Raw genomic sequence first — 54,411 nt, forward strand, 5'->3', positions numbered from 1 at the left:
GATTCCCCACTCGACCAGCGCCTGCTCGGCCGTCTCGCGCGCCATCCGCACGGCGGACGGTTCGGTGGGCAGCGTCAGTACGTGGCGGTAGGGCAGGGCTTCGAGCCGCGTGGACATCGCTCACGCCTCCGGGCGGTCGAGGCGGAAACCGGTGACGGTCTTGGGGTGCAGGCGCAGCAGGGTGTCGTGCGGACCGTGGGTCCAGCCGCGCAGGGTGCGCCGGTAGTGGGCGGCCTCGTCACGGTCGAGGATCACCTCGGCGGGGCCGGCGACGGTGACCGTCCAGCCGGTGCCGTGCACGGCACGGATCTCGTCCACGTGGTACGTCGCCGCCGCGGCGGGGGCAGGCGTACGGACGACGAGGCGGCCGTGCTCCCACACGTGCCGGGCGGGCCGGATCACGGTCAGGTCCCGCTGCACGTACACCAGCCGGCCGGTGCTGCTGCCCTCGATCAGCCAGAGGGCCTCCGCGCCGGAGACCTCGACCATCCGGAGGAGGGCGGGGGAAGTGCTCATCGCGGGGTTTCCTCGCTGGAGGTGCTGGTGGTGTCGGGCTTCTGGGCGGGAAGGGCGGGCAGGACCCCGGCCGTCTCCAGGTGGTCGCGGGCCGCGCAGATGGCCTCGGGGGTGGTGGCGTACTCCCGGCCCTTGTGGCGCAGCAGGTCCAGCGCGCCGACGGAGTCCAGGACCTGGCGCTGACCGGGGCGTATCCCGGAGGCGAGGACGGCGATGCCGCGGCGCTCGAGCTTCTCCACCGCGTCCTTGAGAACGAGGGCGCCGGTGGCGTCCATGGTCGACACCCGGGACATGCGCAGGATGACGACACGGACGTCGGCCACTTCGGTCAGTTCCAGCAGGAAGCGGTGGGCGGCGGCGAAGAACAGCGGGCCGTCGATGCGGTAGGCGACGATGTGCTCGGCGAGCAGGGCGTGTTCCTCGACGCTGTGGTCGCCCTGGTCGAGCGGCACCTGGTCGAAGCGGGCGTGCTTGGCTACGGCGCGCAGCGCGAGGGCGCCCGCGACGGCGAGGCCGATGATGACGGCGTAGACGAGGTCGAGGGCCAGGGTCGCGGCGGCGGTGAGGACGAGGATCAGCGCGTCGGAGCGGGTGGCCTTCGCTATCGCCTTCAGCGAGCCGACCTCGACCATGCGGATCGCGGTGGCCAGCAGCACACCGGCCAGGGCCGCAAGCGGGATCTTCGAGACCAGGGGTGCCGCCGCGAAGACGATCACGGCGAGGATCGCGGCGTGGGTCAGGGCGGCGAGGCGGGAGCTCGCGCCGGTGCGGACGTTGACGGCGGTGCGGGCGATCGCGCCGGTCGCGGGGACGCCGCCGAAGAGCGGGGCGGCGATGTTCGCCAGGCCCTGCCCGAACAGCTCACGGTCGGGGTCGTGCTGCTGCCCGACCGTCATGCCGTCGGCGACCGACGCGGACAGCAGGGACTCCAGGGCCGCCAGAGCGGCGACCGCCACGGCCGGGGTGAGCAGGGTGCCCAGCGAACCGAGGTCCAGGAAGGACAGCGAGGGCGCGGGCAGGCCAGAGGGCAGGTCACCGATCGGCTTCGCCGCGTCCAGCCCTGCGGCCTGCGCGGCTGCCGTCGCGGCGATCACGGCCAGAATGGAGAACGGAACGGTCGGCCGCCAGCGCGCCCCGACGAGCATGACCGCCGCGACGGCGACGGCGAATCCGAGAGCGGTCCAGTTCGGGGACGTGGCGAACTCCTCGACCGCCCGCCAGGTCACCACCAGCACCCGGTCGCCCTCCGGCTTGGGCACGCCGAGCGCGTTCGGGATCTGCTGCAGGCCGATCACGCAGGCGATGCCGAGGGTGAAGCCCTCGACCACAGGGGCGGGTATGTACCGCATGTAGCGGCCGGCCTTCAGTGCGGCCAGCGCCACCAGCAGCACACCGGCCATCAGACCCACCGTGAGGACGCCGGCCGGCCCGTACTCGCCCACGATGGGCACCAGGACCACCGTCATGGCGCCGGTCGGCCCCGACACCTGCAGGTTCGAGCCGCCGAAGAGCGCGGCCAGCGCGCCCGCGACCACCGCGGTCGCCAGGCCCGCCTCCGCACCGAGGCCGGAGGAGACGCCGAAGCCGAGCGCGAGAGGCAACGCCACGATGGCCACGGTCAGCCCGGCCAGCAGGTCCCTGCGGGGGTCGCGCCGCATCTCCACCAGATCGGCGTGGCCGGGCAGCAGCGAGGCGATCCGGGCCCAGACCCGGCTGATCCGCGTGGTCATCGCGCGACGACCTCGGCTTCCCGCAGCTCGGCGAGCAGCTCGTTCCGCCCGGCCAGCATCTCGGTCAGGATCCGCCGCGCGGCCGTCATCAGGTCGGCCACGTCCCCGCCCGCCAGCTCGTAGACGACGGTCGAGCCCTCCCGGGTCGCGGTGACGATCCCGGAACGGCGCAGCACCGCCAACTGCTGGGACAGGCTCGACGGCTCCACCTCGATGGCGGCCAGCAGGTCCCGCACGGGCATCGGTCCGTCCTGCAGCAGCTCCAGCACCCGTATCCGTACGGGATGCCCCAGCATCCGGAAGAACTCGGCCTTGGCCTGGTACAGCGGAACGGACACAACCCCTCGGCTTCCCTACGAGCCCCGCCCCGGGGCGGACGCGAAAGACTGTGCCCGCCGCCACCTGCGAACACAGCCAACACAGCATCTAAGCAATTGCGAAATTTTGCAATTCAGCATCAGGCTGCTGCCCCGGCATCCCGGCCATGGACGGGTTCGGCGGGAGGATCAGGCCTTCTTGACCACGCTGGACGGCACTCCTCGCCCACTTGATCACGTCCCGGACAGGCCACCGCGTGACAGCGCCAGGCCGGCGGCGATTCGACGTGGACCTTTCAATCCGTGGGTATCGCCCTCCCAAGGAGGGCCCGCTCCTTCTCCGTGAAGCGCGGGCCCTCCAACGGCGGCCGTAGTGGGCCGCGCAGCGCTGCCCACAGGGTGCGGGTACGGAACAGGCTTGAGGGCAGGGCGTTGAGGGTGGTGACCTCGGTCAGGGCGACGGCTGCGTCTTCACGGCCGGTGGCGACGTAGGACAGGCGGCCGGCGTAGAGCTGGGCTACGCGGTCGACGAGGGTGGGAGAGCGTCCTGTGGTGTGCCGGTATTGGACGTCCTGACCGGTGGCGAGCATCCAGGCGACGTCGACCGGGCGGGCGATGGCGATCTGGGCGCGACGGGCGAGGCCTGGCGCGCGGAGTCCGCCGCGTGCGATCTCCTCGCGGAGGGCCACGGCTGCTTGGGCTGCCACCGACATGCCGTGTCCGTACACGGGGTTGTAGGCGGCCACCGCGTCGCCGAGGACGACCAGGCCCTCCAGCCTGGTCCTGAGTTTTTCGTAGCGGCGGCGTTCATTGGCAGTGCTGCGGTTGAGGGTGACGCCGGTGAGGGGGTCGGCCTTTGCGATCAGGTCGGCCACCAGGGGGTGGCGGAGCCGGCGGGCGAAGGGAAGGAAGTCGTCCGGATCGTTGGTGGGCTGTCCGTCTCGGGTGCCGGACAGGCTCACCAGCCATCGGCCGTCCTCGATCGGCACGATCGTTCCGGCCCGGCCGGGCTGCGGCTGTCGTGAATCGGCCTGGACGCTGACGATGGGCCAGTCGGCGTCGCCGACCGGCGAGCGGTAGGTGCGGCTGGCGTAGGCGAGGCCGGAGTCGACACGGTCCTCCGGCGGGCCGGTCATGCCGAGTTGGACCAGCCAGTGAGGTGTGCGAGTGCCACGCCCGGAAGCGTCGACGACGAGGTCGGCGTGGACCGGCTTCTCAGCGCCGTCGGCAGAGGCGTGCACGGCGCCGGTCACCCGCGTCCCGGTGCCCAGGAGCGCGGTGACTCGCGCGCCGGTGTGCACGGTGACGCGGGAATCGGCGCGGACCGCTGCGCGCACGACGTGATCCAGAAGATCACGGCTGACTGTGATCACGTACTGCGATTCATGCGTCCAACGCCGGTACCAACCCTCAGGCGAGTAGCCCACCATGCCGGTGGGCAGCGGTATGCGCCGGGCCCCGGCGTCCACCAGACGCTGGATGGTGCCGGGCAGAAGGACGTCGATCGCCCGGGCGCCGCCTGACATGAGTACATGGACGTGGCGGCCTTGCGGGAGCCCTTTCCGCGGTGCCGGGACGGTGGGCAGGTCGTGGGCCTCGAACACGTCCACCGTCACACCGTGGTGGCTGAGAGCCGCGGCGGCGAGCATGCCGGCGAGGCCGCCTCCTACGACGAGTGCATGGCCGTGCGAGGGGCCCTGGGGAGCATGCACATACCGACGAGATGCCATTACCTGGCGTCGCCCACCGCGTACTGCAGGAACTCGGTCCACTGCGCGGCGGGGAAGGCGAGGTGGGAGCGGGCGGGGTCCTTGGAGTCGCGGACATGGATGATGCCGGGTGCCGCGGCGGCTTCCAGGCACTCCCCGCCCTCATTGCCGCTGTAGCTGCTCTTGAGCCAGGTGAGGTGCCCAGGTTCCGCAGTGCTCATAGTTCCCCCAGCATGCTCTTGATCAAGGCGAGGGACTCTCGCATGGTGAGCGCCTGCGCCCTGATACTGCCGAATCGTGCGGCCAGGATACGTACTTCCTCAGGGTCCGTTGAGAGGCGGGCAGAGTCCTGCACCTCTGTATGTCCCACCTGCCGTTCCCCCTTGGGCGTCAGCAGGATGCGGGCTCCGCCCATACCGGCGTGCTCAGTTCGGTCCGTCGGCATCACTTGAGTTCCTGGATTCCGACTCGACTCGGCCGCCGGCCGCAGTCCGCGTGTCCTACTCCGAGCGTATGAGCTGCACGAGAACCTCTGCCTCGCTGTGCTCGAGGTCCTTCGTCGCGGTCAGCAGCGTCACGGGCTCGGTCCGGGCCTCATCACACAGGTGACGCAACGCCTCGGCTCGGTCCGGTTCTGTCAGTTCGGCCTCGTAGCGGCGCTTGAATTCGGCGAACTTGGAGGGTTGATGACCATACCAACGGCGCAACTCATTGGATGGCGCCACCGTCTTGAGCCACTCGTCCAGGTGAGCCTTTTCTTTCGACAGCCCGCGAGGCCACAGCCGGTCCACCAGCACCCGTCTGCCGTCAGACGGCCCGGCCTGCTCATAAACGCGGCGTGCGCGCACCTCCCGCATGGCACGGTCACCCCTTCTCAAGTCCCCGACAACCGCACCGCCCGCGACGTGCTCCGCCAGGTGACGCGGCCCCATATGTGCCATTACATCCAGTATCACCTCCAGTCGATCGCATTGCTCGTCCGGTCTCCACGCCTGGCCGCCACTACCGACCAGCAGCCGCTTCGATCGACCGGGTTGCCGGTCAGCCCATGGGAGGGGGCGCGCCTTGGGGGCGGGACGCCACCCGCTTGCCACTGTGCGCCGACCGTGTGCTGGTCATGAAGCTCTGAGCCGAACACAGCTCGTCCCCTCTCGCCGTCTGCCCCGGTAGCCCGCTCCCGGACGGCGAAGACCGCGGGCAGCAAGGCCAGCCAGCGGTCAGGAAGCCGACGCCGCAGACACCCCACTCCACCAGTCGTACCGAAAATAGGTACCAGTCCGGTACCATTTCCCGGTACTACCAGGAATGAGGTGTCGCAGATGACCATAAGCGCCAGTGAGGCCCGCAAGGACCTCTTCCCCCTCATCAAGCGCGTCAACGACGACCACACCCCCGTACGCATCAGTTCCAAGAGCGGTGACGCCGTGCTGATGTCCGCCGAGGACTATGACTCCTGGCAGGAGACCGTCTACCTGCTGCGCTCTCCCGCCAACGCGCGCAGCCTCATGGAAGCCGTCGCACGGGACCGGGCCGGCGAGGCCGTGGTCACCAGGACCATGGCAGAGCTGGAAGAGCTGGCGGGTGACGTGTGAGGAGCGTCCACTTCGACCCGGCCGGATGGGAGGACTTCCTGTTCTGGCTCGGCTCGGACCGTGCCATGGCCCGCAGGATCACACGCCTGATCGCCGAGATCCAGCGCACGCCCTTCACCGGCATCGGCAAGCCGGAGCCGCTGAAGGGCGACCTGTCCGGCTACTGGTCACGCCGGATCGACGATGAGCACAGGCTCGTCTACCGGGTGGACGAGAAGGAAGTCAAGATCCTCAAGGCCCGCTACCACTACTGATTCCATTCTGGGACAAGGCTGGCGCAAGGTCCGTTCGGCTGATTGTGTGACAGCTTCAGTTGGCACGAGGCGACCTGGGGGGCCACGGCATGGCAACAGATACCCACGACGGATCGGGTCCGCAAACAGCTGTACGTGGACAGCGAGTCCTCGACTTCTTCGACCGGTCCGGCCGGACGTACGGGTCGCCGAGGATCACGCTGGATTTGTGGGAGGAGGGCTGGCAGGTGTCGCAGAGCACCGTCGCCGCTCGCTGACCCGCCCCGGCAAGCGGAAGACCGCTCCTGACTTGGTGCGACGCAAGTTCGATGCGATGGACGCACGACACGACGCCGCGCTGGTCAGCGCCGCCCTGCAGATGGCGATCGCGACCCGATGCGGCCAGGTCGACGGCGTCCCGCGGCAGTGCATACACGTCCGAGGCGTTCCAGCAGCTGTGCGGCCGATGGGGCGTGGCGCAGTCGATGGGACGCGTCGGCTCGGCGCTGGACAACGCCGCCGCGGAATCGTTCCACTCGGTCCTAGCGAGACTGAAGACCGCCACGTGGATCGCGGACTTCCACAACACGCGGCGGCGCCACAGCGCGGCCGGCGGGAAGCCGCCCGTCGAGTTCGAACGGATCATCCAGGAAGCGCGGGCACGGACCGGTCAGAAAGGCCGGGCCGCATAACCAACGTCTCTACGAAACCAGGGGATTGGCAGTTCTCGGGTCACCGGGCGACGTCGACATGCGCGCGATGACGCTGTGCAAGATCTTCTGAGCGTGACCGCGCGTGCCGCCTCGCTCAGACCTCCGACACGAACCCCACGAACCGCGACCACTCCTGACGCCCGACGGCGAAGTGAGGACGCGTCACGTCCTTGGAGTCACGTACGTATATAGCCTGTTCGGTGACGGCGATCTCGATGCAGCTGTCACCTTGTGCACTGCTGTAGCTGGACTTGAACCAGTCGAGTTCGGACGTGCTCATAGCGCTCCTCGCATCCGCTCCAGGAGGCCCAAGGAGTCCTTCGGAGAGAGGGCCTGCGAGCGCAGTCTCGCATAGCGCATGTGCAGTCGGCTGACCTGTTTTGGGTCAGCGATCAAGCGGCCGTTCTCTTGTCCTTCGGAGTACCCACGCCAACTGCCATCAGCGGTCTCCAGCAGTTGGATCGGCCCAGCCATGCATGCGTGGTACTCGGCGTTCGCAGGCATGATCTGAAGCGTGATGTTCCTCGGCGCAACGACTCCCAGGACATGGTCGACAAGGTCCCGGGTCACGTCCAGGCCACCGAGGCGACGAATGAACACTGCCTCTTCAACGATGAAGTCGAAGGCCGTGTTCGGGCGCTCTGCAAGCAAACGTTGCCGCTCCAAACGCGCCTGAACCGTGGCCTCCAACGCGTCATCCGACAGAGGTGGGATGTCGTTCTCGCAGAGAGCACGCATGTACCCCTCCGACTGCAAAAGCCCTGGCACCAACCGACACTCATACGTACACAGACTCACCGCGACCTTCTCCAGCCGTGCCCACCGCCGAAACCAGGCCGCCAGCCCCGCCTCCCCCCGCGTCAGATACCGCGCCGCCTTCCGTAACGCCCCCGTGTTTCCCGTAGCCACCTCGGCCTGTTCCACGAACGACTCGTCGGGCATCCGGCGACCCAACTCCACAGATTCCACTGTGTGCTTGGAGAACCGCACCAGTTCTCCGAACTCCGCCCTGCTCAACCCCGCATGCTCCCGCAGAGCCTGGACGACGGCCCCGAACGTCCGCAGACTGTCGGATGGATCGGGCTCCCGCTCCACCTCACAGCCCGTCAGGTAGTCGTCGCCGTCACTCTCACCGACACCGTTCGTCATACGCGGCCACCTCCAGGTACGTACGCGCGCCGTTCCCCGCGATCGACTCACCCAGCGTGACGGCAAGATCCCCGTACTGTCCACCTGCTGTGCTCGTACGGTGACGCACCGTACGAGCCGCCTTGTTCGCAGTTTCACACGACGCCTGAGCCGCTGTGGCCCCCGAGCCGGACGCCGACCGCCAAGCCCCCGTCAGCCCCCACCACCTCGTGGGGCACGACCGTGGAGCGAGCACGGCCGCAGCCCGTACGAGAGCAGGTTCGAGGAGAGCCCACCGCAACGGATCAAGAATCCTCCGCGGGTATCAGGCCGCCCTCCGACTCGATCAGGTCCCCGGCGGCGGTCAACGCGTCGATGTCGGCGGTCAGCGCGTCCCGGATGTCGGCTCCGAGCCGCGCCCACCCGAAGAAGCGAGCGGTTTCCCGCAGCAGGTCCTCACGGTGCACGCCGGGTCCTTCGTCGACCACGTTCCGGAGCACGAACTGCCGTTCCGCCACGGGAACCTCCGCCACTCGTCGGGCGCACCGCTCCGTCGGCGTGCGGGCGAACTCCGTCTCGTGGCCGGGCATGTCGTAGGCCGTACCGACGTGGACGATCTTGCCCTGCTTGAGCAGCCGGCGGAGAGCTCGGTCGATGCGGTCGCGAACCACCTGGCCGGCCCGTCCGATGCCCCACGCGAGACGGACCCGGGTGTAGATCACCTCCTTCTCGACGGGTCCTTCCACCTCGACCACGCACAGCGCCACGTCCGCCACCACGTCGAGGGCATCCGGGTCCTGCAACTCCACGCCCCACAGGCCCAGCCGGCCGCTGGACCTGTCACGTACCTCTGCCAACAGGTCGGGGTCGACATCCTGGTAGGGACGGCTCCAGGGCGCGGGGCCGGCGTCGACCGTCACGAACTCCACTCGCGGGACCACCGGACCGCCTGCCGCTTCTGCCGGTTCTCCGCCCCACGCGCTCATGGAGCCTTCCACGACCTCCGCAGTACGGCCACGGTCGCCGCCGCTGTCGTCCTGCCCCACAGGTGGCGTCACTCGCACCGCGTGCGGATCCTCCGCACACGCCGCCTCCACCGCGGCCCGCAGCCGCGCCATCGCGTCCCGGCGGTTCCGATACCAGTCCGTACCCCAGATTCGGTGCAGCCGCCACCCCAGGTCGCGCAGGACCGCTTCCCTGAGCCGGTCGCGGTCGCGAGCCGCCCGCGAGGAGTGGTACATGGCGCCGTCGCACTCGATGCCCAGCGCGTACGTGCCGGGCGCGCCCGGGTGCCGTACCGCCATGTCGATGCGGAAACCGGCGACGCCCACCTGCGGCTGGACGTCATACCCCCAGCCGCGCAGGACGTCGATGACCTCCTCTTCGAAGGGGCTCTCCGGAGCCGCGTCCGGATCGGCGGCCTGTGTCTGGAGGATCGCGGGACCGTGCTGGGCGTACTGCAGGTACCGCTTGAGGTGCTGCACGCTCTTGTTGGCGCTGTCCGGCAGGTCGCCTCCGTAGAAGGAGGCGACGACCTCCATGCGGCGCCGGGCGCGGGTCACGGCCACGTTGAGGCGTCGCCAGCCGCCCTCCCTGTTGATGGGGCCGAACGTCGACAGCAGCTTGCCCCGGTGGTCGGGACCGTAGCCGATGGAGAGGATGATGACGTCGCGCTCGTCGCCCTGGACGGTTTCGAGGTTCTTGACGAAGAAGCCGTCGAGCCGGCTCTCCGTGAAGTGGTGGTCGAGGTCCGGGCGGGCCGCCCTCGCCTTCTGCACCGCCTCCTCGATCGTCTCCGCCTGCGCCTTCGACAGCGCGACCACGCCGAGGGTGTGCTCGGGGCGGGTGTCGAAGTGGTGGATGACGCGCTGGGCCACCTTGGCGGCCTCAAGGGGGTTGTCGCTGCTCCCGCCGCGGTCGTAGACGCCGTCCGCCTTGATGAACTCCACGCCGATGTCCGGCCCCTGTTCCAGCGCGCCCGGGAACGTGATCATGGAGTTGTCGTAGAAGTCGTGGTTGCTGAAGGCGATCAGGTTCTCGTGCCGACTGCGGTAGTGCCAACGCAGGGGCAGCCCGCGCAGGACTCCGCTGGCCTTGCACATGTCGAGGATGGACTCGAAGCCGTCGGTGGCGTCCTCGTCCCACTCGTCGCCGTCGTCGCCGTCGCCGGCCGCGGCGAAGAACGAGGTCGGCGGCAGCTGCTTCTGGTCGCCCGCCACGATGAGGGCCTTGCCCCGGTAGACGGAGTTCACCGCGTCCTGGGGCAGCACCTGGGACGCCTCGTCGAAGACGACGACATCGAACTCGAAGTCCGGCGGCAGGAACTGACTGACCGTCAACGGGCTCATCATGAAGCAGGGCTTGACCAGCCGTACGACGTCGCGTGTCTGCGTCAGCAGATGCCGTACGGGCATGTGGCGGCGTTGTTTCTCCGCCTCGCGGCGGATCACCGCGGCCTGACCCACCGACGTCCGGCGAGGACGGCGGGCGTTGCAGGCGGCGATGACCTCGGCGTGCGCCGCTGCCACCAGGTCCTGGTCCGCCCTCTGGAACCGCTCCACCAGCTGGTCCCGTTCCACCGCTCGCATCGGCTTCAGCCTCTGGTCTGTGCCCAACTGGTGCTCGACCCACGCGGTGAGCACCGCACGCTCCATCGCGGCGGGGAAGTCCTCGGCGGAGACCTCGCGGCGTGCGAGCTGGTCGGGCAGTCCGTCGAGGTGGTAGCGGCGCAGCAAGGTCAGTGCGTCGGCGCAGCTGGTCCACGCCTCTGGGCCGAAGGGGTCGCGGTCGAGGAGGGACAGGACGGACTCGGCCGTGGAGAGCGATTCGGCGAGTTCGCGTCGCAGCTCCTCCGCGCGCTCGGGCTCGAAGTACCCGGCGAGTGCCTCGCGCTGGCGACTCCAGTCGTTGGCGCGAGCCGCGATGGAGGGGTCGGCGGGCGCGGTCAGCATCAGCCGGGCCGCTGCTTGTGGCAGGGACGCCGAGTGACCGCCGTGTGCGGCACGGCGGACCTTCTGGGACCAGTCCAGAGCGTCCAGGACCGCGTCACGGTCTGTCTCGGTCCCCCGGTAGAGGGTGCCGAGAAGGCTCCGGTTCGCGGCGTCGTTCTCCGCGAAACCGGACTCGGCGGCACGGGCGGAGACGACGGCGGCCACCGCTTCCCTGGCCCGGGACAGGGTCAGACCCTTGTCCCCCTCCATGACGCGGGCGGTGGAGCGGATGAGGTCGGCCGCGTCCTCGAAGGGCTCCACGTGTGCCCGGAGCCAGCTCGCCGCCCGGTCGAGCGGGCGAACGGCGAGTACCGTGCCGACTGCGGCGACCTGCGGCTGCTGGGTGTACTCGTGCCAGAGGTCCAGGTCACGGCGGATCTGTTCGGTCTGCTCGAGGAGTTCGCGCGGTTCGGGCCTGCCGTCGGCCAGTACGTCGACGAGGCTGCTTCGGTGCGCGGGGTCGGTGAGCGTGTCGGGCGCGAGGCGGGCGATCAGCCGGGCGGAGTCCAAGGCGGCCCGCAGGGCCTCGGTGGCGGGGCGCCCCTTCGGGACGTAGCGGCCCAGCAGCTCGCGTTGCTGCTCCGTCGCGTACGGTCCCGGTTGCTGTCGCGTCAGGTCCAGACCGCGTCGCAGGAGTTCTCCCACAGGTTCGTATCCCGTCACGCCGTTGGGCGCCTCGTGGTGCAGGTCGTCCGCCTGCGTGTCGAGTCCCCGGTACCACGGGCCGAGGAGGCCGCGGTCGGTCACGGCCTGAGCGTCGAACGCGGCTGTCTCCTTCTGGGCCGCGTGCGCGGCCCTGACCGCCGTGCGCGCGGCGGCGAGCGTGTGCTCGAAACCGGGGCCACTGTCGCGGCGACCGGCCGAGGCCACGGTGTCCAGCAGCGCGACGGCCTGTCGCAACGGGGCGAGGTGGGCGCGCAGCCAGCGGGCGGCGTCGTCGAGTGGCAGCTTGGTGAGGTCGGCCGCATGCGGTGCCAGCGACGGGCTGTTCAAGTACCGGCGCCACGTGGCGAGTTCACCGCGCAGCGCCGTGCCCTGCTCGACGAGTGCGGGTTGCGGCTCTCGGCCGTCGGCCAGGTGAGCGGCCAGCAGGCTCCGGCGGTGGGGATCGGCGACGGTTTCCGGCGCGAGTGCGTGGACCGCTTCGGCGTGCACGAGTGCCTTGCGCAGTGCCGGGACGTCAGGCAGAGCCGTGCCCCGATAGCGTCCGATCAGCTCGGCGTGGGTCGAGGTCAGCGACCGTAGCTTCCGGTGCGCGGTGCACCAGGCGTCGGCCAGTGGCAGCTTGGCGTACAGCTCGCCACGCCATGAGCCGCCGTGTGTCAGCCGGGCCACGAGCTTCCGGTCGGCCCGGACGCCGCTGGACAGCGTGCCGGCGAATCCCTGGCGGCCCTCCATGAGCCGGTGGACGGCTTCGGGCAGTTCGGGCGTGGAGACGACTTCGGGCAGGAAGGTGCCGCGCGCCGCCTCCGCCGCGGCAGCCAGTTCTTCGGCGGCCGAGGAGATCTCCGCGACGGCTGCCTGGACACCGGGAAGTACCCGGGGATCGAGCCATGCGTCGAGCGTGCGGTCCAAGGCGGTGCCCAGCTCCACGAGCGTGGCCAGGTCCTCGGCCTCGGACATCGCCTTCGGCCGACCGCACCCGAGGCGGTCGGCCACCGAGTCGGCGTGCTCGGCGGCCGTCTCAAGGGTGTCGGCAAGCGTGTCGAACCGCTCGGCCAGCTCCGCGGCCTCCCGGCCGGTCAACGGCGCGATGTCGACGCCTGGCGGTTCCAGTGCGGCGAGGGCCTGCTCGTTGGCCGGTCGCTCCGCGCTCACTTCCGGAAGCAGTTCGGCCCATCCCGGGCCCGCGTGGTCCGTCGCGAGGGCCTGGGCGGAAAGTACTTGGTCCCGTCGGGTGAAGAAGTCACTCAGTGCGTCGGCGGTGGCCCTGACCGCCGCCTCCTCCGCCCGCCCGGGGCCTTCAGGGACCAGCCACCGCTCAAGAGGGCGATGTTCGGTGCCGGCCACAGCGATCACGTCACACAGATGACGCGCTTCCCCGGGGCTGCCGGGATTCGTGAGCCCGGTGAGGTGGCTGACGCGGGTGAGGCTCTGCAGAGTCCGCTCCAGCACACCAGCGGTCTCGTCGAACCCCATGGCGAGCTGTCGCGCTCGCTCTTCCGTGAGTCCGGCGAGGTCGAGGCCGCGCGGTGTCATCGCCGAGAGTGCCTTCTCGGCCTCTCCCGGCTCAGCCGTCAGCCTGGTGGACAGTTCCTGCCAGCGCTCGCCCACCGTCGCTCGGACGGCGGTGCGCGTGCGCTGCGCCTTGCGCAGTTCCGCCAGGAAAGCGTCGACCCGGTCGTCCACCTCGTCGGCGAAGGCATCCGTGGTCAGCCATGCTTCCGGCACGGGACTCCGCACGTCGAGCAGCCGTAGAAGCCCGATCAGACGGTCGATTCCGCTCTGATCTGTGACGGGCACTCCTTCGGGTGCGAGATCCCGGTACCGGTCGACCGCCGTCGCGAGCGCGTCCCGTGCCGCCTGGGCCTGCTCCAGCACAGGGCGGGGATGCGGCAGGCCGGCCCGCAGGCCACGCCAGGGGAACGTCGGATCGGCGACCGCCTCCCAAGCGTCGGAGATGGTTTTCGTCGCCTCGACGATCAGGCGCAGGTCTTCGGCACTGAGCGTCTCGGCGCGGAACGTCGCCTCCGCCCCCGTGGGGGTGTCGTCACCATGGCTCAGGTAGGCCACCGGCGCCTCGGACAGCCGGCCGACCTGACCGAGCACGTCGTGCAGGGTCCGTCCCAGCGGGTCGCGGACCTCGTTCATCGCTTCGGCGTAGGAGCTGAGCGCCAGGCGCAGTTCTCTGGCCTGCGCCAGGGTCTGCTGTGACAGTTGCGGTGCGCGCGGCTCCTCCCCGAGCGCCTGGCCCAGTTCCTGGGCCACCGCTTTGCGGCTGGTGTTGTGACTGTGGAGGGCCAGAGCGTACGAGTCGAGTCCGACCGACTTCAGCCGGTCGAGGACGACGTCGAGGGCCGCCGCCTTCTCACTGACGAACAGCACGCTGCGGCCCGCGTGCATCAGACCGGCGATCATGTTCGTGATCGTCTGGCTCTTCCCGGTGCCGGGCGGGCCGTCGAGGACGAACGACCGTCCGGCCACGGCCGCGGCGACGGCTTGACGCTGCGAGGCGTCGGCGTCGAGCACCAGCGGGCTGTCCTCGGGCGGGCTCAGTTCGTCGATCTGGTCGAGCTCGATCTCCTCGAAGTCGAAACGGTCGGAGGCGAGTCCGGAATGCGGGCCGAGCGCCATCGCCCGTACGAGGTCGCTGCCGAGGACCCGGCCCTCGTTGTCGAGCAGGTCCTGGTACATCGACTCCTTGTGGGAGGAGAAGAGCGCGAGTACGACGCGGTCGGAGATCTGCCATCCGGGCTTGCCCGCGACCGCGTGAGCCGCGGCGGAGAGCACCGCCTGCAGGTCCGACGGGTCCTGTTCGGCGACCGGCGTCCAGTCGATGTGGAACTGCTGCAGCTTCACTCTCAGGGCCGGGTTGAGGCGTGGTTCCTCGTCGTCGCTCGCCCTGAGGCGAATCCGGCCGTTGCGCGTGCGCTCGATGACCGCCGGCATCAGGACCAGGGGGGCGTCACTGCCTGTCTCAGCTCCGTCCTCACACCAGCGGAGCATGCCGACGCCGAGGTTGAGGGTCCAGAGGCCGAAGTCGTTGAAGACCTGCGTCGCTTTGGCGCGCAAGCTGTTCAACGCGCGCAGGAGAGAAGGCGCGGTGGTCTTCTGGGTGACGATTCCGTCGGCGCGGTCGCCCTTCTTCGCCAGGACCATATCGCCGGGTCGCACACCCTCGCCGGCTGCCGGCTCCTCGTCCGGGAGCGGCGCGAAGTCCCAGCCTCGAGCCAGGCCTTCGACGAGCTCCCGCGCGGACGGGGTCCGGATCTCCAGTGTCGCCGACTTGGTGTGGCGGAAATTGAGCAGCCGGTTGCGGCCGCTCAGGTCCACCAGAGAGGTGCGCCAGTTCTCAAGCATCGCCTTGAGGCGGTCGAGCTCCTGGCTGCCCCCGAAGTCACCCGAGTTCGTCACGCTGGTCCCTGATGTCGTCGCCTCTGGGACAACGGAGCACAGGCCTCGACGGCTGTGCCCCCTGCCGCCAACGCAAAGCGCGGCCACAGACGTCCGTACTGTCCTGGTGGCCGCACAAGTCCCGCTGATCCCCCCTGAATGCGGAATTCTACGGTCAGCTCACCAATGCGTGAAGCGTTAACTACGAACGGTTTTCCCGCCTCCCCGCCACCACGCAGCTCCGCACCTGGGACCTGTCACCCGATGTGACAGAGCGAGCCGAGCAGATCGTCGCCGAACTGGCAGCCAACGCGGCCCTGCACGGCCGCGTCCAGGGCCGCGACTTCCGGCTCACCGACGCCAAGGGTGGGCAACTCCCCGTCGTACCAACCGGCTCGGCGACAGACGTCGAGACGGGCCGCGGTCTGCTCATGGTCGGCGCCCCGGCCGACCGCTGGGGCACCGAACCGCATCCGCCGGGCGGCAAGACCGTATGGGCGGAGGTGAGCCACCGGTCCGGCTGACACGCGAGGTCCGCGCTAACAGATCGGCGAGAGTTGCCCGTTCACTCCCGATGGCCCTCTTCGACACGCTACGGTCCCGGCGGGCGAACGCGAGGGGACGGGACGGTACGCCGCCCCTCGGACGCGGCATACGGCGATGACGGGAGCGCAGTGGCAGAGGACACGACGGCCGGGTCGGACAGCCGAGGTCTCTTCGACGACTTCGGCGCTTTCCGGACCCCGACCACCGACGACTTCACCTCCGTACTGACCCACGGTCTGGTCGCCCCCGACGCCAACGTCGGCCGGCCGCCGCCAGTGCGACGTACTGTTCGTCACGGCGGACGTCAAGGAGGACTGGTGGCGCAAGGAGCAGGGCTTCAACCGCGGCCCCCGGCCTGAACTGACCAAGGAGCTGAGGAGCCGCGGCGGCGGGCGGCTTTTCATGCTCACACCCAAGCGGTTCCTGGAGGTCGCCGCGCCGATCCTGGAGTTCGGTCTCCGGGAGGGATCCGTCGAGGACATCGAACGCGTCGAGCGGATCGGGACCGATGACGGAACCTACGGGGGCTGGACGACCGACGCACTCCAGGAACTCTTCGACCGGTTGACCTACGAGAACTACGAGGACAGGGTCGCCGTCATCAAGTACGCCGCCGAGATGGACGGTGTCGCGGACGCCAAGAGCGTCTACGACATCTGCCACTACCCCGAGGGCCGCTCCCTCAGAGGCTTCACCAAACCGGTCCGCATCAGCGGGCTGCTGCGCAACCTGGGGAAGATCCCGGAGTCGGCCGTCCAAGTCCTGAAGGCCGAATACGACGCGGGTCCCGGCCCCGCGTCCGGCTTCTCCGTCCACCCCCTCCTCGTACCGCTCGTCAACGAGCTGGGAGACGACGACAAATCGTGACCGCCGACCGGGTATCTCACGGCACGTAAGAAGTCGGGGAAGCCGCGTTGTTGCCCTCGGCGCCATGCCGCATTCAGCAGCGCGGGAGATGCGCTCTGCGATCCTGTCGATCCACCCGTACGTGCCGGCCATCGAGCAACAAGGCGACGTGATCTGCTCCATGGCCTCGCGCGGCGACTGCGACCACAAGCTCGTCGCGGAAGTGCGACCCGAGTTCAGCGACGGCACCTCTCCCCGCTGGCAGATGTGCGGCGAGTGGCTGACCAGCCATCCGTCAGCCATCGCCCACATCACCACGAACGGCTTCCAGGAGCCCGCCGTCCCTTGACGGGTCAGCGCCGGAGTCCTGCGGTGACGACTATGCCGGCCGATACACGGCCTGGTCCGGGTCCGGTCTCACGATCAGACCGTCCTCGGCGAGTGCGCGCAGGTTGTGGCGGGCCTCCTTGCCCGCGGCTTCGTCGTTCGCCGGCCGGTACCCGCCGACGCGCAGAGCCAGTACGGCACGTTCGGTGTCCCAGGTGCCTCCCAGCGCCTGGATCACCGCGGCGAGCGCCTGCTTGTGCGTCAGCGGCTTCTCGGTCATCTCACCCTCCCCTTCCGGAAACCGCCACAGCATGGCACCCGGCGGCAGGGCTCCTCCTGGCCGGACCAGCTCAGACCTCGACCTCTGGTAGGCCGCGCGTCCTCCTGACGCGTTCTGTCCTCGTCAGCGCAACAAGTCCTCTGCCCTTTGCGGAATGCCGCGCAGGTGGCGTCCGGCCTGTTCCATCGCCAGGAGGAGCGAACGCCCGTCGCCGGCCGTGACCAGGCCGCCGACGGCGGCCTCGCACATCATGCCGACCGTGTCCTTCACGCAGATGCCCCGGCGGTGTGCGTAGCGGCCCGCTTCGCCGTCGTCCGTGATCCACACCGAGCCGGCGAAGCCGCTGCGGTGCTCGATGACGACCAGCGTCTCCGCCTCGCCAAGGTGTTGCAGCGGCCGCGACGGGGAGCCCGCGAAGACGACGCGGCGGACACGGTCCACCAGGGCGGTTTCGGCAGGGTCGTCGATCTCGATGGGCTCGCCGAGCCATCCGTCAGCCGGCACTTGGCTCAGCGTCGGCCAGTACCGCGCAGACTGCTCGGCTTCGGCGGCCACGGCCTGTGTCCAACGGCCACGGCCGTCAAGCACCTTCTCCAGGAGGCCCAGCCGGTCGACCGAGGCGAAGTTGCACAGAACGGTGTTGTCGGGAAACCAGCAGTGGCGCGTCATGGCTGGAAGACCAGGTCCCCTTCGTCCACGTCACTGCCGGACGACGCGTCCTCCAGCGAAGTGGGTTCGGGTTCCAGCAACTCCCGCATCCTGTCCACGTCCTGACCCGTGTAGGCGGCCAGCGGGCGTAGCGTCGTGTCTCCCGCGAGGTAGGCGTCGTAAAGCAACTGGGCCGGGCGGAAAGGCAGTCGCCTGGCCAGTGACCACGTCTTGCGGGCCTCGAAGAGGTCTGCTTGTCCCGTCAGCCAGTGGCAGTCCTGCGTCGTGAGACCTCGCAGCCTGCTCGCCGTCTGCGAGGTGATCAAGTCCAACTGCGCAAGCCGTGCCGCGAGAGCGCTGGGAGACACCTGGAAGCGCACGACCAGGGAGGTGAGCTGCTCGTCCGTGAGGCCGTTCTCCCCGGCCTGCGAGCTGATCTCGCTCCGGGGCATCAAGAAGCGGGCGGCGAAGACGTTGGCCCGCACCTCGGTCAGGTCCTTCTGGCGTCCGGGCGACAGATGTGTCTCGGTCAACAGGTCCTGGGCGTCCCTGGCCAGGATGTGGCCGAGCTCGTGGGCGAGGGTGAAGCGCTGGCGGGTCGGCACCTTCGTCCGGGCGATCATGATGAGGCGGAATCCGTCCGCCTGCCACGCGGCACCGTCGATTCCGTCCGGCAGATCGATCTTCGCCACGTCGACGCCGAAGACGCGTTCCAGCGCCTGGACCAGATCGGCCGTGTCCATGTCGCCGACGATCGGTGAGCCCGCGGAGGCGAGCGCGGCAAGGGCGTCCTCCGCGAGAGCCATGCCCTGATCGACGTAGCGCCTCAGGTCCGAGCGGACGGCGGGCAGCTCGGGAAGCCGCGGGGAAAGGCCCAGCAGATGGATCACCTCGTGTGCCGTGGTGAACCTTTCGACGAGGTCCTTGAGCTGGCCGCGACCCCGCTCGTCCACCGCCGGGGTGCTGGTGCGGGCGGCGAAGGCGGGACGGAGTGGTTCACGACCGGTCAGCAGCCAGTCGACAGTGGTGCCGCCGAACTCCGCGATCCGGGCAAGGTCGTACGACGTGAACCTGCGGACGCCACGGAGTGACTTCGACAACTTGTCGGGAGACAGCCCGACGCCCTCGGCGAACACCGCCTGGCTCATCGCGGCCACCGTCATGACCTTGCGCACACGATCGATTACGGACTCACCCATGAGTTCACCATATGAGCGAGTTGCGAAAATCGCAACACGACGTCACGGATGTGCGCCATGGCGCACCGAGGGCAGCGGTCCCCTCCATGCCGTCATGCGGCGCAGGTGGACTGCACGACGCACTTCGCACATCGAAGGGATTGCGGTCCGCAAGGCACGGATCTTGCCCTCAGGGTGCCGTCACCCGTTCCAGACGATGTTGCAGCAGGTGCCGCAGGCACCGGCCTCGGAGATTTCGTACACACGCTCGGGGATGTCGTACTCGGCCATGGCCGCGTGGTCGGCACCGAACGTGTTCGTCTCCACGCAGCCCACGCCCGCGTCGAAACAGGCGGAGTGCACGGAACGGACAATGTCCGGGCGCGTGACGTTGAGGACCTCGTTGCAGCCCTCCGGCTGCTGGAAGTCCTCCAGGGTCGGCTCCTGGGCCTGGAGCATCGTTCCCATCGCAACGTCGGCCACCACCACACGGGTGGCGAGCGCGTCCCGGAGCGCGGACACACGGGTCCCCGTCATCCGTTGCCCACCACTCGTGCCGTGATCTCCTCCGCGGCCTCCGGCCCGTACGCGTCGGCGATCCGGGCCGAGAACTCGGCGGGGACCAACGTGTACTCCTGGGTTCCGACGGTTTCCAGGACCGTCGTCGCCAGCGCGCAGCCCAACTGTGCCGAGCGCTCGGGCGACAGGCCGCGCCCCAGGCCGGCGAGATACCCGGCCCGGAAGGCGTCGCCCCCACCGGTGGGGTCGGCGATGTGCCGGGCCGGCACGGCGGAAACGGTGAGTGCGGGAGCGCCGCCGGTCCGGATGGTCGTACCGTTGCCGCCCCGGGTGACGATCCAGGTGCCCACCCGGTCCAGAACCTGTCGTTCGGTCCACCCCGTACGCTCCTGGAGCAGCACGGACTCGTACTCGTTGGTGAACAGCAGCTGAGCGCCGTCGACGAGTTGACGGGTCTCCTCGCCGCTGAGGCGGGCCAGCTGCTGTGAGGGATCGGCGGCCCGGGGGATGGCCAGTTCCCGGCTCTCGGCGGTGTGGCGTGCCATGGCGCGTGGGTCGTCGGGGGCCACCAGTACCAGGTCCAGTCCGCCGGAGCGGGCCGCGACCTCGGAGAGCGCGATGTCGCGGGCCTCGGCCATCGCCCCGGCGTAGAAGACGGCGATCTGGTTCTGGTCCGTGTCCGTCGTGCACATGAACCGGGCCGTGTGCCGGGTCCGGCTCAGTTTCACCGAGGCGGTGTCGACGCCGTGGTGGCGCAGCCAGGCGCCGTAGTCCTCGAAGTCCGGGCCTGCGGCGCCCACGAGTACGGGGGTGAAGCCGAGGAGTCCCAGGCCGAAGGAGATGTTGGCGGCCACTCCGCCTCGGCGTATCTCCAGCTCGTCGACGAGGAAGGACAGCGAGACGGTGTCCAGGTGGTCGGCGACGAGTTGCTCGTGGAAGCGGCCGGGGAAGACCGTCAGGTGGTCGGTGGCGATGGAGCCGGTGACGGCGATGCGCATCTCAGGCTCCCGCGGCGGCGCGCAGGGCTTCCACGCGGTCCGTCTTCTCCCAGGTGAAGTCGGGCAGTTCGCGGCCGAAGTGGCCGTAGGCCGCCGTCTGGGCGTAGATCGGGCGCAGCAGGTCGAGGTCGCGGATGATGGCCGCCGGGCGGAGGTCGAAGACCTCGTCGATGGCCTTCTCGATCTTCTCGTGGTCGATCTTGGCGGTGCCGAAGGTCTCGACGAAGAGGCCGACGGGCTCGGCCTTGCCGATCGCGTAGGCGACCTGGACCTCGCAGCGGGAGGCGAGGCCGGCGGCGACGACGTTCTTCGCCACCCAGCGCACCGCGTACGCGGCGGAGCGGTCGACCTTGGACGGGTCCTTGCCGGAGAAGGCGCCGCCGCCGTGGCGGGCCATGCCGCCGTACGTGTCGATGATGATCTTGCGGCCGGTCAGGCCGGCGTCGCCCATCGGGCCGCCGATCTCGAAGCGGCCGGTCGGGTTGACCAGGAGACGGTAGTTCTCCGTGTCCAGCTTGATGCCCTCGTCCAGGAGCGCCTTGAGCTCCGGCTCGACCACGAACTCGTGGATGTCGGGGGCCAGCAGGGAGTCCAGGTCGATGTCGCTCGCGTGCTGCGAGGAGACGACCAGCGTGTCGAGACGGACGGCCTTGTCGCCGTCGTACTCGACGGTGACCTGAGTCTTGCCGTCCGGGCGCAGGTAGGGGATGGTGCCGTTCTTGCGGACCTCGGACAGGCGCTTCGACAGACGGTGCGCCAGGAAGATCGGCAGCGGCATCAGGGGCGGCGTCTCGTCGGTCGCGTAGCCGAACATCAGGCCCTGGTCGCCGGCGCCCTGCTTGTCGAACTCGTCGGATTCCCCACCTGCGGCGGCACCCTCGACCCGGTTCTCGTACGCCGTGTCGACACCCTGTGCGATGTCCGGGGACTGCGCGCCGATGGACACCGAGACACCGCAGGAGGCGCCGTCGAAGCCCTTCTTCGAGGAGTCGTAGCCGATCTCGAGGATCTTGTTGCGGACGAGGGTCGCGATGTCCGCGTAGGTCTTGGTGGTGACCTCACCGGCCACGTGTACCAGGCCGGTCGTGATCAGTGTCTCGACGGCGACCCGAGAGGTCGGGTCCTCGCGCAGAAGCGCGTCGAGAATGGTGTCACTGATCTGGTCAGCGATCTTGTCGGGGTGCCCCTCGGTCACGGACTCCGAGGTGAAGAGGCGCAGCCCGGTGCCCCGTTGAGCTCGTGCGCTGGTCATCGTGCGTTCCTCTCGTCGAAGTCGACCGGTGTCGCCCGGATCACTGCCTCCGCCCAGGGGGCCTCCGGGCCGAACTCGGGCAGCCGCACATCGGTGATGCGGAAGCCGGCCCGGTCCAGCAGCGCCGTCAGTTCGTCGAGCGTGCGCTCCTGGCCGCCGAGCACCACCAGCATCTGGAGGTCGGAGAACTTGCCCGGGTGGAATCCGGCGACGTCGGGAATCACCTTGTCGATGAGGATCAGCCGCGCGCCGGGCGGCATCGCCTCGCATACGCTGCGCAGGATCCGCAGCGCGTCGTCGTCGTTCCAGTCGTGGATGACGCGGGACAGGATGTAGCTGTCGCCGCCGCTGGGCACGGAGTCGAAGAAGCTCCCTCCCTGGATCTCCGCCCGGTCGAGCACCCCGTGGGCCGCCAGCAGTTCCGGGGCCTGCGCCACACCGGCGGGCGTGTCCAGGAGTATGCCCCTGAGCTTCGGGTGCCCGGCGAGGATGTGGGCCAGGAGTCCGCCGGCTCCTCCGCCGACGTCCACCACGACCCGGTCGCCGTCGAAGTCGCAGCCGTCGACCGCGTCGGTCGGCGCGCCCGTCCTCGCCATGGCGTTGAAGGAGGTGCTGGCTCCCGCCTCCCTTGCCAGGTAGGCGAAGTGCGAGAGCCCGTAGACATGGTCGAAGGCGGCTTCCCCCGTGCGGACGGTGTGCATCACCTCCGCCCAGGCACGGAAGCTCTCCTCGCCGTTGACGATGATGAAGTGGCGCAGGCCACGGGGGGCGTCGGACTGCAGGGCGGCCCCCGTCGGGGTCGTGGTGAAGACCCGGTCGGGATGCTCGCGCAGGATGCCGAGCGCCGCGAGTGCCCGGCAGAACCGGTACAGCGCTCCGGGATGCGCGCCGGTCTCCTCGGCGAGGTCGTCACTGGAACGGGGCCCGTGCCGCAGCGCGTCCGCGAGGCCGAGCTTCGCGGCGACGTACAGGCTCTGGAAGGCCCACGGGGCGGTGGTGACGACCAGGTGGTTGAGGGCGACGACGTCCGGGGGACCGTCGTGCGCCATCGGCTCCGACAGGGGGGCCGGTCGCGTGGCACCGCTCATGGTTTGCCTTCCTGTGAATGCCGGTCGGGGAACATCAGATGCGGCTGGGCCAGGCCGTACCACCAGCCGACGTGCATGAGGCCGAGGGCGCAGGCGGACCAGATGCGGTGCCCGAGGGACGCGTCCGGGGGGACCTGGTAGTCGTAGGTGAACGCGTCCCACGGAGAGGGGCGGCCGCGCCGCCAGGGAGCGGTGTGGTCAGGCATCCCGTTCCCAGCGGTAGAACTCGTGGGCCATGGCGTCCTTCGGCTCCCGCCAGGTCGCGGGGTCGTACGCCGACACGAACGGGCCCAGTTCCTCGCTGATGCGCCGGAACTCCGGGTGCTTGCGGTTGCGGGTGACGGATGCCTCCACGGGCGCGTCGCCCTCCACGAGGTGGAGGTAGACCTCGCCGAACTGGAAGAGGCTGCGGGAGCGGACCCCGATGGTCTCGGGAAGGCCGGAACCGTGGTCGGAGCGCCCGAAGATGTCCGCGATGTCCGGGGCGGCATCGGGCAGCATGCGGGCGACGATAAGGCTTCGGTACATCTGTCTCTCCTGGTCCGTACGGAAGGGGGCCGGCGGGGTCAGATGAGGAAGTCGGGGACGTCCTGGTCGAGCAGGACGGAGCCGACCCTGCGCTGCGCCTCCAGGCCGAAGGCGATGTGCTGTGCGGCGGTCTGCACATCGCGGAAGTAACGCTGGAGCGGCGCCCGGTGGTAGAGCTGGCTGGCGCCGCAGGCCCGCATCGCCGAGTCGGCGACGTCGAGCGTGGCCCGCATGGCGTGCTGGACGGCGGCGGTGAGCCGGGCGCGGGACCGCGGTGAGGCGACGCCGTCCTGGGTTTCGGCCCACACCTGGCCCACGGCCTCGTGGACGAAGGCGCGGGCGGCCCCGACGGTCGCCTCGCAGCGGGCGATCTCGGCCTGGACGATGGGGGTCTCGGCCAGCAGTGTCCGCTCGGTGTTGCGCTTGGCGAGGACGATCTGCCGGTACTCGTCGACGATGCGGCGGGCGGCCCCGAGCGGGAAACCTGCCATGGCGACGAGCAGATAGGTCATGTACGGCAGCCGGTACAGGGGGCCGTCCTCGCGCGCCGGACCGTAGGGGTTGAAGGTCAGCCGGTGCGGGACGAGCACGGCGGTGGCCTCGATGTCGTGGCTGCCCGTGCCGCGCAGCCCGGCCACGTGCCAGGTGTCGTGGACGGTGACGGCAGCGCGGGGCAGCAGGGCGAAGCGGTGCTGCCCGTCGGCCGCGCGGTATCCGGCCACCAGGTGGTCGGAGAGCCCGCAGCCGCTGGTGTACGGCCAGCGGCCGGTGAGCCGTATGCCGTCCTCGCCCGCGTCGGCGGCCGTGCCGAGCGGTGCCATCGAGCCGGTGATCAACGGCGCGGGGGTGGCGCTCACGATCTCCTGCGCCACGTCCGGCTCCAGCCAGGCCAGGTAGCCGGCCCCCTGGCCGATGAGAACGGTCCACCCCGTCGCGGCGTCGCCGCGGCTCAGCTCCTCCACGACCCGGACGATCGTGAGCGGGTCGGCTTCGAGCCCGCCGAGCGAGGCCGGCGTCATCAGGCTGAACAGGCCTGCGGCGCGCAACTCACCCACCAGGTCGGACGGCACGGTGCGCCCGGATTCCACTTCCAACGCCCGGTCCGGCAGGGTCGCCGCCAGACGGACGGCCTCCTCGATCGGGGAACTCTCCAGTGCGGTGACGGACATGGTCTCTGCCTCACTTGTTCTCGGTTGGCGGTTCGGCGGCGGCCTCTCACACGCCGAAGAACGCGGGTGCGGTCTGCAGGCCGAGTCGGGCGTTGGCGATGCGCTTGCGGGAATCGAAGGAGAAGGCCACATGCTGGGATCCGGCGACCAGGTCGCGCATGCAACGCTGGAGCAGGTTCGTGTCGAGGACGGCAGCCGTGCCCGCGAGTCGGAACAGCCCCTGCACCAGCTCCCGGCCCACGTCGTAGACATGGATGATCGCGGCCGCGAGCCGGGCCCGCTCGGCGTAGTCGACCTGCTCGCGGGCGAGCGTGCCGAGCAGTTCGTCAAGCGTGTCCAGCAGGTGACGGCGGGCGGCGTCCAGGGCCGTCTCGTGCTTGAGGAAGGCGACCTGGACGGCCGGATCCTCCAGGTAGGGCGTGCCGGTGCCCAGCAGCCTGCGGTCGGCGAACTGGCGTCGGGCCTCGTCGAGAGCGCGGCGGGCCACGCCGAGCGGGAAGCCGGACATGACGGTGAGCAGGAGGTTGTAGGCGGTGAGGCGGTACAGCGGATCGTCGTAGGAGGCACGCTCGAAGTAGGGCACGGAGGTGTGCGCGAGGGGCAGGTCGATACCGTCCACCACGATGTCGTGGCTGCCCGTGCCCTGGAGGCCGGCGACGTGCCAGGTGTCGTCGATCTTGGCCTGGGCGGCGGGGAAGTAGGCGACGCCCATGACCGGGGCGCCCCACTCGTTGGTCCGGGGCCGGCCGTTCTCCATGACGATGAAGCCGCCCATGAACCAGTGGGCGTGCAGGCTGCCGCTGCCGAACGGCCACCTTCCGGTGAGGGTGTAGCCGCTGCCGTCGGGCTTGGGAACCGCCTGGCCGAGGGGTGCCTGGCCGCCCGCCACGATCATCTCCGGGGTCGCGGCGAGGATCCGCCGGGCCACCTCGGGGTCGAGCCAGGCGAGGAAGGCGTTGCCGATGTTCCCGATGAGCAGGGACCAGCCGGTCGCGCCGTCGCCGCGGGACACCTCCTCGACGATCTCCACGATGGTGCGCGGCGCGGCCCCGGTTCCGCCCAGCGCCACGGGCATGGCCAGGCGGAACAGGTCGTGCTCGGCGAACTCCTTCACCAGGTCGGCCGGGAGCGTGCCGGAGCTCTCGATGGCGAGGGAACGGGCCGGAAGACCGGACGCGATCTTCCGGGCGGACTCCAGCAGGGTCCGGTCGGTCTCCCCCGCGGCCGGGGTGGTGGCGATTCCACTGGTCATGCCCGCGTCTCCTTCGATGGGGCGAGGCGGTCCGCAGCGCGTGCCTCGACGCGCTGACGGATCAGTTCCATCTGCACCACGCTGTTGCGGTTGATGTTGTCGGTCATCCAGGCGTCGTCCACGGGGGCTTCGGGCTTCATCGCGAAGTCCTGCTTCCACTCCATGCGGACGCCGCCGGACACCTCGGTGTAGGTCCACTCGATGTGCATGTGGGCGAAGGGCCCGGTCTCGATGCGGCGCGCCCTGACCGTGCGGCCGACCCGGTCGGCGACACGTTCCGAGACCCAGCTCCAGACCTGGCCCTGCTCGTCCGGGTGCATGGTCAGCCGGAAGACGACCCGGTCGCCCTCGCGTTCGAGGATCTCGGCGGAGGCGTACTCGCTGAACAACTGCGGCCAGTTCGCCACGTCGTTGGTGATGTCCCAGACGAGGTCGAGGGGGGCCGCGATGACCACGGAGTTGCTGGTGCTTCCGCTCATGTCAGGCCGCCGATCGCAGCAGGGTGTTGGCCATGGCGAGCAGTTCGTCCGGGGACGCGCATTGCTCGGCCTCCGGGCCGAGCCTGATGCCGAGCAGCTGCTCCAGTTCGGCGACGACGCCCAGCAGGCCGAGCGAGTCGACCTCGAGTTCGGCGAAGGTGGGCCGGGTGTCACGGAGCGTCTCGGCGTCGGTTCCGGCTCCGGCGCACCGGGTGATCACCTCGGCGAGCACCTCGTGGCTGAGGGCCGTGGATGCGGACATGCTGTTCCTCCAGAGTGGGTGCGGGGCGTGGTCAGAGCTCTGCGGTGCGCAGGACCAGTGCCGAGTTGCCGCCGGCGATGCCGCGCGCGAGGACGAGAGCGGCGCCCGTCCCGGTGGGGCGGGGGACGCCGGTCACGAGGTCGATGTCGTAGGGGGTTCCGGTGGTGTACGGGGTGGGCGGGATGAGGCCATGGCGCAGGGTCAGTGCCGCGAGGACGACATCGAGGGCGGCGGCACCGGCGTAGGCCCGTCCGAAGCCCGCTTTCGGGACCGTCACCGCGACGGAGTCGAGGCCGGGTCCGAAGACCTGCCGCAGGGCGGCCGCCTCGGCGCGGTCGGCGGCGGGGACGGCCAGTCCGTCGGCGAAGACCACTCCGATGTCGGACGGCGTGCACTCCGCCTCTTCGAGCGCCCCGAGGACGGCCTTGGCGAGTCCCTCTGCGCTTTCCTCGTGGCGCAGCATGCCCGTGTGGGTGGTGGCGTGGCCGGCGATGTACGCCTGCGGTTCGGCGCCCCGGGCGAGGGCGGCGTCCGCTTCCTCGAGTACGAGCATGGCGCCGCCCTCGGCGGGCGTGAAACCGCGTGCCCGGTCGCTGAACGGCAGGTAGGCCTGGTCGGGTTCGTGTGCTTCGCTGAGCATGCCGTGGCCGTACTGGCAGGCCATGGAGAAGGGCGCGAACGGCGCCTCCGCGCCGCCGGCCAGCATGGCGGTGGTGCCGTAGCGGATGTCGCGGGCCGCGTGGGCGAGGGCGTCCAGACCGCCGGACTCGTCGGCGACGAGCACCCCGCAGGGGCCCTTGAGGCCGTGCCGGATGGACAACTGGCCGGTACTCGCGGCGTAGAACCAGGCGATGGACTGGTACGGGCCGACATGTACGGGGCCTTTGCTCCACAGCCGTTCGATCTCGCGCTGGCCGAACTCCACTCCGCCGGCGGCGCTCGCGGTGACCGCGCCGAAGGAGTAGGGCGGCAGTGCGTCGGGCCGCAGCCGGGCCTGGTCCAGTGCGAGGTCGGCGGCGGCGAGCGCGAACTGGGTGAACCGGTCGGTCTGCACCCTCACGCGCGAGTCGATCGCCTCAGCCGGGTCGTGGTCGCGTACCTCGCCGACGATCGTCAGGGGGTATCCGTCAAAGGAGTAGCGGGAGAGTCGGCCGAGCGTCCCGCGGCCCTCCAGCGCGGCGCGCCAGAACGCGTCGGCTCCCACCCCGGAAGGGGCGATCACCCCCATGCCGGTGATGACGGTCCGTCGGCGCGCGGTCCGGGTCATCGGGCGTACTCCCCCGGGGTGAGGACGACGGCGGACTGGAAGCCGCCGAAGCCGCTGCCGACCGAGAGGACGTTGCGCAGCCGCGCCTCGCGGGCCTGGAGCGGTACATAGTCCAGGTCGCAGTCCGGGTCCGGGACCTCCAGGTTGGCGGTCGGCGGCACCGTGTCCTGGTCCATGGCCAGTACGCAGGCCGCGAGTTCGATGGCGCCGATCGCGCCGAGCGAGTGGCCGACCATGGACTTGATGGAGCTGACGAGCGTGTCGTGGGCGTGCGCGCCGAGGGCCCGTTTCACGGCGGCCGTCTCGTGGCGGTCGTTCTGCTGGGTGCCGGAGCCGTGGGCGTTGACGTAGTCGATGTCGGAGGGGTCCACGCGGGCGTGCCACAGGGCCTGGTCGATGGCCTCGGCCATCTCGAGCCCCTCCCTTGTCAGGCCGGTCATGTGGTAGGCGTTGCCGCGGGTGGCGAAGCCGCTGACCTGGCAGCGGGCCCGCGCACCGCGCCGCCGGGCGTGCCCGGCCTCCTCCATGACCAGCACGGCCGCCCCCTCGCCCAGCACGAACCCGTCGCGGGTACGGTCGAAGGGCCGCGAGGCGTGAGCGGGGTCGTCGTTGCGGGTGGAGGTGGCGCGGATGGCGTCGAAGCAGGCCACGGTGATCGGGGAGACGGGCGACTCCGCCGCGCCGGCGATCACGACGTCGGCCTTGCCCTCCTCGATGAGCCGCAGTCCGTAGCCGATCGCGTCCAGCCCGGACGTGCAGCCGGTGGACACGGTGTGCACGGGGCCGCGGGCGCGGGCCGTCTCGGCGACCTCCCCGGCCAGCGGGGCGGGCGAGAACACCCGGAACAGGTCGCCGGTGACCTTGCGGTGGTCGATCGTCCAGGAGCTGCCGCGGGCACTGGCGGCGACGTACTCGGCCTCCAGCTGAGTGGTGCCACCGACGGCGCTGCCCATGGAGACCGCGGTGCGCCAGGACGCCTCCTCGTCGGTCTCCAGACCGGCTTCGGCGATCGCCTCCTGGGCCGCCGCCACGCCGAACTGCACATAGCGGTCCATGCGCGCGGTCTGTTCGGGCGTCAGGACGGTGCTGGCGTCGAAGTCGCACTCGGCCGCGATCCGGGAGCGGAAGCCGGTGGGGTCGAACAGGGTGATCCCGCGGGTGGCGGTACGGCCCGAGGAGAGGAGTTCCCAGAACGCCTTGGCGCCCACGCCTCCTGGGGCGACCACGCCCACGCCGGTGACGACCGCGTGTCGGGTCACGACAACACCTCGGTGTCGACGTGACCGAGTTCGGGGCGGGGCGCGAGCGGGCCGAGGTGGAAGACGATGCGTGCCTCCTCCTCGCCCGTGTTGCGGACCCGGTGGCGGACCCCGACGGGCACCAGCAGTCCCTGGCCGGTTCGGGCGTCGTGGGGGACGTCGTCGAGGTCGATGGTGACGGCGCCGGAGGTCAGGTAGAGGAACTCCTCGGAGTACGGATGGTAGTGCTCCACGACGCGCTCACCGGGCTGGAGGATCGCCACCCCCATGAAGCCCGAGGTGGAACCGACCGTGCCGGGGCTGAGCAGGGTGCGCATGTCGCCGCCGCGCTTGCGGTTGGCGGGAACGTCGTCGATTCCGACGATTCGGACGGTGGGATTACTGGTGGTCACAGGTGCTCCAAGCGGGCTCGGGAGGGTTGGGTGCCGTACGGCCGTCAGGCGCCGGCCGGGACAGAGCTCGGCAGGCCGGCCTTGAAGAGCGCTCGGGCGTTGTCCTCGCACACGGCCCGGCGGTGTGCCTCGGGGATGTCGAGCTGCTCGATGAGCCGGAGGCCGTCGCCGATCGACGGGCCGGGCAGGGGCGGGGAGTCGCTGCCGTACAGGACCTTGTCCGGGCCGAAGACGCGCAGGGCCAGTTCCACCGCGGCCGGGCTCGGGGTGGCGGTGTCCACCCACACGCGGCTCAGGTAGCTGCTGGGCGGCCGGGGCAGCCGGGGCCTCGCGGGTCCCCGACCGGCGCCCGATACGGCCGCGGGGCCGGGGCCGCCGCGCTGCCAGTGCTCCGGTGACCAGCTCCGGTCCAGCTTCTCCACGAGCAGGGCGAGCGCTCCGCCCGCTCCCTGGCCGATGAGCCGCAGACCTGGGTGACGCTCCAGCCAGCCGCCCAGGAGGCAGCAGGCGAGCCCGATGGTGACGTCGGCGAACCGGCCGAGCTGCTCCACCGCCATCAGGTCCGTGAGTCCGGTGCCGGCTGCGGGCGCGGCCGGGGCATGCAACAGGACGGGCGCCTCGGTCTCGGCTGCGAGGGCGAAGAAGTCGGCGGCGTCGGGATGGTCGAGGTGACGGCCCGCGACGCTGGTGTTGGCGATGAGGCCGACGAACTCGTCCTGTGCCAGCCGGTCACGGGCGGCCGCGAGGTGGGCCTCGCCGCCGAACGGGTTCACATAGACGTACGCCCGCAGGTGGCGCGGATGACGGGCGACCAGGCCGCCCATCCAGTCGTGGAAGCGGGCGAGTTCCTCCTCCGTCTGCGCGTAGTTGTCCACGCCCGGCAGGGGGACCATGGCACCGGCTCCGACCGGGCTGCCGATGACCGTGAGGTCGACCCCGGCGGCGAGCTTGGTCTCGATCATCGCCTCGGCATCGCCGAGCGAGCGCGGCATGGGGAAGCGTCGCATGGACTCCGGTGGGCTGAGGTGCCCGTGCACGTCGATGGTCACGCGCCCGCTCCCTTCCCGTGCGGCTCGGTGATGGCGCGTGCGACGGCGGCGCAGTCGAGGTCCCCGTCGCCGCGTCGCACGGACTCCTCGTGGGTGGCCAGGGCGGTCTGGACGAGGGGCAGGCTGAGGCCGGTCCGGTCGGCTTCGGCCACGGCGAGGCCGAGGTCCTTGGCCATGAGGCGGAGCCGGAAGTCCGGCTTGTCGTAGCGGTCAGCCATGAGCCTGCGGGCCTTGAAGCCCATGACCGGGGTGGCGAATCCGCCGGCGGTGATGGCGTCGAGGACGGCCCGGCGGTCGAGCCCGGCGGACTCACCGAGCGCGGCCGCTTCCGCCATGGCCTGCACCTGGATCCCCATCAGCGTGTTCATGAGCAGCTTGAGCCGCATGCCGTCGCCGGGGCCGCCCACGTGCACGACCTGCTTGGCGATGAGGTCGAGGACGTTCCGGGCCATGGCCAGGTCCTTGTCCGTGCCGCCGACGTAGACGCGCAGTTCACCGTCTCGCGCGTGGTTCCCGTTGCCGAGCAGTCCCAGGTCGAGGACGGCCGGTGTACGTTCGCGCAGGACTCGCAGAAGGTCCGGGGAGATGGTGCTCGCCGAGGCCAGGACGCCGTCGACGGGTCCGTTCGCGAGGGCGCCGTCGGGGCCGAGCAGCACCTGTTCGGTGGCCGCGCCGTCCGCGAGGGAGACGAGGATGACATCGGCGTGGCGCGCTGCCTCGGCGGGCGTCCCCGCCACGGTCGCGCCGAGTTCGGCGAGGGCCCGAGCGGGCTGTGGGGACCGGTTCCACACGGTCAGGGGAACGCCCTGGTCGAGGAGGCGGCGCGCGATGCCGCCGCCCATCACGCCCAGGCCGAGCACGGACACGGTGGTGGTCATGCCGGCGCTCCGATCCGGCGGTCCGTGAGCATGGGCACGGAGATCCGCTCCAGGAAGGCCCGGAAACCGTCGGTCTCGTGGAGGTCCTCGCCCGCCGTGACCAGCGCGGCCAGTTTGTCGGCGCCGCCCGAGCGGACGGCCCCGAGGGCGATACGGTCGAGGGCCTCGCCCGTGTCACCGTGCACTTCCGCCAGGCGCACGACGATGTCGCCGCGCCGGAAGATGGTGGTGCGGGCGAGCGTGGTCGGGGCGTCAGAGCCCAGCACCCGGGTGCCGGCGAGGAGTTCGGCGAGGTCGGCGCCGCTGCCCGGCAGGGCCGGGTAGAGCAGGGCGACCCGGTTGGCGGGGTGTTCGGCCGGACTCGCGGGCAGCAGGTGCTCGGCGGTGTGCCGGTCATGGGCGACGGGGAGCAGGGCGCGGTGCAGGAAAGCGCGGATCCCGTCACCGCCGGACAGGTCGCGGGGTTCCGCCAGGTGCGGGTCGAGCTCGGCCTCGACCGCCTTGATCTGGGGCTGCTCGGCAAGGTGGGCCATGGCGTCGCCGAGCCTGCCGTCGAGGTCGATGATCCGGATCACCCGGTTCCCGGCGAGGAACACCGAGGTGCGGCGCAGCAGCGGGGGGCCACCGGGCCTGCGTCCGGCGGCGGGACGGCCGTATCCGGACAGGATGCGGGAGACCTCGGGCTCGCTTCCCGGTTTCACGGTGAAGGTGAGTGCGTATCGGTTCATCGGGCGCTCCTGGAGGGGGCGGTGGAGGCCGGGCCCACGCCCAGTCGGCTGAGCCATTCGGCCTCGGTGGTGTCCTGGAACCGGCGGTCACGCAGGGCGACCTGCTGGGGGTCCGTCTCGTGGTGCAGCCGGCCGAGGTGCCAGGCGGCCTGTGCGGCGCCGGTGGCCACGGCGAAGCGCTGCTCCTCGACGTTGTGCAGGCGCGCGGCGATGCCGTGGTGATCGCGCAGGTCGGCGCCGCGGAGCGCGTCGGCGACGGCGACGGCGTCCAGCAGTGCCTGTCCGCCGCCCTGGCCCGTGGTGGGCACCATGGGGTGGGCCGCGTCGCCGATGAGCAGCGTGCGGGCGGTGGACCAGCCCGCCAGCGGCGGACGGTCGAGGATCGGGGTGCGGATGACCTGGGCGGGCGCGGTCGCCTCGATCAGTTCGGCGGCCCGCGGCGGTGCCTTGCGGAAGGCGTCCGCGAGGAGGGCGTGGTCCTGAGGCGTGTGGGGCGCGGAGCCGACGCGGTCGCCGAGTCCGGCCGTGCGCTGTTCCTCGTCCGCGAGGGTGGCCACCCAGTAGGTCTGTCCCTCCGACAGCGGCCAGTATCCGAACGTGGCGCCCGTGCCGAGTATCTGACGGGCGGTCGGCACGGAGCGGTCCTCGGGAGTGGTGTCGCTGATGGCCCGCCAGGCGGTGAAGCCGGCCGGGCGCGGCGGGGTGTCGCCGTGCATCTGGCGGCGGACGGCCGAGTGGAGTCCGTCCGCGCCGATGAGCAGCCGGCCGCGTTCGCGGGTGCCGTCGGCGAGCAGGACATCGACGCCGTCGGCGGTCTCGCGGTACCCGGCCACGGCGGCCGAGTGGCGTACCACGCCGTCGTCGAGGGCGGAGCGCAGGGCGTGGTGCAGGCGGGCGCGTGGGACGGTGATGCTCGGTGCGCCGAACGCCTCGGAGACCTTGGTCTGCGGCCAGCCGCTGATGCGTTCGCCACTCCAGCTCAGCATCTCCCAGCGGTGCACCTCCGCACCGCTCTCGACAACGGGGGTGTCGAGTCCGAGGGAGCGCAGGGCCAGTACGGCAGCCGGGTGCAGCCCCAGCGCCGAGCCGGCGGAGCCGCGGTCGTCGCCCACCCGTTCGAAGACGGTCACGTGGAATCCCGCGGCGCGCAGCGCGACGGCGGTGGCGAGGCCGGCGAGGCCGGCACCGGCGACGAGAACGCGGTCGGGGGCGGTCATCGGGTCCCGGCCTTCTGCCGGGTCTCACGCCGCACGGTGAAGCGCAGCGAGCGGCGGGAGGTGGTCTCGGCGACGAGCGGCATGGCCAGTTCGCGGTGCCCCTCGCCGGACTCCCAGGCGAGGAAGTGCTCGGCGCTGCGCCACTCGCTGGTGATCACCCATTCCCTGGGGTCGACGGTCGACTGGCACACCTGGTCCATGAGGTGGCCCGGTACGTCGGCCACATCGGCGCAGATCCGGTCGTAGGCGGCGAGGAAACGGTTCTGCGCCTCCTCCTCGACCGTCAGGAAGAACATCACCCGCAGGTGGTCGCTCGCGACCGTGGGGGCCTGCTCGCTCACACTTCCTCCCAGCGTCGGGTCGAATGGCTGCGCTTGACGGCGTCGACGATGCGCGCCACCTGCCAGCCGTCTTCGAGGGTCGGGTGGTCCTGCGGTGTGTCGGTGCGGACCGCGGTGAGGAAGGCCGTGGTGAGCCGTTCCCACCGCCGCAGGCCCACTTCGTGGCGGGTGGTGGCGCCGGAACCGGACATGCCGTCCACGGTGAGGGACCGCGTCGGGCCGCCGTGCTCGCGGAAGGTGAGTCCGTCGGCGCCGCCCCAGGTCAGGGCGCCCTCGTCGCCGATGACGGTCACCTCCTCCTCGGCGGGGCCGGTGAGGTGGGTGGACTCCCACAGCCGGACCCGTACACCGGTGCTCAGCTCGGCGAGGACGTCGTAGCCGACGTCCGCGGTGACCTCGGCCCGGGGCGCCTGCGTCAGGTCGCGCCCGTGGTTGTCCCGTGCCCAGGCGAAGGCGTCGAGCGTGTTGTGGAAGGCGGGACCGACGGGTGCGGTGCGCACATCGCGGTTGAGCCGTCCGGACAGCGAGGTGAACTCGGCGTCGAGCAGCCAGCGCAACCGGTCGATGACATGGGTGCCGTGCTGCATGAGGCCGCCGCCGCCCGCCGACTCGTCGTAGATCCAGTTCATCGCCATCAGGGGGCCGCCGAGGGCGCAGGTGCTGTGAACCTCGCGGATCCGGCCGGCCTGCCCGGCGCGCAGGAGGTCACGCATCCGGGTCAGCCCGGGGTCGCCACGCCAGATGAAGCCCGAAGCGTGCTGGACGCCCTTCTTCGTGGCGGCGGTGAGCATGTCCTCGGCCTCGGCCGCCGTCATGGCCACTGGCTTGTCGCACAGGACGTGGCAGCCGGCGTCGACGGCCTCCAGGACCTGTTCGTGGTGGGCCGGCGGCAACGAGGCGATGGACACCACGTCGGGCCGCGCCCGGCTCAGCAGTTCGCCGAGGCTGTCGGCGACCAGCGGGACGTCGTACCGGGCGGCGAGGTCCTCGGCCCGGCTGCGGGTGCGGCTGAAGACGCCCACCGGTTCGGCGCCCGCGCGCCGGAAGCCTTCCAGGTGCAGTCCGCCGGCCCAGCCCGCGCCGACCACGGCCACTCGTATTCTCGCGTTCATCGAAGCCTCTCGCCTCGGAGATGGATGGGAGCCGGTGGCTCAGCCGCGCCGGGAGTCCGCGGCGGCGAGCGTGCCGGCGGGGCGCGGGGAGACGTCGGCGGGCCAGAAGTCGCTCATCCCGCGGAGGCCGGCGGGGCCGTGCTGCCCGGCCAGGCGGGTGATTCGGGCGCCGACGAAATGGGCCGCCTCGATCTGGTCGGGCGTCAGCTCACCGCAGTCGGGGGCGGTCATGGACAGGCCGTAGGGGTTGCCGCCGATCCTGCGCAGCACCGGGTGGGTGTAGCCGGTGGGCACGATCAGCGAGCCCCAGTGGAACATCGTGTGGTAGAGCGCGAGCAGCGCGGCTTCCTGGCCGCCGTTGGGCAGCGAGGCGCTGGTGAAGCCGGTGACGGGTTTGTCCGCCAGCCGGCCGTGGAGCGCCAGGGGGCTCGTGGTGTCCAGGAACGCCTTGAGCGGGGCGGCGATGTTGCCGAACCAGGTGGGCGTGCCGATCAACAGGCCCTCGGCCCAGTCGAGGTCTTCGAGGGTCGGTTCGGCGGGCCGGTCGGCCACCGGTGTGGCGCCGGACCGGCTGGCGCCCGCCGCGGAGGGCTCCCCGTGCGCGCCCAGGGCGCGTACGCGGACCTCCGCGTTCTGCGCCGCGGCCCCTTCCGCCAGACGCTCAGCCACCTGGGAGATGACCCCGCTGGAGCTGAAGTAGACGATGGCGATTCGGGGTTGCATGTCCTGCTGCCCTTCCTCTCCGCTGTCCGGGGCGGCTCCTCGTCCGCCCTCATGAGCCATCGTCCGGGGCGGGGTCGTGCGGGGGCGTCAGAGCAGTACCGTGACAATCTCCGTCACCCCGTGCCGCAGGCGCATCACGCAGTGCAGCGCGGGGCGCCGACGGGCGGCGGAGGGGGCGCGGTACGCGCCGGACACGACAAAACCGGGGTCCCGTCCGAGTGGCTCGGACGGAACCCCGGTCAGGGGTGACAGGGCGTCAGGGACCGACGTGGGGAGCGCGCGCGGCGGACGAGCCGTCGCGGACGACCTCGCCGGTGAGGTTGCCGTTGGCGCCCGAGCCGAGGAACAGCACGAGCCTGGCGACGTCGTCGGCGTCGGAGAGGCGGCGGGTGGGCGTGCCCGAGGCCAGCGCGTCGGTGATCGCCTTCGGGATGGGCGGCCGGCTGTCGGTCAGCGTGAAGCCGGGGGCCACGACGTTGACCAGGATGCCGTCACGGCCGGCCTCCCAGGCGAGGCTGCGGGCGAGGCCGTAGAGGCCCGACTTGGCCGTTCCGTACGGGCCGGGGCCGGGGACGCCCTCCTCGGCGACGCTGGAGGAGATCAGCACGATCCGGCCCCAGCCGCGCGAGCGCATGCTCGGCAGGACCGCCCGGACCTGGGCGGCGGCACCGATCAGGTTGGCGCTGATCATGGCCTGCCACTCCTCGAGCGACACGTGCTCGAAGCGGACGGTCGGGTCCGGTGGGCCGTCGCCGCCCCAGCGCACGGCGTTGGCGACGAGCACGTCGACCCCGCCCCAGCGTTCGACGACCGTGTTCACGGCCGCTTCGACGGTCGGCAGGTCCTCCAGATCGAGCCGGACCGCGAGGGCCTGGCCGCCGGCGGCCTCGATCTCGGAGACGACCTTCTCGGCCTTCTCCGGATTGCTGCGGTAGGTGATGGCGACGCGGGCGCCCTCCTGCCCGTAGGCGCGGGCGGTCGCGGCGCCGATACCGGTCGAGGCGCCGGTGACCAGGACCACACGGTCCTTGAGCGCGGTGTCCATCGTGGGGTGTCCTCTCTTGTGGTGTACAGGCGTCCCTGCGGCGGCGGGGCCAGGCCTCAGCGCGCCGCGGAACGGTTCAGCCGGCCGGGGCCTCGGCCGGCACACGGGCTGCCAGCGTCTCGACCGCTTCCAGAGCGGCGGCCCGGGAGGCCTCGTGGGTGTCGCGGAACTGCTCCAGGAAGGGCATGACCGGGGCGTGGGTCAGCTCCGTGTGCACGAACTCCACGTCCTCGATGCCGAGGGACTTGAAGAAGGCACGCAGGTAGGGCTCCTGGTAGTCGAAGGGCTCACGGGGTGTCCCCGGGCCGTAGGCGCCGCCGCGCGCGCTGAGCACGACGACGGACTTCCCGGCCAGCGGGAGCCAGGGCAGGGTCACCCGGTCGATCCAGGTCTTGAGGGCCGCGGGGACGGAGAAGTTGTACATGGGCGTCCCGAGGAGCAGGACGTCGGCCGCGAGGAGCTGCTCGATCAGGGGGCGGGTGGCAGCCCACGCCTCCACGAGCTCGGGGGCGGCGGCCACCTCGTCCATGGCCGCGAGGTCCCGCACGCCGTTCAACGAGGACTGGGTGGCCAGCTTCACCCGGGCCTCGTCGAGGGGGGCCACCGGATCCGCCAGCAGGTCCCGGTAGGTGTAGATGCCGTCCGGATGCGTGGCCCGCCAGCGTTTCACGAAGGCCGCGCCGAGTTCCCTGGAGAACGAGTCACTGCGGGCGCTGGCGTCGAGGTGCAGCAGATGCGCCACAATATTCCCTTTCAGACAAGATGATCTGAAGTCGAGACCAGACTAAACCAAGATAGTCTCGAGTCAAGACGATTTCGCTCTTTTGCTATTCTGCTGGCATGTCCCTCACCACTCCCGTCGGCGACCAGGCGTCGACCGGCCGGCTCCACAGTGATCTGCACTGGCTGTTCGCCCGGCTCAAGCAGGGGCTCGCCACCGCGGAGGCTTCGGTCGTGGGCAGGCACGGCATGACTCTGTGGGGCTACACCGTGCTGATGGCCGTCGCGGAAGCCCCCGTCCGGAGCCAGCTCGCCCTGGCCCAGGCCGTCTCCGTCGACAAGAGCAAACTCGTTCTGGTCCTCGACGAGCTGGAGTCGGCCGGACTGGTCCGTCGGCGTCCCGACCCGTCCGACCGCAGGGCCCGGATCATCGAGGCGACCGAGGACGGCCGACGCGCCCTGGACGCGGCGCGCGCCGACATCGAGGCGATCGAGCAGAACCTGCTCGACGATCTGGACACAGCCGACCAGGAGCAGCTGCGCGCCGTCCTGCGCAGGCTCGTCGGCGGGCCTGTCGCCCGCATCGAGGACGGCCGCCAGGCCGACAACGCCTGCGCACCGCCCCAGACCTGAGAGCCGCACCGAGCCGGTGCGGCACCTCGGGCCCGCACACTCACACCCGCAGTACGCGTGCGAGCTCGGAGCGTCCCTGGATGCCGAGTTTGCGGTAGGCGCGGGTCAGATGGGTCTCGACGGTCCGCCGGGTCACGTACAGCTCGCGCGCGATCGCCCCATTGGTCCGGCCGACGGCGGCGAGCAGCGCCACCCGGTGCTCGCTCGCGGTGAGCGCCTTGGCGCCGAAGTGTTCGGGGCGCCTGGGCAGCCCGCCCGCGGCAAGAAGTTCGGTGTGGACGCGCTCGGCCAGCTGCACCGCGCCGAGTCGCTGGGCGAGGGCCAGCGCGCGCCTCAGCGTCTCGCGAGCCGCCCGCCGGTTGTTTCTGCGCCGCAGGATGATGCCGAGACCTGCCTCCGCGTACGCCGTCTCCAGCGGGGCCGTCCCGGAGCGCAGCACCTCCACCGCCTCCGTCAGCGCGGCCGCCCCTTCCTCGTCCCCCAGTATCAGGCCCTTGGCCCGCAGGGCCACGCCGATCGCGCGCGGGGTGCCCCACCGGCGGGCCGCACACAGTTCCGCCTCCACCAGCCGGAGCGCGCCCTCGACGTCGCCCAGTTGGTTGCGCATGAACGCGGCCTCCGAACGCCAGCGGGATATGGCGGGGTTGCCGGATCCCCAGCTCTCCATCCGCCGGCCGCTCTCCAGCAGGTCCTCCAGGGCGCCCTCGATGTCGCCGCCGGCTCCCTTCAGCCGGCCCCGGGCCGCGAGGAGCAGGGTGTGCGGCCAGAACTCCGGCAACGCTCCGGCACAACCGCGGGCCTCCAGCAGGGCGAACGCCTCGTCTGTCCGGCCGAGCTCGGTGAGGACGTTCAGCAGCGGTGCGAGCACGAGCGAGTGGATCAGGTCCGCGCTGTCCTGCTCACCGAGGAGGTCCAGGGCCTGCCGGGCGGCGCGCTCGGCCGCCTGCAGCCGCCCTCCCTCCAGTCGGCTGGCGGCTCGCACAGCCAGCGCCAGGACGGTCGCCGACAGACCGCCGACGCCCGGCTGTCCGGTCAGCGCCGCGTCGCACCACTGCTCCACGAGTTCCGGTTCGTCGGCCCACATCAGCGTGAAGACCGTGTACGGCATCAGCTGCGGATACCGGCCCGTGGCCGGCTGGCTCGCGAGCGCGGACTTCAGGGCGTGCACCACCTCAGCGGCGGGGGTCTGCCCTTCCATGGCCGCGTGCAACGCCTGCAGGGAGGTCCAGTGCACGACGTCGTCCCTGCCGTCGTCGGAGAGTTTGACGAGCAGATCGGCCGTGTCGGCCGCCCCGGAGGAACCCAGCAGGGCCGTCATCGCCTCCGCACTGTCCAGTTGGCGCAGCAGGGCGTCCCGGGACCGGGAGGGCGGCACCGCCTGAAGATCCTCACGGCACTCCTGGAGGACCTCGGCCGCCTCCTCGATCCGGTGGGTGCGGATCAGGGCCTGCGCGTAGGCGAGGACCGTACTCACCCTGCAGCGCGGTGTCTGTACCGTGTTCAGCCGTGATCGCAGCCGGAGCACGAGGCCCTGCGGATCCGTGATCAGTTCGACGCAGTCCAGCGTCGCCTGGAGCTCGTCGTGGACGGGCTCCGCCAAGGGTTCGTCGAGCGCACGCCGCAGCAACGCGTGTGCCTCCGCCGGACTGCGCTCCGCCACTGCCTCGTCGGCCGCCGCCTGCAACACCTCGGGGACCCATTCGGCTCCGATCGGCCCGGTCCTCAGCACATGCCGGACGATGTCGGACGGGGCGGCACCGCGCCGGTGCAGGGCCTCGGCCGCCCTCCGGTGCACCTCGTCCGGGACGACGGCCTCCGGCAGCCACCGCAGCGCCCTGCCCACCACCGGTTGGACGTACGAAGGGACGGCGAGGTCGGTCAGCAGGCCCATGCCGCCCAGCACTGCGAGGGCGTTCGCCGCGTCGCTCTCCGGCACGGCCGCGGCCTCGGCGACGACGGCGGCGTTCACCTCCCCCTCCAGCAGAGCGACCGTCTCGGCGACACGCGGTACGGCGGCGGGCAGATGGGCCAGCCGAGCCCGCACCGTGTTGCCGACGAGTCCCTCGGTCGCAGCGGTGGACAGGACTCCTCCCACCGGTTCGAGAGGGATCGGGGCGACGGCCCTGAGCATCGTGTTCAGCAGCATCGGGTTTCCGGCCGTCAGGCGGTGCAGATCGTCGGCGAGCGGGGCGGGCGTCGGGCCGAGCAGGCCGTCGATGAGTTCCCCGGTGCCCGCGGCGGTCAGCGAGGCGGGGCGCAGCACGGTCCACTCGCCGGCCTCGAGCAGGGCGGCCAGCAGAGGTGGCTTGGCCATGGGCTCGCCGAGCCTGCGGGTGCCCACGATCGCGACCGGCCAGCCTTTCAGGCGCCGGGCGACATAGGCGAGGACGTGCAGGGAGGGGGCGTCGCAGAAGTTCAGGTCATCGACAGCCAGGACCACCGGTGCCTGTTCGGCCAGACCGCGGACGGCACAGAGCATGCCGTTCAGGACCTGGACCACGCTCGTACCGGTCGTGGGGAGCCCGACCGAGTCCATGCCCCGAAGCAGATCGGCGACCGGCCGCGCGGCCTTGGTGGGTCCGGCCGCGAGGGCGGCGAGGTGCGGCTCCAGCAACTGGTGCATCACCCCGTAGGGCAGGTCGGCCTCCAGGGAACTGCAGCGCGCGTTACACGTGATCAACTGCCGTGCCCGCGCCGCCCGTTCGAGTTCCAGCAGCAGCGCCGTACGGCCGATGCCGCAGCCCCCCTCGAAGAGGAGCAGGTCGCCGATGCCCCGGCACAGGGCGTCGGCGGTGCGGTCGAGAACGAGTAATTCGGACCAGCGTTCCACCAAGATCTGCTGCACGGTTCCCCCGGTCGTGTTTCGCTGCCTCGCTCGGTGTGGCCGGTGACCGGCCCGCCGGGGCCGGTCACCGGCGGTGGGTCAGGAGATGCTCTGTGCGAACCGGAAAAAGTTCGTCGGGTCGTAGTGCGCCTTCACCGTCCGCAACCGGCCCAAATTCTCCTTGTAGTAGGCGTCCGCCCAGTCGGGCAGCACGCGGTCCAGGTAGTTGACGTAACTCTCCCCGTTGGAATACGGGTTGATCACGTCGAACACGCCGCCGGCCCAGTTGAGCGCGATCGTCTGGTCGACCGCGCTCGGCGTGCCCGTGGACAGGCCGGTGGCGACGCTGACGATGAACTCGGAGTCCCGGTGGACGTAGGCGGTGTCCGTACGGCCGAGGTCGTTCGCCCGGCCGCCGAGGACGATGGTGCGGATGAACCGGGAGTGGCCGGCGACCCGGTCGGCGTCGAAGGCGGTGAGCAGCGCGTCGATACCGGAGGCCGGTATGGCGTTGCTGAAGAGGCGACTGCGGTCGAGAGACCATCCGAAGCGGCCGATCTGGCCCTCGGGCGTGGTGCCCTGGAGGTGGCACTGGGGCACCGTCAGGGTGTTGCAGTTGTACCAGGCCCGCATTCCGTCGGTGTACGCGTCGTCGTTCACGGTGCGCGTCGCCGGGGCGTGGCCGACCTCCGCGACGAGGGCGTCCAGGAGCGGCGGCAGATCGGCGGGGTCGCCGAGCCAGACACCGGCCACACCCACCACGGGTACGGCTCCGGGCGCGGCGTCGAAGAGCGCGAGAACCGGCCCCGAACTGAGCCTGCGCGGCGAGGCGATGGCCCACCGCTGCCATGCCTCCAGGACGTCCGCGGCCTGGTCCCAGGTCCAGCCGAAATTGAAGCGCGAGAGGGTCGGCACCGGGGTCGCCGTCATACGGTAGGACGTGACGACCCCGAAGTTGCCGCCGCCACCGCCGCGCAGCGCCCAGAACAGGTCGGAGTTCTGGGTGGCGGAGGCGGTCACCACCGTACCGTCGGCGAGCACGACACAGGCGGACTCGAGGGTGTCGGAGGCCATCCCGAGGTACCGGGTCTGCCAGCCGAGTCCGCCGCCCTGGATGAAGCCGCCCGCTCCCACGGTCGGAAAGAGCGCGCCGGGCAGGGCGAGTCCCGTGCCGGCCAGACCGCTGATCGTGTCGATCTGAAGCGCTCCGCCGCCCAGCGTCACGATGTTGCCGTCGGCCCTGACGCCGTTGAGCCGGGACACGTCGATGACGAGTCCGGTGGTGAGGGAGAAGCCCAGGAAACCGTGTCCGCCGCTGCGTGCGGTCGCCGGGATCCCGTTGGCCCGGGCGAACCTCAGACAGGCGCTGACGTCGGCGGCCGACTGGCAGTAGGCGATGGCCGCGGGCTGCACGGAGTCGTACTCGGTCCAGGAGATCTGCTTCGCCGTGCTGTACGCCGCGTCCGCCGGCAGCACCAGGGTGCCACTCAGACGCTTCTGGAGCAGTGCCCAGTTGGGTCCGTCGGCCGCTTGGGCGAAGACTGCGGGCAGCGCGCTCGTCGCCCCCACGGCCCCCAGCGTCGCCGTAGCCCCCGCGCGGATGAAAGTTCTTCGGGAAACCATGTGCTGTTCCTCGTTTCGGGTGATCGATGCGGATGAGTCGCGAAGTCAGCGGCGCATGGCCTCGACGAGGGCGTGGACGAGGGTGTCGCCGGCGTTCTCGGCCTGAACCGCGCGGGTCATGCGGAAGCCCGCCTCGTCGAGCAGTTGCCGCCAGTCCTGCTCGGTGCGTTCCTTGCCGCCGAGGATCACCATCATGAAGAGGTCGGCGAGCATGCTGGGGTGCAGGCCACCGCCCTCGGGGACAACGCTGTCAATGACGATGAGCTTGGCGTGCGGAGGCATCGCCTCCCGCACCCGGCTGAGGATCTTCAGGCAGTTCTCGTCGCTCCAGTTGTGCAGCACCCGGGAGAGCACGTAGGCGTCCGCGCCGGGGACGACGGAGTCGAAGAAGCTCCCGCTGACCACCTCGACCCGGTCCTGGACCCCCTGTTCCGCGATGTGGGCGGGCGCTTCGGCGGTGACCGCCGCGAGGTCCTGGACGACGCCCGTCATGCCGGGGTTCATCTGCAGCACGGCCGCCAGCAGGGTGCCGACGCCCCCGCCGACGTCCACCACGCTCTTGATGCCGGTGAAGTCGTAGCGCTCGAGGGCGGCGACGGCCGGGGCCAGGGAGGTGACGCCCATGGCCCGGTTGAACAGTTCGTTCTCCGCGGGATTGGCTTCCAGGAAGTCGTAGTAGGCGGCGCCGTGCACCCGGTCGAAGGCCGGCTCACCGCTGCGGACGGTGTGCATCACCTCCGTCCAGGCACGGAAGCAGGCGCCGCTCTGCAGCATGACCCCGTAGCGGAAGCCACCGGGAGCGTCGCTGCGCAGGATGGCGCCCGCCTCGGTGAGCGAGAAGCTGCGATCGGGGTGGGCCTCCAGCACGCCCAGCGAGGCGAGGACGCGGCAGAAGCGGTGCAGCGCCTCCTCGTTCGCGTCGGTGCGGGCCGCGAGTTCCGAGACCGGCATCGGCTGCGACCCCAGGTGGTCGGCGAGACCGAGCTCGGCGGCGACGTAGAAGGTCTGTCCGATCCACGGGCCTCCCATGTGGTAGAGCTGCATCAAGTCCGGGCTCTGGGACGGCGTTACGGCACCCACAGTGTTCCTCCTCGAGCATGGCTTCTGGACACGACTGCGCGTTCTGATCACGACCGCCCGGAAGGGACGGCGATGGCGTGCGGAACGGACGGCCCGAGGTACGGAGAGGCATCCGCCGCATACGGACGGCCCTGCCCCGCAAGGGCGGGAGGCCGTGCGCCGCAGTGAAGGAGCCGACACCCGGTGCGGGCGCTGCGCGGCCCTCGGTGCGGCTCTGGTCGGGAAGGTGGCGGATCAGCTCACCGCGGAGCGCGTTGCTGCTCGCGCGTCCGGCGGATCGACTGTCCGGTGAGGCGTCGAGCGACCTGTCGTAATGACCGGGAATCGCTCACGCTGTACAGGGCTGTATCGGAGCCGACCGGATCGATCACCCGGCCCGGCAAGCGGAGGGCCATTCTCCAGCCCCGCGTCGGTGCATGGTCGAAAATCCCCTGAAAAGCCTGCACACAGCACCGATACATACCCCCGTTGTTGGACCGCAGGCCTCGTCCACCCCGACAGCAGGGCATACACCCCGCACTGGATCCCAATCGGCAGGAGCCATTCAAGCACCCCACCCCTTTTCGACACCACCTCCATGTCTCATTTCCCACGGGAGATGGCCGAAACCGCCCCCCGCGCCTTGAGCCCGCCCCGGACTTCGACACCCACGCCCTTCACGTCAACCGAGCGACAAGCCGCCGGCTCTCCGACGACACCCCCATCCACCAGGCGAAAGGAGGAGAACCCCCAGGCCGAAAGGCACCCCCGGGCGGATGTGACGCCGTTCACACACCTCCCGACGAGCCCGCACCCGACGGAACCCCCCGCGGGGCAACCGAAGCGATCTTGGCCGACAATGAATCCAGCCGAATAACCGTCATCCGTGAAGCACCGAAACAAACACCGAAACAAATCCATTTCCCGGAGTTTTGTTGCCCGCTACACAAACGGGTTGCTAATGTTCGCCACCGGCACACCATCCGCACGCCAGGTCCTGCCCCGACCCGAGAACCCGCTCTTCGGTCACATTTCGAACGCTGCGATTCTGCGCAAACGGAATGGAGAAGCACATGCCTCACGGAGCATCCTCCTTGACGCATCAGGTCGGGCAACTCTACGACCAGATGGCGGGGTTCGAGTCAGACAATTTCAGCGGGGATCACAATCTGCATTTCGGTTATTGGGACCGGCCCGAGGATGCCTGGCCCCTTGAGCGCGCGGAAGAGCGGTTCACGGAACTGATGATCGAGAGGCTTCGGCCCGCGCCGGGCGGCTCGGTGCTCGACGTCGGGTGCGGAATGGGAACACCGGCGATCCGTCTCGCGAACGCCACCGGCAGCAAGGTCACCGGCATCACCGTCAGCCACGAGCAGGTGAAGCGGGCGTCCGCCCGGGCGTCCGCCGCGGGAGTCGCGGACCAGGTGTCGTTCCAGTACGCCGATGCCGCGGCCCTCCCCTTCGAGGAGAACTCCTTCGACGCGGTCTGGGCGCTGGAATCAATCATCCACATGCCCGACCGCGTCCAGGTACTGCGGGAAATCGCACGGGTGATCCGGCCCGGCGGCCGGGTCGTACTGACGGACTTCTTCGAACGCGCCCCCATTCCGGACCGGAAGCGGAGTGCCGTCGCGAAGTTCTACGAGAACTGGGTCATGGGCCCGCGTGTGACGATCGACGACTATCCGCGCCTGGTGCGTGAGGCGGGGCTGCGCCTGGTCGAGGTGTCCGACATCAGCGAACAGGTGATGAGGCGGACCCTCGAGGGCATTGCCCGGCGGATCGCCCGGGACAGGGAGCACATCGACGACACGCTCGGCTCTGAACTGGCCGACGATCTCGGCCTCTCCGACCTCATCGAGGTGTGGGAGCTCGGCTATCTCCTTGTGGTCGCCGAGCTCCCCGCGCAGGACACCTGATCCGTCCGGGGCCCCGGACGGGCAGGCACCAGCCCACGAGGCGGAACAGGCCTGCATCAGGACGCAGGGCACAGGACAGCAGCAGTCGACTCCGACGGAGGACAGCATGCCCACCGATTCCCCCGCAGGACCGGATCTTCGGAAGATGTACCACTCGTCGGGCCCGTGGATAGGCCAGACGCTCTATGTCGCGGCTCATCTGGGTCTCGCCGATCTGCTGGGCGAGGAGCCCATGGGAATCGGGGAGATCGCCAAGGCGACCGACAGCGACGAGGACGCCCTGTACCGCTTCTGCCGGGCGCTGACCGCGCTCGGCGTCCTGGCCGAGCATTCCGGCAAGTCCTTCAGCCTGCGGCCCGCCGGGAAGGTCCTCGCCGACGGATCGCCCGACGGCTTCCGTGAGGGTGTGCTCCTGCAGAGCGGCGCGGTGTTCCGCGCCTGGGCGGACGTGATCCACACCGTCAGGACCGGGCGGCCCGCCTTCGACGAGGCGTTCGGAATGGACTATTTCGAGTTCCTCGCGTCCCACCCCGACGAGGCGCGCGTCTTCAACCGCGCCATGGGCGCCACCATGCCGGCCGCGATCGCCGCGCTGGAGCGCTACGAGTTCGACGGATGCGGCACGGTGGTCGACGTCGGCGGCGGTGACGGACGGCTGCTGGCCTCGGTCCTGTCCCGTCACCCGGAGGTGCGCGGGGTGCTCCAGGATCTGCCCGAGACCGTGCAGCAGGCCGGGGAGCACCTGGACGGGGCCGGTGTGACCGACCGGTGCACGCTGCTCGGGCAGAGCTTCTTCGACACGGTCGCGCCGGGCGGTGACGTGTACATCCTGTCGCGCGTCCTGCACGACTGGAACGACGAGAACGCGCTGAAGATCCTCCGCAAGGTCCAGGCGGCCATGCCGGCACAGGCACGGCTCGTGCTCGTCGAGAGCATCCTGCGGCCTGCCGAGGGGGACATCCTGAGCGTGTTGGCGGACCTCCTCATGCTGGTCGTCCTCGGCGGCCGGGAACGCACGCAGAGCGAGTGGGCGGAACTCCTGGAAGCAGGTGGATTCACCATTCAGCGGGTTCTGGACGACCCGGGCATGGCCACAACCCGCGGACACAGCGTCATCGAGGCGACCGCACGGTAGGACGGCAGGACGACAGCACGCGCGACAGCACATTTCCGGCTCCCCTCCCCTCCCCTCCCCTCCCCTCCCCTTCGTGACGGCCCGCGACGCCACCGCCGGGCCGTCACCGGCGACCGGGCAAGGCCGCCGTGGTCCGCACCACCGGCTTCCTCCAGCATCTCCACCGCCGAGATCACCCGCCGCGAGACCGCCGCCTTCCACCGGAGGCTCCCGCAGGCCGAGTTCGAGCGGCGGGTCCCCTCGAAGAGGATTTCGCGCACATCATTCGCCCCGGCCCTGCCACAGACGGCGGATTCGACCCCGAGGGTTTGTTTGGCCAGTAAACATGGCATCTGACCTGCGGAAATACGAGGCGGCAGACGAGTCGGGCTGTACGCCGGGTTCTGTACCGGGGGGTCCTCGCGGGCCCCTCGGTGACGGCCATCCATCTAGGGCCGGCGTTGCCGCCGGCCTCGTGCGGTCTACCCGCGGACTCGGGCGGGCAGCCCTCCGACGTCCGCGCAGGGCGCCTTTTACAGCGGCCCCTTTTGACCTTGCTCCGGGTGGGGTTTACCTAGCTGCCCAGGTCACCCTGGGCACTGGTGGTCTCTTACACCACCGTTTCACCCTTACCGAGGACCGAGGTCCCCGGCGGTCTGTTTTCTGTGGCACTGTCCCGCGGGTCACCCCGGGTGGCCGTTAGCCATCACCCTGCCCTGTGGAGCCCGGACGTTCCTCGGGGAGGTCCACAAGAACCTCCACGCGGCCGTCCGCCCGGCTCGTCTGCCGTAGCGACCATGGTACCGGGCGCACGCGACCGCCCGGTCCGGCGGTCAGCAGAACTCCGCAGTCTCCAGCTCGAAGGCGAAGGGCTCCGGGAGCGTGAGCGGCTTGCCGAAGGGAATCGTGCAGTGCTGGCGGTAGTCGTCGTGCTCCGGGTCGCTGAACAGGGTGACCGAGGAGGCGTCCCGGTCGATCAGCAGATAGAGCGGGATGCCGCCGCGGGCGTAGCAGCGCCGTTTGCCCTCGCGGTCGATCCCGGGCCTGGTGGACGTCACCTCCAGGACCATCGCCACGCCGTCACAGGGCATCCAGGAGCCGGCGCCCCGGAAGATCCGCAGTTCCCGGGGGGCGAACGTGCCGTCGGGGATCACGTGGTCCTTCGGGCAGCCGCCGCCGCTGGTCAGTTTCAGGCCCTTGTTGCCGGAGAACTGCATGGGAGTGCGGGACCTCCCGTACACCTGGTTCACGACCAGCTCGATGCAGTCCTCGTGGTCTCCGTCCGGCGGCGGCGTCACAACGATCTCCCCCTCGATCAGTTCGGCCCGGAAGCCCTCCGGGGTGTCGAGGGTCTGGAAGATCTCCAGCAGGCCCTCCGCCGGCGTGAGCGGCTCATGGGCCATGGCAGTCATGTCACGCCCCTCCTTCGGTCGCTCGCCAGACTGGGACATCCGGAGATCACCTGTCCAAGGGATCGGGAATCGTTCCCTCGATCGTGGCACACGGGCACGGGTCCCGTCAGGGAAGCCACCGGGGCCGCGCCGGAGCCCGGGTACGGAGCCCGGGTACGGAGGCTCCTCCCCCGCCGCACCCCGTAATCTGGCGCGAGTCCCGCCGTCCGGTACCGAGGAGAATTCGTGCTCGTCCTGCTGCCTCCCTCCGAAGGCAAGGCCCCCTCGGGGAGCGGTGCCCCGCTGGAGTTGGAGTCGCTGTCGCTGCCTGGCCTGACCGCCGCGCGGGAGGCCGTGCTCGGTGAGCTGGTGGAGCTGTGCTCGGGGGACGAGGACAAGGCGCGCGAGGTGCTGGGGATCGGCGAGGGCCTGCGCGGGGAGGTCGCCAAGAACGCCGGGCTGCGGACGGCGGGGGCACAGCCCGCCGGGGAGATCTACACCGGTGTGCTCTACGACGCCCTGGCTCTCGGCTCGCTGGACGCGGCGGCCGGCCGACGGGCGGCCGGGTCCCTGCTCGTCTTCTCCGGGCTGTGGGGCGCGGTCCGCGTGACGGACCGCATTCCCTCGTACCGCTGCGCGATGGGGGTGAAGCTGCCCGGCCTGGGCGCGCTCGGCGCGTACTGGCGTACGCCGATGGCCTCCGCCCTGCCGGAGGCGGCCGGCGACGGGCTGGTGCTCGACCTGCGGTCCTCCGCCTACGCGGCCGCGTGGAAGCCGAAGGGCGAGGTCGCCGGACGGACGGCGACCGTGCGGGTGCTGCACTCCCGGATGGTGGACGGGGTGGAGAAGAGGTCGGTCGTCAGCCACTTCAACAAGGCGACGAAGGGGCGGATCGTCCGCGCCCTGCTGACGGCGGGGGCCGGCCCGGGCAATCCTGCGGAGCTGGTGGAGGCGCTGCGGGACCTGGGGTACGTGGTGGAGGCCGAGGCGCCGGGCCGGAGGGGGAAGGCGTGGGCGCTGGATGTCGTGGTGACCGAGATCCACTGAGACCCCGTCCGATCAGTCATTGCAGTGTGCGCAACGACCTTTGCGCACACTGCTGTCCCTGGGCAGGATGAGGCCATGACCTCACCACTGCCCTCGCCGCCGTCCGCGCTCTCCGTCCTCGACATCGCGCCCGTCGTCCCCGTGGTCGTGGTGACGGACGCCGCCGACGCCGTACCGCTGGCGCGCGCCCTCGTGGCGGGCGGGCTCCCGGCGATCGAGGTGACGCTGCGGACCCCGGCCGCGCTGGAGGCGATCCGGGCGGCCGCCGCCGAGGTCCCGGACGCGGTGGTGGGGGCGGGCACGGTCCTCACGGCCGGGCAGGTCGGCGACTGTGTGGCGGCGGGCGCGCGCTTCCTCGTCAGCCCGGGGTGGACGGACACGCTGCTGACGGCGATGCAGGCGTCCGGGGTGCCGTTCCTGCCGGGTGTCTCCACGGCGTCGGAGGTCGTCGCGCTCCTCGAACGGGGCGTCACGGAGATGAAGTTCTTCCCGGCGCAGGCCGCGGGCGGCACGGCGTATCTGACGTCGCTGGCCGGACCGCTCCCCCAGGCGCGGTTCTGTCCGACGGGCGGGATCGGCCCGGTGAACGCCCCGGACTACCTGGCGCTGCCCAACGTCGGCTGTGTGGGCGGAACGTGGATGGTTCCGGAGGACGCGGTCGCGGCACGGGACTGGGGACGGATCGAGACGCTGGCGCGGGAGGCGGCGGCACTGCGGGGATAACGCCTACGGGGAGTGTCCGAGGACGCCCCGAAGGCCGTTCAGTTTCCGCGCAGGTGGGACGTGTCGTTGAGGAGGCGGACGCTCGCGTTGCCGTCCGCGTAGTACGCCACCGCGGTCAGGGAGGCCGCCGACAGCTCCATGCGGAACAGCGCCTGCGGGGGTGCCCCGAGGGCGAGGCGGACCAGGGTCTTGATCGGCGTGACATGCGAGACGAGCAGGACCGTGCGGCCCGCGTACGAGGCGACGAGCCGGTCCCGCGCGGCGGCGACCCGGCGGGCGACGGCCGCGAAGCTCTCGCCGCCGCCGGTGGGTTCGGCCTCCGGGTCGCGCAGCCAGGCGTCCATGTCGTCGGGGTACCGCTCCCGGACCTCGCCGAAGGTGAGGCCCTCCCAGGCGCCGAAGTCGGTCTCCCGCAGTCCGTCCTCGACGCTCACCTCGCACCCGAGGCGGGCGGCGACGATACCGGCGGTCTCACGGCAACGGGCGAGGGGCGAGGAGACGACGGCCTGGACGGTCCCCCGCGCGGCGAGCACACCGGCGGCCCGTTCCGCCTGGCGCCGGCCGATGCCGGAGAGCGACGGATCGCCGCCGCCGCTGCCGGAGAACCGCTTGAGCGGGGTGAGCGGGGTCTCGCCGTGCCGCAGCAGCACGAAGGTGGTCGGGGTGCCGAGGTCGGGCGGGGCGGAGGCGACGTTGCGGGCGGCCCGCACATCGGCCGTCGCCGAGCCGCCGGTACGCCCGGAGCCACCGGCCTCGTCCGCCAGGGCCGTCGCGGAGTCACCCGTACGCCCGGCCTCACCCGCCGTGGCCGGCGTGATCGTCGTGACCCCGTCGCGGGTCGCGGCCGGGGCAACGGTGGCGGTGGCGGCTCCCAGGGCCGCACGGGCCCGGGCCGCGCCCGCGGCCGCGTCGCCCGGGGGGCCGGCCGGCTCGGGAGCCGTGACGGCATGCGCCTCCGGCTCCGCGGTGGACCGGGCCGGTTCCCACCGCTCGCCCCGGCTCCCCGCGTCCATCGCCTCGTTGGCGAGCCGGTCCGCGTGCTTGTTCCGCTCGCGCGGGATCCACTCGTAGGTGACCTGCCCGGCCGGGAACAGGGCGGCGGCCTGCATCGCCAGCGGCTTCATCGCCGGGTGCTTGATCTTCCAGCGGCCCGACATCTGCTCCACGACCAGCTTGGAGTCCATGCGGACGTGCACCCGCGCGGCCGGATCCAGCTCGTGGACCGCGCGCAGCCCGGCCAGCAGCCCCCGGTACTCGGCGACATTGTTGGTGGCGGTCCCGATGAACTCGGCCCGCTCCACGAGCGTTTCGCCCGTCACCGCGTCCCGCACCACGCTGCCGTAGCCCGCGGGCCCCGGGTTGCCCCGGGAACCGCCGTCGGCCTCGACGATGAACTCCCGCACGCGCAACGCCTCTTACAGGCCGGACTCGGCCGTGCGCACCAGGATGCGGCCGCAGTTCTCGCAGCGGGCGACCGTGTCGGGGGCGGCCGCGCGGATCTCGTTCAGCTCGGTGATCGCCAGCTCCTGACGGCAGCCCTGGCAGGTGCGCTGGTACAGCTTGGCCGCGCCGACGCCGCCCCGCTGCTCGCGCAGCTTGTCGTACAGCTTCAGCAGATCCGCGGGCACCGAGCCCGCGATGACCTCGCGCTCCTTCGTCACCGACGCCGCCTCGCCGTCGATCTCCTCGAAGGCCGCGTCGCGGCGCGCGGTCGCGTCGTCGATCTTCGACTGCGCCGACGCGACCCGCTCGGTCAGCTCGGCGACCCGCTCCTGCGCGGACTCGCGGCGCTCCATCACCTCCAGGACGACGTCCTCCAGATCGCCCTGCCGCTTGGCGAGCGAAACGATCTCGTGCTGGAGGTTCGCGAGGTCCTTCGGGGAGGTGACCGCACCCGAGTCGAGGCGCTGCTGGTCACGGGCGGCGCGCTGGCGCACCTGGTCCACGTCCTGCTCCGCCTTGGTCTGCTCGCGGGCGGTGTCGCTCTCCTCGGTCTGCGCGGCCACCAGCAGGTCGCGCAGCTGCGTGAGGTCCTTGGTCAGCGACTCGATCTCGGCGTGCTCGGGCAGGGACTTCCGCTTGTGCGCGAGCTGCTGGAGGCGTACGTCCAGGGCCTGTACGTCGAGGAGTCGGATCTGGTCGGCGGGCGCGGCTTTCAGTTGGGGGCTCCAGGGTTCTTCGTCGGGTTGGACGACGCCGTGTGGGCGGTCCAGGGGTCGGTGACCGTCGTCGAGACGTGGACCCGCAGGTCCCATCCGTGCCGGTCGGAGATCTCGTCGAGCTGGGCGGCCGCCAGCTCGCACCAGGGCCATTCGGTGGCCCAGTGCGCCGCGTCGAGCAGCGCGAGAGGACTGGGGGTGCGGTCCGCCATGAACTCGGACGCCGGGTGGTGGCGCAGGTCCGCGGTGAGGAAGGCGTCGACGCCGGCCGCGCGGACGTCGTCGAAGAGGCTGTCGCCGGAACCGCCGCTGACGGCGATCGTACGCACCAGCGCGTCGGGGTCGCCGGCCACCCGGATGCCCTGCGCGGTGGCGGGCAGCCGCTCGGCGGCGCGGGCGGCCAGCTCGCGCACGGTCACGGGGTGGTCCAGCTCGCAGATCCGGCCGAGGCCCCGGCGGCCCTCCGGGTCGGTCGCGTCCGGGACCAGGGGGCGTACCACCCGCAGGTCGAGCGCGCCGGCGAGGGCGTCGCTGACGCCGGGGTCGGCCCGGTCGGCGTTGGTGTGGGCGACGTGCAGCGCGATGTCGTTCTTGATGAGGGTGTGCACCACACGGCCCTTGAAGGTGGAGGCCGCCACCGTCGTCGTACCGCGCAGATAGAGCGGATGGTGGGTGACCAGCAGGTCCGCGCCCAGCTTCACCGCCTCGTCCGCGATCTCCTGGACCGGGTCGACCGCGAAGAGGACCCGGGAGACCTCCTGGTCGGCGTCGCCGACGACGGTGCCGACCGCGTCCCAGGACTCGGCCCGCTCGGCGGGCCACAGGGTCTCCAGTGCGGCGATGACTTCAGACAGACGGGGCACGGGGAAAAGGCTACCCGCCCCGGGGCGGTGCCCGGCCGGCCGTGGGCGATTCCCGCAGGCCGGGCGGATCCGGGGCGGTCCCCGTACGCCGGGGTGCGGACCGGGCGCGGTCCCGGCCGGGGCGAGCGGCTCCGTCCGGGGCGATCCGGAATCCCGCCCCGGGTACGGCCGATGCCCTCCGGGGCGCTCCGGCCGGGGATCGCGTACGCGTGCGGCGCGCGCCCACTCGTACAGCACACCCGTCCTGGTTTCCTCAGGTGATTGGCCGCACGAACACCCTTATGTGTGAAGCGGCCGTCCGTGCAGGTCACGTCCGTGCGTACGAAAACTAGTTTCGTCGCCGGAGGTGACCGAACGATGACGGCCTGTGCCTTCGAGTCCGCCACGGCGGACGGGAGCGAGTGGGCGGCCCGGCCCGGATGCGTGATCACGGCGAACGGGTCCTACGCGGCCCGTCTCGCCCTGGACGGCGAGTCCTGGTATCCGGAGCGCTGGACCCTGGACGGCCCCGAACCCTACGCCGTACCGCTGCCCGGCAACCAGCCGGAGGACCCCGGCACCGAGGTCCAGCCACTGGCCGACGGCCGGGTGCTGATCCACCGCCTCGTGGCGGAGCGCCACCTGTTCTCGCTGCTGTACCCGACCGGACCGGGGACCGGCGAGCTGCCGCTTGGCGCGGTGGACGGCCCGCGCGAGGAGACCCGGCTGCGGCTGCTGCCGCCCGCGCCGACGGGGGACCGGGCGTTCGCGCTCGCGGTGGGGCCGCGGTCCACCGCGGTGTGGCTGGTGGCGGGGGGAGCGGCCGGGCCCGAGCGCCTGGCGGAGCTGCCCGGCCGCTGCTCGGGCGGGGTCTGGCTGGACCGGGCCGGCCGGATGCTGGCCCTGGACCGCACCGAGGACGGGGGGCCCACGAAGACGGTGGTGGTGGATCTGGCGCGGGGCGGGCAGGTGTCGCCGCTGCTCCAGATCACCGACGGGAGCAACGACCGGCTGCTGCTCGCGGATCCGGACAGCGGGCTGCTGCTGATCCGCTCCGACGCGCCCTCGCCGGGCCGGGAGCGGCTCGGCTGGGGGGTGTTGGGGAGCACACTGCCGGTGCGCTTCCCCGACTGTCTGTGCCTGGACTACCCGGTGACCCCGTTCGCGATCCAGCCGGGGCAGGTGCTCACGCCGGAGAGCTGCGCGGTGGCGTTCAGGGTCGACGGGGCGGCGGGCACCTGGGTCGGGGTCTGGCGCCCCGCGCACCGCCGGGTCCTGCATCTTGCCGCGCCCCAGGGGTGGTTGGCCGGTACGGGGCTGTGGACCCGGGAGGGGGTGCTGCGGCTGCCGTTCACGACGGGTGCGGTGCGCTGCGGGGTGGCGCGGCTGGAGGCACCCGTGACGGCGGCCGAGCCTGCGGCGCGGGTGCCGGGGCCGGTGCGCCCGGTGCCCCTGCAACAGGCGCCCCTGCAACAAGCGCTCCCGCAACAAGCGCCTCCGCACCGGCCACGGGCACAGCAGCCGGCACAACCCTCGGCACAGCGGCCGACGCCACCACCGACGCCGCCGCCACCCCCACGTCCCCGCACGGCTCCCCGGTCGACCGGGGTCTCGCTGCGCCGCGCTCTCGCGTGGCCCCGCCCCGACACCGGGAACACCGGCAGGCCACAGCCCCCGGGAGAAGCGCCGCCCACGGCCCCCGGCACGGCAGCCCTCACCACCCCGGGCACAGCAGTCCTCACCATCCCCGGCACAGCACTCCTCACCACATCCGACACAGCAGTCCTCACCGCACCCGACACGACAATCGCGACAACCCCCGCCACGGCTGTCACTGCGGCCCGTTAGAATCGCCCGGCTGTACGAAGGATCATGTTGACGGGGTGGACATTTCTCATGAACGACACCAGCACCGCATCGCCGCTGTCCGCCGAGGCCCAGGACCTCCTGAGTCACGGCCGACACCGTGGCCCGGTCTCGGCCGAGGACCACG

At 71.0% G+C, this 54,411-nt stretch carries 55 protein-coding genes, 1 other RNA gene and 2 pseudogenes (2 of these 58 running past the window's edge); 14 read left to right on the forward strand and 44 right to left on the reverse strand.

Annotated elements, in window-relative coordinates:
* The 8 genes from ACWD5Q_RS00260 to ACWD5Q_RS00295 all read right to left on the reverse strand — a co-directional run.
* Nucleotides 1-117, reverse strand: the 5' end (the start) of a protein-coding gene (locus ACWD5Q_RS00260) for an ATP-binding protein (protein WP_451424721.1). 315 nt of this gene lie to the left of the window's left edge; only the first 117 of its 432 coding nucleotides appear in the window; it begins with the start codon at nucleotides 115-117; its stop codon lies off the left edge, out of view.
* A 3-nt stretch (nucleotides 118-120) separates the two neighbouring features.
* Nucleotides 121-516 (reverse strand): pyridoxamine 5'-phosphate oxidase family protein, encoded by a 396-nt coding sequence (locus ACWD5Q_RS00265; protein ID WP_451424722.1) that lies wholly within the window; start codon nucleotides 514-516, stop codon nucleotides 121-123.
* The gene (locus ACWD5Q_RS00270; RefSeq protein ID WP_451424723.1) at nucleotides 513-2,246 is read right to left on the reverse strand and encodes a SulP family inorganic anion transporter; all 1,734 of its coding nucleotides are present in this window, start codon (nucleotides 2,244-2,246) and stop codon (nucleotides 513-515) included. Before ACWD5Q_RS00270 ends, ACWD5Q_RS00265 begins: the two co-directional genes overlap by 4 nt.
* Nucleotides 2,243-2,584, reverse strand: coding sequence for an ArsR/SmtB family transcription factor (locus ACWD5Q_RS00275; protein WP_451424724.1), 342 nt, complete (start codon nucleotides 2,582-2,584; stop codon nucleotides 2,243-2,245). The genes ACWD5Q_RS00270 and ACWD5Q_RS00275 overlap by 4 nt, the downstream gene beginning before the upstream one ends.
* Nucleotides 2,585-2,859: 275 nt before the next feature.
* A complete protein-coding gene (locus ACWD5Q_RS00280) occupies nucleotides 2,860-4,275 on the reverse strand; it encodes an NAD(P)/FAD-dependent oxidoreductase (RefSeq protein WP_451424725.1) in 1,416 nt (471 codons plus the stop codon).
* A 17-nt stretch (nucleotides 4,276-4,292) separates the two neighbouring features.
* Complete coding sequence (locus ACWD5Q_RS00285; protein WP_451424726.1) at nucleotides 4,293-4,493, reverse strand: DUF397 domain-containing protein; 201 nt, start codon at nucleotides 4,491-4,493, stop codon at nucleotides 4,293-4,295.
* Nucleotides 4,490-4,717 carry a Scr1 family TA system antitoxin-like transcriptional regulator gene (locus ACWD5Q_RS00290; RefSeq protein WP_451424727.1) on the reverse strand — a complete coding sequence of 76 codons (228 nt, stop codon included), beginning with the start codon at nucleotides 4,715-4,717 and terminating at the stop codon, nucleotides 4,490-4,492. Before ACWD5Q_RS00290 ends, ACWD5Q_RS00285 begins: the two co-directional genes overlap by 4 nt.
* A 55-nt stretch (nucleotides 4,718-4,772) precedes the next feature.
* Nucleotides 4,773-5,129, reverse strand: a complete 357-nt coding sequence (locus ACWD5Q_RS00295) for a DUF488 domain-containing protein (RefSeq protein ID WP_451424728.1) — start codon at nucleotides 5,127-5,129, stop codon at nucleotides 4,773-4,775.
* Nucleotides 5,130-5,591: 462 nt separating this feature from the next.
* On the opposite strand from ACWD5Q_RS00295, the gene ACWD5Q_RS00300 reads away from it, so the two are divergent.
* From ACWD5Q_RS00300 to ACWD5Q_RS00310, 3 genes are all read left to right on the forward strand, one after another.
* The gene (locus tag ACWD5Q_RS00300) at nucleotides 5,592-5,864 is read left to right on the forward strand and encodes a type II toxin-antitoxin system Phd/YefM family antitoxin (RefSeq protein WP_451424729.1); all 273 of its coding nucleotides are present in this window, start codon (nucleotides 5,592-5,594) and stop codon (nucleotides 5,862-5,864) included.
* Nucleotides 5,861-6,118 carry a Txe/YoeB family addiction module toxin gene (locus ACWD5Q_RS00305; protein ID WP_055511941.1) on the forward strand — a complete coding sequence of 86 codons (258 nt, stop codon included), beginning with the start codon at nucleotides 5,861-5,863 and terminating at the stop codon, nucleotides 6,116-6,118. The genes ACWD5Q_RS00300 and ACWD5Q_RS00305 overlap by 4 nt, the downstream gene beginning before the upstream one ends.
* Before the next feature lie 89 nt (nucleotides 6,119-6,207).
* Nucleotides 6,208-6,375: a transposase gene (locus ACWD5Q_RS00310; RefSeq protein ID WP_451424730.1), complete on the forward strand. Its 168-nt coding sequence runs from the start codon at nucleotides 6,208-6,210 to the stop codon at nucleotides 6,373-6,375.
* A 529-nt stretch (nucleotides 6,376-6,904) separates the two neighbouring features.
* Here the strand turns inward: ACWD5Q_RS00310 and ACWD5Q_RS00315 are convergent.
* The 3 genes from ACWD5Q_RS00315 to ACWD5Q_RS00325 all read right to left on the reverse strand — a co-directional run bounded on the left by ACWD5Q_RS00315 (nucleotide 6,905) and on the right by ACWD5Q_RS00325 (nucleotide 15,002).
* Nucleotides 6,905-7,090: a DUF397 domain-containing protein gene (locus ACWD5Q_RS00315; protein WP_451424731.1), complete on the reverse strand. Its 186-nt coding sequence runs from the start codon at nucleotides 7,088-7,090 to the stop codon at nucleotides 6,905-6,907.
* A complete protein-coding gene (locus tag ACWD5Q_RS00320; protein WP_451424732.1) occupies nucleotides 7,087-7,959 on the reverse strand; it encodes a helix-turn-helix domain-containing protein in 873 nt (290 codons plus the stop codon). The genes ACWD5Q_RS00315 and ACWD5Q_RS00320 overlap by 4 nt, the downstream gene beginning before the upstream one ends.
* Before the next feature lie 284 nt (nucleotides 7,960-8,243).
* Nucleotides 8,244-15,002, reverse strand: coding sequence for a DUF3320 domain-containing protein (locus tag ACWD5Q_RS00325; protein ID WP_451424733.1), 6,759 nt, complete (start codon nucleotides 15,000-15,002; stop codon nucleotides 8,244-8,246).
* 233 nt (nucleotides 15,003-15,235) lie between these two features.
* On the opposite strand from ACWD5Q_RS00325, the gene ACWD5Q_RS00330 reads away from it, so the two are divergent.
* The 4 genes and pseudogenes from ACWD5Q_RS00330 to ACWD5Q_RS00345 all read left to right on the forward strand — a co-directional run bounded on the left by ACWD5Q_RS00330 (nucleotide 15,236) and on the right by ACWD5Q_RS00345 (nucleotide 16,722).
* Nucleotides 15,236-15,505, forward strand: coding sequence for an ATP-binding protein (locus ACWD5Q_RS00330; RefSeq protein ID WP_451424927.1), 270 nt, complete (start codon nucleotides 15,236-15,238; stop codon nucleotides 15,503-15,505).
* A 295-nt stretch (nucleotides 15,506-15,800) separates the two neighbouring features.
* Nucleotides 15,801-15,878: pseudogene (locus ACWD5Q_RS00335) on the forward strand (PIN-like domain-containing protein); the annotation flags it as partial.
* A 51-nt stretch (nucleotides 15,879-15,929) separates the two neighbouring features.
* The gene (locus ACWD5Q_RS00340; RefSeq protein WP_451424734.1) at nucleotides 15,930-16,394 is read left to right on the forward strand and encodes a hypothetical protein; all 465 of its coding nucleotides are present in this window, start codon (nucleotides 15,930-15,932) and stop codon (nucleotides 16,392-16,394) included.
* 64 nt (nucleotides 16,395-16,458) lie between these two features.
* The gene (locus ACWD5Q_RS00345) at nucleotides 16,459-16,722 is read left to right on the forward strand and encodes a hypothetical protein (protein WP_451424735.1); all 264 of its coding nucleotides are present in this window, start codon (nucleotides 16,459-16,461) and stop codon (nucleotides 16,720-16,722) included.
* 30 nt (nucleotides 16,723-16,752) lie between these two features.
* Here ACWD5Q_RS00345 and ACWD5Q_RS00350 read toward each other — a convergent pair whose 3' ends face one another.
* From ACWD5Q_RS00350 to ACWD5Q_RS00470, 25 genes and pseudogenes are all read right to left on the reverse strand, one after another.
* On the reverse strand, nucleotides 16,753-16,980 hold the full coding sequence (locus ACWD5Q_RS00350) for a hypothetical protein (protein WP_451424736.1): 228 nt from the start codon (nucleotides 16,978-16,980) through the stop codon (nucleotides 16,753-16,755).
* Nucleotides 16,981-17,103: 123 nt separating this feature from the next.
* The gene (locus ACWD5Q_RS00355; protein WP_451424737.1) at nucleotides 17,104-17,649 is read right to left on the reverse strand and encodes a hypothetical protein; all 546 of its coding nucleotides are present in this window, start codon (nucleotides 17,647-17,649) and stop codon (nucleotides 17,104-17,106) included.
* On the reverse strand, nucleotides 17,646-18,827 hold the full coding sequence (locus ACWD5Q_RS00360; protein WP_451424738.1) for a helix-turn-helix domain-containing protein: 1,182 nt from the start codon (nucleotides 18,825-18,827) through the stop codon (nucleotides 17,646-17,648). Before ACWD5Q_RS00360 ends, ACWD5Q_RS00355 begins: the two co-directional genes overlap by 4 nt.
* A gap of 216 nt (nucleotides 18,828-19,043) precedes the next feature.
* Nucleotides 19,044-19,343, reverse strand: a pseudogene (locus ACWD5Q_RS00365) (homocysteine S-methyltransferase family protein); the annotation flags it as partial.
* Complete coding sequence (locus ACWD5Q_RS00370) at nucleotides 19,340-20,323, reverse strand: carbohydrate kinase family protein (RefSeq protein ID WP_451424739.1); 984 nt, start codon at nucleotides 20,321-20,323, stop codon at nucleotides 19,340-19,342. The gene ACWD5Q_RS00370 and the pseudogene ACWD5Q_RS00365, both read right to left, overlap by 4 nt.
* Nucleotide 20,324: 1 nt before the next feature.
* Nucleotides 20,325-21,575: a methionine adenosyltransferase gene (gene metK / locus ACWD5Q_RS00375; RefSeq protein WP_451424740.1), complete on the reverse strand. Its 1,251-nt coding sequence runs from the start codon at nucleotides 21,573-21,575 to the stop codon at nucleotides 20,325-20,327.
* A complete protein-coding gene (locus ACWD5Q_RS00380) occupies nucleotides 21,572-22,663 on the reverse strand; it encodes a methyltransferase (protein WP_451424741.1) in 1,092 nt (363 codons plus the stop codon). The genes metK and ACWD5Q_RS00380 overlap by 4 nt, the downstream gene beginning before the upstream one ends.
* Nucleotides 22,660-22,869: a hypothetical protein gene (locus ACWD5Q_RS00385; RefSeq protein WP_451424742.1), complete on the reverse strand. Its 210-nt coding sequence runs from the start codon at nucleotides 22,867-22,869 to the stop codon at nucleotides 22,660-22,662. Before ACWD5Q_RS00385 ends, ACWD5Q_RS00380 begins: the two co-directional genes overlap by 4 nt.
* Nucleotides 22,862-23,191 carry a TcmI family type II polyketide cyclase gene (locus ACWD5Q_RS00390; RefSeq protein ID WP_451424743.1) on the reverse strand — a complete coding sequence of 110 codons (330 nt, stop codon included), beginning with the start codon at nucleotides 23,189-23,191 and terminating at the stop codon, nucleotides 22,862-22,864. Before ACWD5Q_RS00390 ends, ACWD5Q_RS00385 begins: the two co-directional genes overlap by 8 nt.
* A 38-nt stretch (nucleotides 23,192-23,229) precedes the next feature.
* Nucleotides 23,230-24,360 carry an acyl-CoA dehydrogenase family protein gene (locus ACWD5Q_RS00395; RefSeq protein ID WP_451424744.1) on the reverse strand — a complete coding sequence of 377 codons (1,131 nt, stop codon included), beginning with the start codon at nucleotides 24,358-24,360 and terminating at the stop codon, nucleotides 23,230-23,232.
* Nucleotides 24,361-24,406: 46 nt separating this feature from the next.
* Complete coding sequence (locus ACWD5Q_RS00400) at nucleotides 24,407-25,612, reverse strand: acyl-CoA dehydrogenase family protein (protein WP_451424745.1); 1,206 nt, start codon at nucleotides 25,610-25,612, stop codon at nucleotides 24,407-24,409.
* The gene (locus tag ACWD5Q_RS00405; protein WP_451424746.1) at nucleotides 25,609-26,091 is read right to left on the reverse strand and encodes an SRPBCC family protein; all 483 of its coding nucleotides are present in this window, start codon (nucleotides 26,089-26,091) and stop codon (nucleotides 25,609-25,611) included. Before ACWD5Q_RS00405 ends, ACWD5Q_RS00400 begins: the two co-directional genes overlap by 4 nt.
* Before the next feature lies 1 nt (nucleotide 26,092).
* On the reverse strand, nucleotides 26,093-26,353 hold the full coding sequence (locus ACWD5Q_RS00410) for a phosphopantetheine-binding protein (protein WP_451424747.1): 261 nt from the start codon (nucleotides 26,351-26,353) through the stop codon (nucleotides 26,093-26,095).
* 31 nt (nucleotides 26,354-26,384) lie between these two features.
* Nucleotides 26,385-27,620, reverse strand: coding sequence for a beta-ketoacyl synthase N-terminal-like domain-containing protein (locus ACWD5Q_RS00415; RefSeq protein WP_451424748.1), 1,236 nt, complete (start codon nucleotides 27,618-27,620; stop codon nucleotides 26,385-26,387).
* Complete coding sequence (locus ACWD5Q_RS00420) at nucleotides 27,617-28,879, reverse strand: beta-ketoacyl-[acyl-carrier-protein] synthase family protein (RefSeq protein WP_451424749.1); 1,263 nt, start codon at nucleotides 28,877-28,879, stop codon at nucleotides 27,617-27,619. The genes ACWD5Q_RS00415 and ACWD5Q_RS00420 overlap by 4 nt, the downstream gene beginning before the upstream one ends.
* Complete coding sequence (locus ACWD5Q_RS00425) at nucleotides 28,876-29,271, reverse strand: cupin domain-containing protein (RefSeq protein ID WP_451424750.1); 396 nt, start codon at nucleotides 29,269-29,271, stop codon at nucleotides 28,876-28,878. The genes ACWD5Q_RS00420 and ACWD5Q_RS00425 overlap by 4 nt, the downstream gene beginning before the upstream one ends.
* Before the next feature lie 44 nt (nucleotides 29,272-29,315).
* Nucleotides 29,316-30,320 (reverse strand): amidohydrolase family protein, encoded by a 1,005-nt coding sequence (locus tag ACWD5Q_RS00430; RefSeq protein ID WP_451424751.1) that lies wholly within the window; start codon nucleotides 30,318-30,320, stop codon nucleotides 29,316-29,318.
* On the reverse strand, nucleotides 30,317-31,198 hold the full coding sequence (locus ACWD5Q_RS00435; protein WP_451424752.1) for an NAD(P)-dependent oxidoreductase: 882 nt from the start codon (nucleotides 31,196-31,198) through the stop codon (nucleotides 30,317-30,319). The genes ACWD5Q_RS00430 and ACWD5Q_RS00435 overlap by 4 nt, the downstream gene beginning before the upstream one ends.
* On the reverse strand, nucleotides 31,195-31,926 hold the full coding sequence (locus ACWD5Q_RS00440) for a SchA/CurD-like domain-containing protein (RefSeq protein WP_451424753.1): 732 nt from the start codon (nucleotides 31,924-31,926) through the stop codon (nucleotides 31,195-31,197). Before ACWD5Q_RS00440 ends, ACWD5Q_RS00435 begins: the two co-directional genes overlap by 4 nt.
* The gene (locus tag ACWD5Q_RS00445) at nucleotides 31,923-33,143 is read right to left on the reverse strand and encodes an FAD-dependent monooxygenase (RefSeq protein WP_451424754.1); all 1,221 of its coding nucleotides are present in this window, start codon (nucleotides 33,141-33,143) and stop codon (nucleotides 31,923-31,925) included. Before ACWD5Q_RS00445 ends, ACWD5Q_RS00440 begins: the two co-directional genes overlap by 4 nt.
* Nucleotides 33,140-33,484 carry an antibiotic biosynthesis monooxygenase family protein gene (locus tag ACWD5Q_RS00450; RefSeq protein ID WP_451424755.1) on the reverse strand — a complete coding sequence of 115 codons (345 nt, stop codon included), beginning with the start codon at nucleotides 33,482-33,484 and terminating at the stop codon, nucleotides 33,140-33,142. The genes ACWD5Q_RS00445 and ACWD5Q_RS00450 overlap by 4 nt, the downstream gene beginning before the upstream one ends.
* Entirely contained in the window at nucleotides 33,481-34,596 is a 1,116-nt protein-coding gene (locus tag ACWD5Q_RS00455) for a Gfo/Idh/MocA family protein (protein ID WP_451424756.1), read from the reverse strand. Before ACWD5Q_RS00455 ends, ACWD5Q_RS00450 begins: the two co-directional genes overlap by 4 nt.
* Nucleotides 34,597-34,635: 39 nt before the next feature.
* Complete coding sequence (locus ACWD5Q_RS00460; RefSeq protein WP_451424757.1) at nucleotides 34,636-35,319, reverse strand: flavodoxin family protein; 684 nt, start codon at nucleotides 35,317-35,319, stop codon at nucleotides 34,636-34,638.
* A 256-nt stretch (nucleotides 35,320-35,575) separates the two neighbouring features.
* Nucleotides 35,576-36,364: an SDR family NAD(P)-dependent oxidoreductase gene (locus tag ACWD5Q_RS00465; RefSeq protein ID WP_451424758.1), complete on the reverse strand. Its 789-nt coding sequence runs from the start codon at nucleotides 36,362-36,364 to the stop codon at nucleotides 35,576-35,578.
* 76 nt (nucleotides 36,365-36,440) lie between these two features.
* Nucleotides 36,441-37,106: an FMN-dependent NADH-azoreductase gene (locus tag ACWD5Q_RS00470; RefSeq protein WP_451424759.1), complete on the reverse strand. Its 666-nt coding sequence runs from the start codon at nucleotides 37,104-37,106 to the stop codon at nucleotides 36,441-36,443.
* 98 nt (nucleotides 37,107-37,204) lie between these two features.
* On the opposite strand from ACWD5Q_RS00470, the gene ACWD5Q_RS00475 reads away from it, so the two are divergent.
* Nucleotides 37,205-37,717, forward strand: coding sequence for a MarR family winged helix-turn-helix transcriptional regulator (locus ACWD5Q_RS00475; RefSeq protein ID WP_451424760.1), 513 nt, complete (start codon nucleotides 37,205-37,207; stop codon nucleotides 37,715-37,717).
* 40 nt (nucleotides 37,718-37,757) lie between these two features.
* Here the strand turns inward: ACWD5Q_RS00475 and ACWD5Q_RS00480 are convergent, their stop codons facing one another.
* The 3 genes from ACWD5Q_RS00480 to ACWD5Q_RS00490 form a co-directional block, all read right to left on the reverse strand.
* Nucleotides 37,758-40,562, reverse strand: coding sequence for a LuxR C-terminal-related transcriptional regulator (locus ACWD5Q_RS00480; protein ID WP_451424761.1), 2,805 nt, complete (start codon nucleotides 40,560-40,562; stop codon nucleotides 37,758-37,760).
* A 78-nt stretch (nucleotides 40,563-40,640) separates the two neighbouring features.
* A complete protein-coding gene (locus tag ACWD5Q_RS00485) occupies nucleotides 40,641-42,110 on the reverse strand; it encodes an FAD-binding oxidoreductase (RefSeq protein ID WP_451424762.1) in 1,470 nt (489 codons plus the stop codon).
* Nucleotides 42,111-42,209: 99 nt separating this feature from the next.
* The gene (locus ACWD5Q_RS00490; protein WP_451424763.1) at nucleotides 42,210-43,244 is read right to left on the reverse strand and encodes a methyltransferase; all 1,035 of its coding nucleotides are present in this window, start codon (nucleotides 43,242-43,244) and stop codon (nucleotides 42,210-42,212) included.
* Between the two features lie 1,073 nt (nucleotides 43,245-44,317).
* Between ACWD5Q_RS00490 and ACWD5Q_RS00495 the strand changes: the two genes are divergently transcribed.
* Together ACWD5Q_RS00495 and ACWD5Q_RS00500 are read left to right on the forward strand one after the other, a co-directional pair.
* Nucleotides 44,318-45,142 (forward strand): SAM-dependent methyltransferase, encoded by an 825-nt coding sequence (locus ACWD5Q_RS00495; RefSeq protein WP_451424764.1) that lies wholly within the window; start codon nucleotides 44,318-44,320, stop codon nucleotides 45,140-45,142.
* A gap of 106 nt (nucleotides 45,143-45,248) precedes the next feature.
* Nucleotides 45,249-46,277, forward strand: coding sequence for a methyltransferase (locus ACWD5Q_RS00500; protein WP_451424765.1), 1,029 nt, complete (start codon nucleotides 45,249-45,251; stop codon nucleotides 46,275-46,277).
* A gap of 356 nt (nucleotides 46,278-46,633) precedes the next feature.
* Here the strand turns inward: ACWD5Q_RS00500 and rnpB are convergent.
* Both rnpB and ACWD5Q_RS00510 read right to left on the reverse strand, forming a co-directional pair.
* An RNA gene (rnpB, locus tag ACWD5Q_RS00505) (RNase P RNA component class A) lies at nucleotides 46,634-47,038 on the reverse strand.
* 51 nt (nucleotides 47,039-47,089) lie between these two features.
* On the reverse strand, nucleotides 47,090-47,668 hold the full coding sequence (locus tag ACWD5Q_RS00510; protein ID WP_451424766.1) for a Uma2 family endonuclease: 579 nt from the start codon (nucleotides 47,666-47,668) through the stop codon (nucleotides 47,090-47,092).
* A gap of 225 nt (nucleotides 47,669-47,893) precedes the next feature.
* Between ACWD5Q_RS00510 and yaaA the strand changes: the two genes are divergently transcribed.
* Together yaaA and eda are read left to right on the forward strand one after the other, a co-directional pair.
* The gene (yaaA, locus tag ACWD5Q_RS00515) at nucleotides 47,894-48,694 is read left to right on the forward strand and encodes a peroxide stress protein YaaA (RefSeq protein WP_451424767.1); all 801 of its coding nucleotides are present in this window, start codon (nucleotides 47,894-47,896) and stop codon (nucleotides 48,692-48,694) included.
* Between the two features lie 75 nt (nucleotides 48,695-48,769).
* The gene (gene eda, locus ACWD5Q_RS00520) at nucleotides 48,770-49,417 is read left to right on the forward strand and encodes a bifunctional 4-hydroxy-2-oxoglutarate aldolase/2-dehydro-3-deoxy-phosphogluconate aldolase (RefSeq protein ID WP_451424768.1); all 648 of its coding nucleotides are present in this window, start codon (nucleotides 48,770-48,772) and stop codon (nucleotides 49,415-49,417) included.
* Nucleotides 49,418-49,455: 38 nt separating this feature from the next.
* Here eda and ACWD5Q_RS00525 read toward each other — a convergent pair whose 3' ends face one another.
* The 3 genes from ACWD5Q_RS00525 to ACWD5Q_RS00535 are packed head-to-tail and all read right to left on the reverse strand — an operon-like array spanning nucleotide 49,456 to nucleotide 52,439.
* Entirely contained in the window at nucleotides 49,456-50,820 is a 1,365-nt protein-coding gene (locus ACWD5Q_RS00525) for a bifunctional RNase H/acid phosphatase (RefSeq protein WP_451424769.1), read from the reverse strand.
* 12 nt (nucleotides 50,821-50,832) lie between these two features.
* Nucleotides 50,833-51,576 (reverse strand): zinc ribbon domain-containing protein, encoded by a 744-nt coding sequence (locus ACWD5Q_RS00530; RefSeq protein ID WP_451424928.1) that lies wholly within the window; start codon nucleotides 51,574-51,576, stop codon nucleotides 50,833-50,835.
* A complete protein-coding gene (locus tag ACWD5Q_RS00535) occupies nucleotides 51,573-52,439 on the reverse strand; it encodes a Nif3-like dinuclear metal center hexameric protein (protein ID WP_451424770.1) in 867 nt (288 codons plus the stop codon). Before ACWD5Q_RS00535 ends, ACWD5Q_RS00530 begins: the two co-directional genes overlap by 4 nt.
* Before the next feature lie 357 nt (nucleotides 52,440-52,796).
* Here ACWD5Q_RS00535 and ACWD5Q_RS00540 point away from each other — a divergent pair, with 357 nt between their 5' ends.
* Together ACWD5Q_RS00540 and ACWD5Q_RS00545 are read left to right on the forward strand one after the other, a co-directional pair.
* A complete protein-coding gene (locus ACWD5Q_RS00540) occupies nucleotides 52,797-54,266 on the forward strand; it encodes a hypothetical protein (protein ID WP_451424771.1) in 1,470 nt (489 codons plus the stop codon).
* A gap of 48 nt (nucleotides 54,267-54,314) precedes the next feature.
* Nucleotides 54,315-54,411: the 5' portion of a hypothetical protein gene (locus tag ACWD5Q_RS00545; RefSeq protein WP_451424772.1), read on the forward strand. Its footprint extends 68 nt past the window's final position; only the first 97 of its 165 coding nucleotides appear in the window; its start codon is at nucleotides 54,315-54,317; its stop codon lies off the right edge, out of view.

It is taken from the genome of Streptomyces sp. NPDC002513 (assembly GCF_053595355.1).

What these genes read in the sequence shown, in the direction of transcription:
- ACWD5Q_RS00265 (WP_451424722.1), bottom strand. Translation starts at nt 516, where the DNA reads ATGAGCACTTCCCCCGCCCTCCTCCGGATGGTCGAGGTCTCCGGCGCG.
- ACWD5Q_RS00270 (WP_451424723.1), bottom strand. Translation starts at nt 2,246, where the DNA reads ATGACCACGCGGATCAGCCGGGTCTGGGCCCGGATCGCCTCGCTGCTG.
- ACWD5Q_RS00285 (WP_451424726.1), bottom strand. Translation starts at nt 4,493, where the DNA reads ATGAGCACTGCGGAACCTGGGCACCTCACCTGGCTCAAGAGCAGCTAC.
- ACWD5Q_RS00290 (WP_451424727.1), bottom strand. Translation starts at nt 4,717, where the DNA reads ATGCCGACGGACCGAACTGAGCACGCCGGTATGGGCGGAGCCCGCATC.
- ACWD5Q_RS00295 (WP_451424728.1), bottom strand. Translation starts at nt 5,129, where the DNA reads ATGCGGGAGGTGCGCGCACGCCGCGTTTATGAGCAGGCCGGGCCGTCT.
- ACWD5Q_RS00300 (WP_451424729.1), top strand. Translation starts at nt 5,592, where the DNA reads ATGACCATAAGCGCCAGTGAGGCCCGCAAGGACCTCTTCCCCCTCATC.
- ACWD5Q_RS00310 (WP_451424730.1), top strand. Translation starts at nt 6,208, where the DNA reads ATGGCAACAGATACCCACGACGGATCGGGTCCGCAAACAGCTGTACGT.
- ACWD5Q_RS00315 (WP_451424731.1), bottom strand. Translation starts at nt 7,090, where the DNA reads ATGAGCACGTCCGAACTCGACTGGTTCAAGTCCAGCTACAGCAGTGCA.
- ACWD5Q_RS00320 (WP_451424732.1), bottom strand. Translation starts at nt 7,959, where the DNA reads ATGACGAACGGTGTCGGTGAGAGTGACGGCGACGACTACCTGACGGGC.
- ACWD5Q_RS00340 (WP_451424734.1), top strand. Translation starts at nt 15,930, where the DNA reads ATGCTCACACCCAAGCGGTTCCTGGAGGTCGCCGCGCCGATCCTGGAG.
- ACWD5Q_RS00345 (WP_451424735.1), top strand. Translation starts at nt 16,459, where the DNA reads ATGCCGCATTCAGCAGCGCGGGAGATGCGCTCTGCGATCCTGTCGATC.
- ACWD5Q_RS00350 (WP_451424736.1), bottom strand. Translation starts at nt 16,980, where the DNA reads ATGACCGAGAAGCCGCTGACGCACAAGCAGGCGCTCGCCGCGGTGATC.
- ACWD5Q_RS00355 (WP_451424737.1), bottom strand. Translation starts at nt 17,649, where the DNA reads ATGACGCGCCACTGCTGGTTTCCCGACAACACCGTTCTGTGCAACTTC.
- ACWD5Q_RS00360 (WP_451424738.1), bottom strand. Translation starts at nt 18,827, where the DNA reads ATGGGTGAGTCCGTAATCGATCGTGTGCGCAAGGTCATGACGGTGGCC.
- ACWD5Q_RS00370 (WP_451424739.1), bottom strand. Translation starts at nt 20,323, where the DNA reads ATGCGCATCGCCGTCACCGGCTCCATCGCCACCGACCACCTGACGGTC.
- metK (WP_451424740.1), bottom strand. Translation starts at nt 21,575, where the DNA reads ATGACCAGCGCACGAGCTCAACGGGGCACCGGGCTGCGCCTCTTCACC.
- ACWD5Q_RS00380 (WP_451424741.1), bottom strand. Translation starts at nt 22,663, where the DNA reads ATGAGCGGTGCCACGCGACCGGCCCCCCTGTCGGAGCCGATGGCGCAC.
- ACWD5Q_RS00385 (WP_451424742.1), bottom strand. Translation starts at nt 22,869, where the DNA reads ATGCCTGACCACACCGCTCCCTGGCGGCGCGGCCGCCCCTCTCCGTGG.
- ACWD5Q_RS00390 (WP_451424743.1), bottom strand. Translation starts at nt 23,191, where the DNA reads ATGTACCGAAGCCTTATCGTCGCCCGCATGCTGCCCGATGCCGCCCCG.
- ACWD5Q_RS00395 (WP_451424744.1), bottom strand. Translation starts at nt 24,360, where the DNA reads ATGTCCGTCACCGCACTGGAGAGTTCCCCGATCGAGGAGGCCGTCCGT.
- ACWD5Q_RS00400 (WP_451424745.1), bottom strand. Translation starts at nt 25,612, where the DNA reads ATGACCAGTGGAATCGCCACCACCCCGGCCGCGGGGGAGACCGACCGG.
- ACWD5Q_RS00405 (WP_451424746.1), bottom strand. Translation starts at nt 26,091, where the DNA reads ATGAGCGGAAGCACCAGCAACTCCGTGGTCATCGCGGCCCCCCTCGAC.
- ACWD5Q_RS00410 (WP_451424747.1), bottom strand. Translation starts at nt 26,353, where the DNA reads ATGTCCGCATCCACGGCCCTCAGCCACGAGGTGCTCGCCGAGGTGATC.
- ACWD5Q_RS00415 (WP_451424748.1), bottom strand. Translation starts at nt 27,620, where the DNA reads ATGACCCGGACCGCGCGCCGACGGACCGTCATCACCGGCATGGGGGTG.
- ACWD5Q_RS00435 (WP_451424752.1), bottom strand. Translation starts at nt 31,198, where the DNA reads ATGACCACCACCGTGTCCGTGCTCGGCCTGGGCGTGATGGGCGGCGGC.
- ACWD5Q_RS00440 (WP_451424753.1), bottom strand. Translation starts at nt 31,926, where the DNA reads ATGAACCGATACGCACTCACCTTCACCGTGAAACCGGGAAGCGAGCCC.
- ACWD5Q_RS00445 (WP_451424754.1), bottom strand. Translation starts at nt 33,143, where the DNA reads ATGACCGCCCCCGACCGCGTTCTCGTCGCCGGTGCCGGCCTCGCCGGC.
- ACWD5Q_RS00455 (WP_451424756.1), bottom strand. Translation starts at nt 34,596, where the DNA reads ATGAACGCGAGAATACGAGTGGCCGTGGTCGGCGCGGGCTGGGCCGGC.
- ACWD5Q_RS00460 (WP_451424757.1), bottom strand. Translation starts at nt 35,319, where the DNA reads ATGCAACCCCGAATCGCCATCGTCTACTTCAGCTCCAGCGGGGTCATC.
- ACWD5Q_RS00465 (WP_451424758.1), bottom strand. Translation starts at nt 36,364, where the DNA reads ATGGACACCGCGCTCAAGGACCGTGTGGTCCTGGTCACCGGCGCCTCG.
- ACWD5Q_RS00475 (WP_451424760.1), top strand. Translation starts at nt 37,205, where the DNA reads ATGTCCCTCACCACTCCCGTCGGCGACCAGGCGTCGACCGGCCGGCTC.
- ACWD5Q_RS00500 (WP_451424765.1), top strand. Translation starts at nt 45,249, where the DNA reads ATGCCCACCGATTCCCCCGCAGGACCGGATCTTCGGAAGATGTACCAC.
- ACWD5Q_RS00510 (WP_451424766.1), bottom strand. Translation starts at nt 47,668, where the DNA reads ATGACTGCCATGGCCCATGAGCCGCTCACGCCGGCGGAGGGCCTGCTG.
- eda (WP_451424768.1), top strand. Translation starts at nt 48,770, where the DNA reads ATGACCTCACCACTGCCCTCGCCGCCGTCCGCGCTCTCCGTCCTCGAC.
- ACWD5Q_RS00540 (WP_451424771.1), top strand. Translation starts at nt 52,797, where the DNA reads ATGACGGCCTGTGCCTTCGAGTCCGCCACGGCGGACGGGAGCGAGTGG.